We start from the raw sequence: 53,853 nt of genomic DNA, 5'->3' as shown, positions 1-53,853 counted from the left end.
CGGCCGGGGTGCTGCTCGATGGCGAGCGGCGCATCCTCGCGGCGAACCCGGCGTTCTGCGGCCTCTTTGGCCGAAGTGAAGACGACATGATCGGCCGCGGGATATTCGATATCTACCCGAACGACGCGGACGAGGCGATCCGCAGCGCGATCTGGCAGGAAGTCGCCGGACGTGGCCGGTGGACCGGTGACCTGCCCGTGGAGATCGACCCCGGACGCCCGCGGGTCCTGAGCATATCGATCAACACCTGCAACGACGCCGAGGCGGTGCGCTATATCGTCACCGTGGTCGACGCCACCCGCGAGCGCGAGCTCGCGGGCACCATCGACCACATGAACAGCTACGACATGGCGACCGGCGTACGGAACCGCGGGTCGTTCATCGAGACCGTCGATCGGCGGATCCGGGACAGCGGTGGCGCCACCGGCATGGCGGTGCTCGCGGTGACCCTTGCCCGTTACAGCCTGCTGCGCCACGCGCTCGGCGGCTGCACGGACGTGCTGATGCACCGCGTCGCGCGCCGACTCCACTGGGTGACCAACGGCCGGCGGGTCGTACTGGCACGGGTATCGGACGATACCCTCGCCATCGGGATGGAGGGCGGTAGCGCCAGCGTCGAGGAGACGGCACAACGGATACAGCGCATCATGCAGCGCTCGCTCGTCATCGACGGCAACGAATGGCCTGTCCCGGTGCGCATCGGGATCGCGTTCCATCCACGTGACGGACATGACGCCACCGAACTCCTCGCCAAGGCCGATGCAGCGCAGCTCGCGGGCGCTGAGCACACCGGCGCCACCGCCGTCTACCACACCCCCGAGCCGACGGACGCCGTGCGTCGCCGCCTGCTCGTGGAGCAGCGCCTGGGCGTTGCACTTCGGGACGGCGCCCTCCATCTCGTCTATCAGCCGCAGTGGGACCCGCATCGTGCGGTGATCACGGGCGTGGAGGCGCTGCTGCGCTGGCACGACCCGATGCTCGGCGACGTTTCCCCGGGCGAGTTCATCCCCCTGGCGGAGGAAACCGGACATATCCATGCCCTGGGGCAGTGGGTCCTGCACCGGGCCTGCCATGAGGCGGCCCGGTGGACCGGCGCGCTCGCCGATGTGCGCGTCGCGGTCAACCTGTCCGTGCGCCAGATCCAGACGGACAGTCTCCTGGAATCGGTCCAGGCCGCTCTCGCCGACAGCGGTCTGGACGCGACGCGCCTGGAGCTGGAGGTCACCGAGGGGCTGGCGGTAACCGACGGGACCACGGTACGCGACGTCCTCTCCCGGCTCCGCGGGATCGGCTGCCGCGTCGCCATCGACGACTTCGGCACGGGGTACGCGTCGCTGTCCCAGCTCGCGGACATGCCCTTCGACACCCTGAAGATCGACCGCAGCCTCGTCGCCGCCATGGCCGGCGATCCGAAGCGCCCCGCCGTGGTCGCGGCCATCGTCGCCATGGGGCGCTCACTGGGATTCCGCACGATCGCCGAGGGCGTGGAGAGCGCGGAGCAGGCCAGGGCGCTGATGGCCCTCGGCGTCGACGAGGTCCAGGGATTCCACTACGCGGGACCGCTCTCGGGGCGGGCCCTGCAGACCTGGTGCGACGACCGTGAATAGTGACCGCGCGTACCCGACGCTCACCGTCTGGCTGGTGCACGACAACGATCGCCTGAGGATCCGTCTGGACGTGATGGCATCCGCCGTGCCCGGGATCGTCGTCACCGCCGCGATCCGCCAGCGCGACGTCACCTCCGTGCTTCGCTCCCACACGACGCCGGACGTCGTGATCGTGGGCGGGGACAGCAACGTTCGCGACGCCCTGCATCTGGTCCGGCACCTGGCGTCCGCGCTCCCGCACACACGGATCGCCGTCATGAGCAACCGCACCGAGGCCGCCTACGCGCGGGAATTCGCCGACGCCGGCGCACACGTCTACCTGGGCACCGACGAAGGACCGGGACAGCTGGCCGTCCTCCTGGACGAGTGGGCCGATACGGTGTCCGACAGCCCGGTGAACGACGACCGGCACGGTTCATGATCCGGCCGTACGCGACGGCCCGCACACGATATGGAGAAAACGATGGAGAGCCGGTCGATCACCTTGCGTCACAGCCTCTACGGCGCCCTGGCATTCACCCTGCTGGCCGGCTCGTGGCTGTGGATCTTCGACTATCTCGTCACCGACCGACTGGACCTTGACCGGGACGCACTGATCGTCGTCCTCCGGGTGAAATCGATCACGACCATCGTCTTCCAGACGCTGCTGGTCGGTGCGCTGATCTCCGTGTTTGCCCGCCGTGCCGACACCGCGGCCGGCGGGGTATGCCACGCCGGGACGGCCGCGGCCGGGGCAACGAGCGCCCCCGTTGCACACCGGCCGTTCCATCCGACGGAAATCGACAACGGGGCGCATTGGCGATATTCGCTGGACCCCCCCTACGGCCCAGACAGCAACGACGACTCAGCAGGCCAGGGCGTCGAGACGGACCGTGGCCCAGGACTGAAGGCAATTGGATGGCGATGATCCGGGGGCACCAAGTGCGACAGAGGCCTCGTCAGTAACGGAGTCGCTCTCACTCCCGTACGCGGTCCTAGAAGGCAACGGGCGAACGCCGCCCCTTACCGGCCATCCCGGTGCCGGACCCGCCATGTCAGCCAGCCGTTCAGGCAGACCAGTGCGAGGACGATCAGGGGCGGGACACTGTGGGCATATTCGCCGTGGGACAGCACGGTGCCGGCGGCAGCGGCCATGACCCCGGCCGCCAGCACGCTGCCGGCAAGGCGCGAGGCGGGCACGGCGATCAGCACCGCCGCGATCCATTCCGCCATGCCGGTCACGTAGTGGAACCAGCCCGGATACCCCCAGCGCTGGTAATCGTCGAGGATTTCCGGTGATGCGAAGACGTTGAGCGTTCCACCCAGAACGAAGAACGGGGCCAGCAGGCCCGCGTAGATATGCCGCCAGGGAAGGGCCTTCATGTCGTGTCTCTCCTTATCGACACATGAATGATGTCGTGTGCGGGCGAGGCCGACTCCGCGCCGTCCTGTCGTCATCCATCGGGATCGCCCGCGCGCCCGCAGGGGCGCCGCCGTCGGACATCCGCTGCCCGGTCCCTGACAGGTCGGCGGGCCAGCGCCGCCGGTTCACTCGTTGACCGGACAGGTTCTCAGGACGTGGCGGGCGGGGGAAGGGAAGGCGACAGGCAACGGCCGGGCCGGTGACCCGGGCCTCGCCGTGCGGGCCCGGGCGAGACGTTCACACATCCCGCCGGATTCCCGCGGTGCGGCAGGGCGCGCGCCGTTCGGCGGCGAGCTATTCCGTCTCCTCGGCACGTCTGCGCAGTTTCGCGAGGAGGTTGAGCAGGGTTTCCCGTTCCGCCTCGCTGAGCGTCGCCGTGAAGCCGTCGTTGACCCGGTCCGCGACCGGCCGGACCTCTCTCAGTCGCGTCGCCCCCGCGGCGGTCAGGTGAACGCGCTTCTGCCGCGCGTCGCCCGGGTCGGCCCGGCGCGCGATCAGGCCGCGGCGCTCCATGCGGTTGAGCATCTCGGCGAGCGTGGCCTTGGACGTGGCGCTCGCGCGACTGAGTGCCGCCTGGTCCAGCTCGCCCCCCCGGTCCAGGGCCTCGAGCACCGCGAACTGAGGCTTCGTCATGTCCGGCACCTGCTCCGCCCAGCGGGCCGTGTGCGTCTGCAGGATCACCCGCAACACGTGGAAGAGCGTGCGCTCGAACATCGCCATCGTGACCCGTTTATCGTTCGTATAGGAACAGTATTGCACGCCGCTTCGCCGTGGGCCTAAACTGGAATTAGATCGTATACGAACGATTTGTCGGGCAACCAGTCCGCCTCCTCCGTCACGGGACGGGGTGGGCGGCCCACCGGGACGGGCCATCGAACGGCAGCGCACGTCCCGCCCCCCCAGTCAGCAAGGAGGTCCCACCGTGGCATTCGATGATCTCAGATCGTTCCTGACGGCGCTCGAAGAGCACGGACAGCTCCTGCGGATCACCGACGAGGTCCTCCCCGAGCCCGATCTCGCGGCGGCGGCGAATGCCGCGGGACGTATCGGCGAGAAGGCCCCGGGGCTGTATTTCGACAATATCGCGGGCTTCACGAAGGCGAAGGTCGCACTCAACACGCTGGGATCGTGGCCCAACCACGCGATCGCCATGGGGCTCCCGCCGCTGACGCCGACGAGGCAGCAGGTGGACGAGTTCATTCGCCGGTGGGATACGTTTCCCGTCTCGCCGGAGCACCGCGACGACCCGCCCTGGGCGGAGAACAGTGTTGCGGGTGACGCCGTCAACCTGTTCGACATCCTGCCCTTCTTCCGTCTGAATGACGGTGACGGCAGTTACTATATCGACAAGGCGGCGGTGGTTTCGCGGGACCCGGATGACCCGGAGAGCTTCGACAAGCAGAACGTCGGCATCTACCGCATGCAGGTTAAGGGCAAACGCCGCCTCGCGATCCAGCCGGTGCCGGTGCATGACATCGCGATCCATCTGCGCACGGCGGAAGAACGCGGCGAGGATCTGCCGGTGGCGATCACGATCGGCAACGACCCGATCATCACGCTGATGGCGTCCACGCCGCTGCGCTACGACCAGTCGGAATACGAAATGGCCGGCGCGCTGCGCGAGGCGGGCTATCCGGTCGCCGCGGCACCGCTGACCGGTTTCGACGTGCCGTGGGGCTCGGAGGTCGTGATCGAGGGCGTGATCGAAGGCCGCGAGCGCGAGCTCGAGGGCCCGTTCGGCGAGTTCACCGGCAACTATTCCGGCGGCCACAGCATGCCGGTGATCCGCGTCGACCGCGTTTCCTTCCGTACCGATCCGATCTTCGAATCGCTGTATCTCGGTATGCCCTGGACCGAGGTCGACTACCTGATCGGGCCCGCGACCTGCGTGCCGATCTACAAGCAGCTCAAGGCCGAATTCCCGGAGGTCGAGGCGGTCAACGCCATGTATACCCATGGGCTGCTCGCCATCATTTCGACGGCGAAACGCTACGGCGGCTTCGCCAAGGCCGTCGGCACGCGCGCCATGACGACGCCCCACGGGCTCGGGTATCTCAAGATGATCATCATGGTCGACGAGGACGTGGACCCGTTCAACCTGCCGCAGGTGATGTGGGCCCTGTCGACCAAGGTGAATCCCGCCGGGGATATCGTGCAGCTGCCGAACATGTCGGTCGTCGCCCTCGATCCGGGCTCCTCGCCCGCGGGCATCACCGACAAGCTGGTAATCGACGCGACCACCCCTGTCTCCCCGGACCGGCGTGGCAATTACGGCATGCCGGTCAAGGACCTGCCGGAGACGGCGGAATGGATTACCCGTCTACAGAACCTGATCGCGGAGGGAAACTGAACCATGAGCGAAGAAACCGGCAGCATCTGTCCCCGCTGCGGCGCCGGGGGCGTCGACGTCCTGTTCGAGAGCCCGGTTACCGGCGTCTGGGAGGTGCGGCAATGCGACACCTGCCTGTACACCTGGCGTACGAGCGAACCCCCGCGCCGCTCTGACCGCGCCCATTACCCCGACGCCTTCCGCATGACGGAGGCCGACATGAACCACGCCGAGGCGATCCCGACGGTCCCGCCGCTGAAGGTGTCGGACCGGGAGTGACGTCCCGCGGGCGGTGACGGCCGTACGCCGGGCGGAGAAGACGATCCCGCCGCCTCGTGGCACGCGCGGTATCACGCCGTCGCGCGGTGACGGCCGCCCGTGTAAGGGGGCGTTTGCGCCGGGATCGCATCGGCGCGGGCAAAAGGCGACGCCCCCGGGCAGGCCGGCTCCGATTACACCGGGGAAGGACATCGGCGGCGCTCAGGCTGGTGAGCCGGCTCCGGACCCCCTGTCACACTGTCCGGCCACGCGGACGCGACGGGGCTTTCGTGCTGAATGTCCGGGCCTGTGGATGTACGATACGGCCATGATGCCGTCAGAACCCGCCCGCGCCGGCGAATACCGCCGTGCCCGGGGACGCCCGTGACACTGACCACGACGGCTCCCGATACGACGGCAAGTGCTACGGGCACCGGTCTGTAGCACCGCCGGCGCATCGGGGGGCGACACGCTCAACGTAACCCGCTGATACGACGATGCCGACTCACTGCATCCACGACAGTCGACCTGAACGCACCGATGGCGCCAGAGACCGCGCCACTACGCGGTTTCAGCCGGACCGGCGCCTGTCCGTGGCGCCCATGATGGACTGGACCGACCGGCACTACCGCTACCTCATGCGGCTGATCACCGGCCGGACCCTGCTGTACACGGAGATGGTCCCGGCACAGGCGCTGTGGCACGGCCGCGCCGAGCGCTTCCTGCGCTTCGACGCCTGCGAGCACCCGGTCGCGCTTCAGGTCGGCGGTGCCGATCCCGAACAGCTCGCCCATGCCGCAGCGCTCGCCGAACGGTGGGGCTACGACCAGGTCGATCTGAACTGCGGCTGCCCCAGCGACCGAGTCCAGTCCGGGCGCTTCGGCGCCTGCCTGATGGCCGAGCCGGCACTGGTCGCCGACATGGTCGCGGCGATGCGCGCGGCGACACGGCTGCCGGTGACGGTGAAGACACGCATCGGTATCGATCACCAGGACAGCGAGGCCTTCCTGGCGCGTTTCGTCGAGACCGTCGCGGGCGCCGGCTGCAGCTCGTTCACGATCCACGCCCGAAAGGCCTGGCTGAAGGGGTTGAGCCCGAAGGAGAACCGCAACATCCCGCCGCTGGACTATGACCGGGTCGAGCGGCTGCACGCGGCGTTCCCCGGGGTGGAGGTCGTGCTGAACGGCGGGGTCATGGACCTGGACGAGGCCGAGGCGCTGCTGGCGCGCTTCGACGGGGTGATGATCGGCCGGGCCGCCTACCAGACGCCCTTCGTTCTCGCCGAGGCGGACCGCCGGGTGTTCGGCGAGGCAACGCCGCTACCGGACCGGGTCGCCGTGGTCGAGGCCTACATGGACTACGTCGCCCGCGAGATCGCGGCGGGCGAGCGCCTCTCGCGGATGACCCGCCACCTGGTCGGCCTGTTCCAGGGCCTGCCCGGCGCCCGGGCCTGGCGCCGTCATCTCAGCGAGCACGGGCCGCGGCACGACGCCGACGCCACCGTGATCGCCGACGCCCTGGAGCACGTCGCCGGCGCCGCCGCCTGAGTCAGTCCCCGAGGCCGAAGAACGCGCGGGCGTTGCGCGTGGTCGCCTCGGCCAGCGCCTCCGCGCTCTCGCCGCGCAGTTCGGCGATGCGCCGGGCGATGTGGACGAGAAAGGCCGGCTCGTTGCGCCCGTGAGGCGGTTTCGGCCGCAGGTCCCGGGGCGGCAGGAACGGGGCATCCGTCTCCACCATCAGTCGGTCCCCCGGGATATCGCCGAGGCTCTCCCGCAGCGCGCTCCCGCGGCGCTCGTCGCAGACCCAGCCGGTGACCCCGATGTGGCAGTCCAGGTCGAGCAGGGGATGGAGCACGTCCCGGCCGTCGGTGAAACAGTGCACCACCGCCCCGGGGAGGGCGTCGCGGTAGTCGGCCAGGATCGCGGTAAAGCGCTCGGCGGCGTCGCGCTGGTGCAGGAAGACCGGCAGCCCGAGCTCGGCGGCGAGCTCCAGCTGCGCGGCGAAGGCCTTTTCCTGCGCCGGGCGTGGCGAGAAGTCCCGGTTGAAGTCCAGCCCGGTCTCGCCGATGGCCACGGTCTTCGACCGGCCGGCGAGGGCGCGGACCGCGGCCGCGGTGTCCGCGTCCCAGTCCGAGGCGTGATGGGGATGGACGCCGGCGGTATTCACGCAGTCCACCGTCTCCGCGGCCAGCGCCGCCGCGGCCTCAGAGCCCGCCATGTCGACACCCGTGAGCACCATGGCCTCAACCCCCGCCGCCCGGGCCCGTTCCATCACCGCATCGCGATCCGCGGCGAAGCGTCGGTGGGTGAGGTTGACCCCGATGTCCACCAGGGGGCGGAGTTGATCCATGGCGCGCTCCCGTTTCAAATGATGGCCCGGATGGTAACGCGGCGGCACCGGCGGTGTCGCCGCGACCCCGTGATACCCCTGTGGAGGGCGTGATGAACGAGCCGCTGGACTGGAATGCGATCCCGATGGAGTGGGTCGGCGACTACGTCGGCCGGCGGGCCGCGCTCACCCCGGACCGGTGTGCGCTGATCGAGGCGGAGACCGGCCGGCACTGGCGTTACGACGAGCTCGACGCCGCCGTGGCCCGCACCGCGCACTGGCTCACGGATACCCTCGGCGTCGGCCGGGGCGAGCGCCTGGGGCTGGTGACCCGCAATACGATCGAGGCTGTGCGGATCTATCTCGCCTGCGGGCGCGCCGGGATCGTGCTCGTGCCCCTCAGTCACCGTCTCGCCGCCGCCGAGATGACGGCACTCGTGCGCCGCAGCGGCGCCCGGGCGGTACTCGTCGATCCTGCCCTGGCCGATGCCGTCGCCGGGGTCGGCACGGACGGCGTCGACTGGCACCGGCTGGACGCGGATGCCGTCGCGGCCCAGGACGCCATGCCCGCGTCGCCCTCCGGGAATGTGGCCTTGGCGCTCAACGAGCCGTTCCTGTACGTGCACACCGGCGGCAGCACCGGCGTGCCCAAGCTCTGCATCGTCTCCCACCGGCAGATGACCTGGAACGCCCTGGAGCTCATCGCTGCCAGCCCGGCCGGCCTGGGCGAGCGCCGCGAGCTGCTGCTGTTCCCGCTCTATCACGTCGGCGGCTGGAACACGGTGACCCCGATCCTCCACGCCGGCGGCTGCGTGGTGCTGCTGCCCGCCTTCGATCCGGCCGCGGTACTCGACGCGGTCGCGGCGCACCGCGTGAACCACTTCGGCGCCGTGGAGGCGATGCTCCGTGCGATCAGCGCGACCCCCGGATTCCCCGATGCCGACCTGTCGTCGCTGGCCGGAATCACCACGGCGGGCGCGCCCTGCAGCGACGCGGCGATGGCGCCGTTCCGCGAGCGCGGGATCCCCGTGGGCCAGAGCTACGGCCAGACCGAGGCCGGGCCGTCGAACTTCATCCACCTCGGCCGCGGCGACGACCCGGAGGCGCTGGTCCGTCACTCGGGGAGCGTGGGCACCGCCTTCCCGCACTGTGACTACCGCATCGTCGCCGACGACGGCACCCCGGCGCCGCGGGGCGGGGCAGGGGAGCTGTGGCTGCGCAGCCCCCATGCGTTCGACGGCTACGTCGACGACCCGGAGCGCACCGCGGCCGTTCTCGACGCCGACGGCTGGGTCCACACCGGCGATCTCGCCCGCGAGGACGAGACCGGGCGTGTCACCATCGTTGGCCGCGTGGATAATGTGTTCGTGAGCGGCGGCGAGAACATCGCTCCGGAGGAGATCGAGACCGCGCTCCTCGCCCACGAGGCCATCGCGGAGGCAGGGGTCTACCCGGCCGCGGACCCGCGCTGGGGCGCAGTCCCGGTGGCGGTGCTCGTGCCGGCCGCCGGGACGAGCCTGCCGGACGCCGAGTCTCTGGGCGAGTGGCTGTCCGCCCGGCTCGCGCGCTTCAAACACCCGAGGCGCTACATCCGGGCACAGTCGCTGCCGCGTACCGGCACCGGAAAGATCGACCGTGGCGCGCTGGCCCGCGCCGGCGGCTCGTGATCGCCTCACCGCCCGCCACGGCGGGCCGACAACCAACGGACGGACCATGACTCACGCACGCGTACTCATCGTTGCCGGTTCCGACTCCGGCGGCGGCGCCGGCATCCAGGCCGACATCAAGGCCGTCACCGCCCTGCGTGGCTATGCCATGACGGCGATCACCGCGCTGACGGCGCAGAACACCCTCGGCGTCCAGGACGTCTTTCCGATACCGTCGGCATTCATCGCCGAGCAGATGCGCTCCGTGCTGGGCGACATCGGCGCCGACTGCATCAAGACGGGCATGCTCCACGACGCCCCCGTCATCGAAACGGTAGCGGAGATGCTAGAATCGATGGCGCCGGCGGTGCCCCTGGTCGTGGACCCGGTGATGGTCGCCCAGAGCGGGGACCGCCTGCTGCAGACCGCCGCGGTGGAGGCATTGCGCACGCGGCTGGTGCCGCGGGCGAGCCTCGTCACGCCCAACATCCCGGAGGCGGAGGTGCTGCTGGAGCGCCGGATACACGACGAGGCCGACCAGATCGCCGCCGCCGAGGCCCTGCTGGCGCTGGGATGCGGTGCGGTGCTGGTGAAGGGCGGGCACGCGGCCGGCGAGACCATCACCGACGTCCTCGCCACGCCGACGGGCACCGAGTGCCTGCGCCAGCCCCGGATCGCGACGGAGTGCACCCACGGCACCGGCTGCACGCTGGCCTCGGCGATCGCCGCCGGGGTCGCCCGGGGGATGGATCTCGCCGCCGCGGTCGCCCGCGCGCGACGCTACCTCCAGCGTGCCCTGGTCACGGCGACGCCGCTTGGCGGCGGTCACGGCCCAGTGAACCACATCCACACGGTTTCGGAGTTCGACGGGAATAGCGCATGATCCGGCTGTCCACCAAGAGCCGCTACGCGGTGAGCGCGCTGATGCATCTGGCCATCCACGGCGGCAAGACACCGGTGCCGCTGGCCGAGATCTCGGTATGCCAGGGGATATCGGTGTCCTACGTGGACCAGATCTTCACCCGCCTGCGTCACGCCGGGCTGGTGCAGGGCGTGCCCGGCCCCGGGGGCGGTTACCGCCTGACCCGCGATCCGGCGGAGCTCGGCGTCGGCGAGATCATTCGCGTGATGGAGGCCGACGGCCGCGGCGGCCCCCGCGGTGGCAGCGCGCTCACCCGCGCGCTGTGGGACAACCTCTCCCGGCGCCTGGACGCCTACCTGGACGACATCCGCCTCGCAGACTTCGTGCAGCGTCCGCAGATCCGCGAGGCCCTGGCCCGGCAGTACGCCGGCGGACAGTGGCGCTGCGACGTCTGCGGGGCGCTGGCGCACCGCAGCGCGCCGGCGGCGGAGGGCTACCGGGCGTGACCTACGTCGTCACCGAGCCCTGCATCCGCTGCAAGTACACGGACTGCGTCGAGGTCTGCCCGGTGGACTGCTTCCACGAGGGACCGAACTTCCTCGTGATCGACCCGCAGGAGTGCATCGACTGCGCGCTGTGCGAGTTCGAATGTCCGGTGGACGCCATCCACGCGGACGACCGCGTGCCGGCCGGCCAGGCGCATTTTCTGGAGATCAATGCCCGTCTCGCCGGGCAGTGGCCGGTGATCACGTCGATGAAGGCGCCGCCGGCGGACGCCGACGACTGGGCGGCGGTCACCGCCAAGCTCGATCAGCTCGAGGAATGAGCGCCGCGCCCGTAGCGCCGGGCGACGTAGTCCTCCACCAGCTCGACGAACTCCTCGCCGATGCGCTCGCCCTTGAGGGTGACGGTCTTCTCGCCGTCCTCGTAGACCGGGGCCACGGGCTTCTCGCCGGTGCCGGGCAGGCTGATGCCGAGGTTGGCATTGCGGCTCTCGCCGGGGCCGTTGACCACGCAGCCCATCACCGCGAGGGTCATGTTCTCGACACCGGGATAGTGGTTCCGCCACTCCGGCATGCGCTCGCGGACGTGATTCTGGATCTGCTCGGCAAGCTCCTGGAAGAAGGTGCTCGTGGTCCGCCCGCAGCCGGGGCAGGCGGTGACCAGCGGGGTGAATGCCCGCATGCCCATGGTCTGGAGCAGCTCCTGGGCGACCACCACCTCCCGGGTCCGGGACTCGCCGGGCTCGGGGGTGAGCGAGATGCGGATGGTGTCGCCGATGCCTTCCTGCAGGAGCACCGCCAGCGCCGCCGACGATGCCACGATGCCCTTGGAACCCATGCCGGCCTCCGTCAGGCCGAGATGCAGCGGGTAGTCGCAGCGCGCGGCGAGATCGCGATAGACCGTGATGAGGTCCTGCACCACGCTCATCTTGCACGAGAGGATGATGCGGTCGTGGGGCAGCCCCAGGGCCTCGGCCTTCTCGGCGGAGTCCAGCGCCGAGCGCACCACCGCCTGCTTCATCACGCTCGCCGGCGGGGCGGGCTCGGCCTGGCGCGCGTTCTCGTCCATCATCCGGGCCAGCAGGTCCTGGTCCAGGCTGCCCCAGTTCACGCCGATGCGTACCGGCTTGTCGAGGTCCCGGGCGATATCGATCATGGTCGCGAACTGCGGGTCGCGCCGGCGGCCCTTGCCGACGTTGCCCGGATTGATGCGCAACTTCGCCAGCGCCGCCGCGCAGTCCGGGTAGGCGGTGAGCAGACGGTGACCGTTGAAGTGGAAGTCCCCGACCAGGGGCACGTCCACACCCATGTCGTCGAGCCGGCGGCGGATCGCCGGCACCGCCGCGGCCGCGGCCTCGTTGTTGACGGTGATGCGCACCAGCTCCGAGCCGGCCCGCGCCAGGTCCGCGACCTGGACCGCCGTGCCGACCTCGTCGGCGGTATCGGTGTTGGTCATGGACTGAACGACGACGGGGGCATCGCCGCCGACGGTGACGCCGCCGACGTCGACGGGCACGCTGTGGCGCCGGTTAATCACGGATTCGGACATGGGACCTGGGTGTTCACGCATGCAGCGGGTGTAAGTCGGCCATGATACTAACCCGCTCGTGGGTAATACCACCTCTTCGCGTGCACGCACGCACCATGCACACGGCGCGGCGTGACGCCGGACGCAGACCCCGGACACGCCGCCAGAGCGCGGCCGTGCCGTACGCGACGGCGATGCCCACTGCTACACTGCATGCCTCGCGCCCACGGGCGCACGTCACGGAACGGAAGGATGGCGTTAGCTATGTCCGCGTCAGTCAGGCATCCGCTGCCGGGACGCCGCCTCGGTGTCCTCCTCGTGCTCATCGCGGCCGTGGCCACCGGCTGTACGGCCCTGCCGGTGGGGCAGGGCGGCGACAAGGCCGCGGCGGATCGTGCCTACGATGCCGGCCGCTACCGGGACGCCGCCAGCCGCTACCAGCACTACCTTGAAAGCGCACCCCGGGACCCGCATGCCTGGTACCGACTCGGTAACGCACGGGTCGAGCTCGGCCGGCTGCGCCCGGCGGAGACGGCCTTCTACCGGGCGCTGGACGCCGACCCGGCGATGGCCCGGGCCCGCCACAACCTGGGACTGGTACAGCTCCGGCTCGCCTGGCGCTCGCTGGTGGAGGCCCATTCGCGCCTGCCCGCGGATGCCGCCCGGGACAAGCGAACCGCCGCACTCGCCGCCTGCCTGCTCCAGGGGCTGGGGACCTGGCAGGGGCCCGGGCAGTGTCCACAACGCACAGATAACGAGGACGAGCCATGATCGACTGCTACAGCTGGCCGACACCCAACGGCCACAAGGTGCATATCGCACTGGAGGAAATGGGCCTGGACTACCGCGTCCACGGCGTGAACATCGGCAAGGGCGATCAGTTCGAGCCGGAGTTCCTGCGCATCAGCCCGAACAACAAGATCCCCGCCATCGTCGACGACGACGGACCGGAAGGCGGGCCGATCAGCGTCTTCGAGTCCGGTGCGATCCTGTTCTACCTCGCCGAGAAGACCGGGGAGTTCCTGCCGGCGAACGGCGAGGCCCGCTACCAGGTCATGGAGTGGCTGATGTTCCAGATGGGCGGGCTCGGCCCGATGCTCGGCCAGGCGCATCACTTCCGCAACTACGCGCCCAAGCACATTCAGTACGCCTACGACCGCTACACCAACGAGACGTCCCGGCTGTACCGGGTCATGGACCGCCGTCTCGGCGAGAGCGAGTGGCTGGCCGGCGGTGAGTACAGCATCGCCGACATCGCGGCCTATCCCTGGATCCGGCCCCACGCGAACCAGGGCCAGGACCTCACCGACTATCCGAACCTCAAGCGCTGGTACGACACCATCGAGGCCCGCCCGGCCGTGCAGCGCGGCGTGGCGGTACTCGCCGACGCCCGCCAGAACGGCTTCGACGAGGAGGCCAAGCGGCTGCTCTTCGGTGCCGGCCAGTACCAGCGCCGCTGAGATGCGGGCGCCTCAGGCGCCCCCGTCCTTCGACGGCGGTCGCAGGCCGGCCTCGATGAAGTCGAGGACGGTCTCGATCGCCGACTCCTCCGGCATCTCGCCTTCCCAGGTGGCATAGCGCTTGCCGAAGAAGTAGGTCATGCCGATCAGTGCCCAGGCGAGGGCCCGGGGGTCGCCCTGGCGCACCTCGCCGCGGGCCTGGGCCTCGGCGATGCCGCGCTCGTAACCGGCGAGCAGGGTCTCGTAGTAGCGCTGGTGCACGTCCGGGTCCACGAACTGGGACTGCATGACGATGCGGTAGAGGTTCTTGTGCGCGAGCGCGAAACGCAGGAACTGCCGGAAGCCCGTGCGCTCCACCTCGATGCGGTCGCTGCAGCCCCGGACCGCCTCGCTCTGGGACCGGCGGAGCTCGCGGCTCATGTGCTCCACCAGGGCCCGGAGGATGGCCTCCTTGGACGAGAAGTAGATGTAGAACGTGCCCTGGGCGACGCCGGCGCGGTGGGTGATGTTGCTGATCGAGGCGCTGTGAAACCCCTTCTCGCCGAACTCCTCCTCGGCTGCATCGAGCAGCTTCTGGCGCGTTCGCTCCCCACGGGCGGTGGCGGGTGTTACCGGTTTTGCCACGAACTGCCTCTCCTTCTTGTGTCTGACTGGCCGATCTCCGGGGCGCCCGGCGGCGCCCCGCATTCCCCGGCAGGGCACTGCGTCCCTGCACCGGCGCCGGCGCGGCACATGCACACCGGCACCGATATCGTCCTCGTGCGCCGACGCAGGCCCTCCATCGAGGTCCGACGCGGCCGGCGCACTCCGGCCGTATTCTGGCGTCGGCGGCCGGGGGCGTCCATACTCGCTCCTCGCAGAGCAGGAAGACCAGAATGCCGCAACATCCCGTAGACCGTTTGATCGAGATCATGGCCGCCCTGCGTAACCCCGACGGCGGCTGTCCATGGGACCTGGAGCAGGACTGGCAGAGCATCGTGCCGCACACCCTCGAGGAGGCCTACGAGGTGGCCGACACCATCGAGCGGGGCGACTACGATCATCTGCGCGACGAGCTCGGGGATCTGCTCTTCCAGGTCGTCTACTACGCCCGCTTCGCCGCCGAGGAGGGGCGTTTCGATTTCCACGATGTCGCCAGTGCCATCGCGGACAAGATCGTGCGCCGCCACCCCCACGTCTTCGGCGAGGCGGAGGAACGCGACGCGGACAGCCAGACCCGCGCCTGGGAGGCGATCAAGGCAGCGGAGCGGGCCCAGCGTGCCGACGGCGAGGGGCGTGAGCCGGGGCTGCTGGACGACGTCCCGCGCACGCTCCCGGCGCTCAGCCGAAGCATCAAGCTCCAGAAACGTGCCGCCCGGGTCGGCTTCGACTGGGAGGAGCCGCGGCCGGTGATCGCCAAGCTCCGCGAGGAGCTCGCCGAGCTGGAGGAGGCCATGGCCAGCGGCGACGGCGAGCACATTCACGAGGAGTACGGCGATCTGCTGTTCGCCTGCGCGAATCTCGGTCGCCACCTCGGCAGTGATCCCGAGCAGGCGCTACGGGCCGCCAACGACAAGTTCGAGCGCCGTTTCCGCGGTCTGGAATCCGTGCTGGCGAAAGCCGGACGGCAGCCCGGGGACTGCGATTTCGACACCCTGGAGGCCGCCTACCAGCAGGCCAAGGCGCGGGACAACGCGGCCGGCGCCGGGGACTGATCCCGCCGGCGCATACGCGGCCCTGCGGCCTGGCCCCTCGGCACCGGGACATACAGGGTCCGCCGCTCGAGGCGGTCGACATCGCCGGCACCGCGGGACGGGATGTTGGCTGCCAGAAGCAGCCAATCTACGGGAACCGTCGCCTGGCCGTGCAACCCCGAGACATACGAGATCGTCGCGGACGGCCACCCGGGCGGGTAGGTCGTGCACGACCGTAGGCCGTGTGCGACACCGCTGGGACCGGCCCGGAATGTCGCACGCCTTATGGCGCACGACCTACCCGAACGTCCATCCTCTATCCCGGAGCAGCTCGGGCAGGTCGTGCACGGCCGCGGGCCGTGTGCGACGCTGTCGGGACCCGTCCGGGATGTCACACGCCTGCGGTGCACGACCTGCCCGAACGTCCATCCGCCCCCCGGACCAGGATCAACGTCCCTGGTTGTTCACACGGACCTGCTGGCAACGTCGGCCGGGTTGCCCCTCCGCTCTCCCGGGGAGGTGGCGAGTGAACAACCTGCCGGAAGATCACAGCTGGTCGTGATCTTCCAGCAGCAGCACGTGCAGCCGCCGTGGTCCATGCGCCCCGAGCTCGATGGTCTGCTCCACATCCCCGGTGCGCGACGGCCCGGTGATGAAGTTCACCGTCCGGGGCAGATCGCCGTCGGCGTGCAGCCGCGCCCAGGCAGTCTCCATGTAGTCCACGACGTCGCCGGCCCGTAGCACCACGACGTGATGCTCGGGGAGGAAGTTCAGGCTCGTGGGGTTGTCCGGCCCGGAGCGGAGGACCAGCGTCCCGGTCTCCGCGATGCCCGCCACCGCCACGGTCACCGACGCCGGTGCCGTATGCACGCCGTCGATCCCGTCGGCCACGGCCACTTCCTGCGGCCATTCCAGCCCGGCGAGGAGCGGGTCGGCACCGAGCTGTACCGGCCCGCCGGGCGCCCCGGCATCGAGCAGCACCCGGGCCACCGCCGCGGGGATATCCGCGGGGGAGGCGATCCGCTCCGAGGTGGCCGCCGCGGCCTCCAGGCGCGTGAGCAGCCGCGTGACGTCGTCGCCGCTCCACTCCGGGCGCGGTGCGGGTGCCGCCATCAGCGCCCGGCGTTCCGCCCCGATGGCCTCCGGATCGGGGCTCGCCTCGCGACCGAGGGCGCGGCGAATGGTGGCGAAGAACCGCTGTGCCGTGTCGCTCATGCGTCCTCCTTGCGCTTCGCCCGCCAGGCCGCCTGGAACGTCGTACCCGACGGCAGGGGCAGATCGCGGGCGTCCGTCCAGCCGCCGGCCAGGGGCATGCGCCGCGCGGCACCGCCGCGGCGGCCGCCGAGCCAGCGCAGCACCCGGACGCCGATTCGTGCGAGGGGGTGATACAGGCGCGGACGCCGCGCCACCCAGCCCCAGGCCTGCAGCGCCCAACGGGTCGTCCGCTGCCCCAGGTGGGCGTCGAACTGCCAGTCCCGCAGGTGGCGGATGAGGTCGGGCAGGGGGATCTTCACCGGGCAGACGCTGCCGCAGCGCCCGTTCAGGGTGCAGGCGTTGGGCAGGTCCACGGTACCGTCCAGACCACGGAACATCGGTGTGAGCACCTGGCCCATGGGGCCGGGGTAGACCCAGCCGTAGGTATGGCCGCCCACGGCGCCGTAGACCGGGCAGTGGTTCATGCACGCACCGCAGCGGATGCAGCGGAGCATGGAGCGGAACTCGTTGCCGAGCATGCCCGTGCGGCCGTTGTCGAGGAGGACCACGTGGTACTCGTCCGGGCCGTCGGGATCGTCCGGGCGCCGCCCGCCGGTGAGGAAGGTCGTGTAGGCGCTCATGTCCTGGCCGGTGGCGCTGCGCCCGAGCAGGCGCAGCATCGTCGAGGCCTCCTCGGTACCGGGCACGAGCTTCTCGATGCCTGCAATGACAATGTGCACCCGGGGCAGGGTGGTGCCGAGATCGGCATTGCCCTCGTTGGTGACCAGCGTCACCGTGCCGGTGTCGGCGATCAGGAAGTTCGCGCCGCTGATGTCGACGTCCGCCTCCAGGAAACGCTCGCGCAGCACCTGCCGTGCCTCGGCCACCAGCTCCGGGGCCGGGCGCAGCGGGCCGTCGATGCGGTGATGGTGATGCTCGTCGAACAGCCGCGTGATCTCCGCCCGGGTCTTGTGTACCGCCGGCGCGATGATGTGGCTCGGCGGCTCCTTCGCGAGCTGGATGATGTACTCGCCGAGGTCCGTCTCCACGAGCTCGTGCTCGCGCTCCAGGGCCTCGTTGAGCGAGATCTCCTCGCCCGCCATGGTCTTGGACTTGATCACCCGCCGGGCGCCGGCGTCGCGGCAGATGCCGAGGATGATCTCGCGGGCCGCCGCGTCGTCGCCGGCATAGTGCACCTGGCCGCCGCGCTCGCTGACGTTCGCGGTAAAGCGGGCGAGGTAGTGGTCCAGGTTCGCCAGGGTGTGGTCCTTGATCGCCGCGCCGCGCTCGCGCAGCGCCTCGAAGTCCGGAAAGGCCTCGACCGCGCCGGCGCGCTTGGTGACGAATCCGCCCTTGGCCGAGGCCAGGGCGGTACGCAGGTTGTCGTCGGCGAGGGCGGCGCGCGCATTCGCCTTGAACGTGTGGGTCCGGGCCTCCATCAGCCGTCCTCCTCGCCGATGGCCGGCGCGTCGCCCATGTCCGCGAGGACCTCGGCGGCGTGATAGACGCGCACGCCGGAGCCGCGCCGCCGCAGCCGCCCGGCGATGTTCATCAGGCAGCCGAGATCGCCGGCGAGCACGGTCTCTGCGCCGCTCTCCTCGATGCGCGTGCTCTTGTCGTCCACCAGGCGCTCGGAGATCTCCGGGTACTTCACGCAGAACGTCCCGCCGAAGCCGCAGCAGACCTCGGTGTCCGTCATCTCCGTGATCGTGAGCCCCTCCACGCTGCCCAGCAGCGTCCGCGGCTGGGCCTTCACGCCCAGCTGGCGCAGCCCGGAGCAGCTGTCGTGATAGGTGGCGTTCGCCGGGAAGCGCGCCGTCACGCCGCTCATGCCCCGCACGTCGACGAGGAAGGCAAACAGCTCCCAGCTGCGTGCCGCCAGGGCCTCCGCGCGCTCACGCCAGGGATCGTCGTCCTCGAAGAGCTCCGGGTACTTGCGGAGCTGGCCGATGCACGAGCCGGAGGGGCCGACCACGTAGTCACAGTCCTCGAACACCTCGATGGTCTGGCGCGCCAGTGCCCGGGTATCGTCGAGGTCGCCGCTGTTGTAGGCCGGCTGGCCGCAGCAGGTCTGGCCTTCGGGCACCTCCACGGTGCAGCCTGCCTGCTCGAGCAGCCGGACCGAGGCGAAACCGACACGGGGGCGGAACAGATCCACGAGGCAGGTCACGAACAGCCCGACCCGGGGCCGTCCGCTTGTCGTCGCTTCAGTCATGTTGTCACAACCGGGGCCGTCGTTTTTGGTCAGACCACGTTACCCGCGGGGGGCGGAAAGCTCAACCGGCCGGCGACCGTTTGAAAACCGCGGTATCCACCCCACGTCGGGGATAACAGCGATACACACATTACCGCTTTCCATCCGTGATCAGGGAGAACGCATCATGGCACTCAGCGAGCAGAGCTGCACCCCCTGCCGCGGCGGAACCCCGCCGATGTCCCGCGACGAGGCGGAACGCCATCTCGGTCAGCTCCCCGAATGGCAGCTCCACGACGAACCGATGCGCATCACCCGGGCGTTCCGCTTCGGCGACTTCGCCGCCGCACTGGCCTTCGTCAACCAGGTCGGCGAGCTCGCCGAGGAGGAACAGCATCACCCGGAGATCCACTTCGGCTGGGGGCACGTCGAGGTCGAGATCTGGACGCACAAGATCCAGGGCCTGCACGAAAACGACTTCATCCTCGCCGCGAAGATCGACCGGCTGATCTAACTGTGAAGTCTCAGGGGTTGTCCACCGGCTGGTGCGGAATCAGCGCGAGCGGATCGGCATCCTCAAGGCCTTCGGTTATCGCGATGTCACCATCGCGATGCACTACGCCTGCCGGCTTCACCGGCAGGCCTGCGCCCCGGCACAGAGCCTGGATATCGCGCGCGGTGCTGCACAACGGTGAGGGCGCCCGGGGCGGGAGGTCGGCGAACGCGTGGTGATCCACCCGGACGCGACCCTGGTGGATGGCGGCCGCATCCGCGAGCGCGCCGGCGGCTGAGGCCGGCGCCGTTCGCCTATTCCCGGCGCCACTCCCCCGAGCGCCCGCCCGCCTTGTACACGAGCCCGACGCCGTCGATGGTCATACCCCGATCCAGCGCCTTGCACATGTCGTAGACCGTGAGCAGCGCCGCCTGGACCGCGTTCAGCGCTTCCATCTCCACGCCGGTGCGTTCGCGGGTCTCCGCCCGGACGCTGCAGTGCACCACACCGCCCTCCGGTTCGGGGGTCAGCGTGACCTCGACATGGGACAGCGCCAGGGGATGACACAGCGGCACCACGTCGGCGGTGCGCTTGGCGGCCATGATCCCGGCGATACGGGCGGTAGCGAGGGCATCACCCTTCTTCAGATCACCGGTGACGAGCGCCTCCAGGGTCGCGGCCGCCATGTGGATACGGCCCTCGGCGACGGCGATGCGGTGGCTGCGGTCCTTGTCGCCGACGTCGACCATGTGGGCCTCGCCGTGCTCGTTGAGGTGGGTCAGTTCGCTCATGGCAGGTTCCGGTGCTGTCCAGGCAGGTGCGTGTCTGTCCCCAACCCGTCCTGGCCTGCCGGGCATACCGGCAAGCCGCCCGGCGCGTGGCGGCGCACGGCAGTGTCCGGCGAGCTGGCAATGGCAATGACCGGGTTAGTAGTATTGCGGCACGCTAACCCGCCACCACCGGCGGGGCAACACCGACGGAGGAACCCACCATGTCCGACGAGCGCCTCCAGCGGGGCGAGGCGATGCGCCGCCGCGTGCTCGGCGACGCCCACGTCGAGCGCTCGCTGGCGAACGCCAGCGATTTCGACCGCGAGTTCCAGGAGTTCGTGATGCGCACGGCCTGGGACGACATCTGGAACCGGGAAGGACTGCCCACGCCGACCCGCAGCCTGATCAACCTGGGCATGCTCGCCGCCCTCGGCCGCATGGACGAGTTCCGCGTGCACGTGCGCGGTGCGGTCAACCAGGGGTGCAGCGTGGAGGAGATCCGCGAGGTGCTCTTCCAGGTGGCGGTCTACGCGGGCATGCCCGCGGGGATGGAGGGCTTTCGCCACGCCCGGCGGGTGCTCGAGGAGATGACGGCGGAACCGGGGGCGTAAGCGGTGCTGCTTCGCATCCTGGAGATCATTGTCCCGGTCTTCGGCCTGGTGCTGGTGGGGTATGTCTACGGCCGGCTGCGTCCGGCGGACATGTCCAGCGCCAACCGGCTGAACGTCAATGTCTTCGTGCCGGCACTGATCTTCTTCGTGCTCTCCGAGCGCATGAGCGCCGACCTCTCCCTGGGCGGCGCCGCGCTTGGCGCGGCCGCGGTGATCCTCGGCTCCGGGCCGATCGCCTGGCTCATCGCGCGGCGCACCGGCTGGGACGTGCGCACCGTCGTGCCCCCGGCGATGTTCAACAACGCCGGCAACTTCGGGCTGCCACTCGCGGTCTTCGGCTTCGGCGAGGACGCGCTGCCCGTCGCCGTGGTGATGTTCGTGGTGGAGAATTCGCTGCACTTCACCGTCGGCCTGTGGCTGCTCACCCGGCGGATCGGCATGCGCGAGCTCGCCGGCAATCCCATGGTGGTGGCCACGGCCGCCGGGCTGATCTGCATGTCGCTGGGCTGGCACCTGCCGGACCTGGTACTCCCGGGGGTGGAGATGCTCGGCAACGTGGCGATCCCGCTGATGCTCGTCGCGCTGGGGATCCGCCTCACGGAGGTGGACCTCTCGTACTGGCGCATCGGCATCGGTGGCGCGCTGATGGCACCGGTGACCGGGCTGGCCATCGCGGTGCCGTGGGTGCTGATCTTCCAGCCGCCGCAGCCGGTGGCCGGGATGCTGCTGGTCTTCGGCGCACTGCCACCGGCGGTGCTCAACTACATGCTCTCCGAGCACTACGACCAGGAGCCCCAGGCGGTGGCCTCCATCGTCGCCCTGGGCAACCTGATGTCGCTGGGTGTCATCCCGGCGGTGCTGTACTTCGCGCTGCCCTAGGGCGTTCGCACCTCCGGCGGGGCGACCCACGCCGCCGCTCGTGTCATCGGCGGTCCGTCAAGGCAGAGAGGAAGGGGGAGGGGCCGGGCGGCGCGGGGATACGCCGCCCGGGCTCGCGCAGGATTCCCGCCTCAGCCGAAGAGCTCGTCGATGGCGGCGATCTCGTCCAGGGACTCCGGATTCGCCAGCGCCTCGCGGTTGTTGACGGTGTCGCCCCGCAGGATCTTGGTCACCGCCAGCTCCACCTTCTTGCCGCTGCGGGTGTAGGGGATCTGGTCGACGGCGACAATCTTCGCCGGCACGTGGCGCGGGCTCGCCCCCTCGCGGACGCGGCTGCGGATCTTGCGCTGCAGCTCGTCGGTGAGCGCCTGGCCCTCGTTCATCACCAGCATCAGCACCACGCGGACATCGCCGTTCCACGGCTGACCGACGACGATGCTGTCGGCGATCTCGTCGATGGTCTCGACCTGCCGGTAGATCTCGGCCGTGCCGATGCGCACGCCGCCCGGATTGAGCGTCGCGTCCGAGCGGCCATGGATGACGCAGCCGCCGGTCTCGCTGAAGCTGATGAAGTCGCCGTGGGCCCAGACACCGGGGAAGGTCTCGAAATAGGCCCCGCGGTAGCGGGCGAAGTCCGGGTCGTTCCAGAACTGCACCGGCATGCTCGGCGTGGGCTGGGTGCAGACCAGCTCGCCGCGTTCGTCGATGACCTGCTCGCCGTCCTCGTTGAACGCCTTCACGTCCATGCCGAGCATCGCGCACTGGATCTCGCCGCGGCGGACCGGGAGGATCGGGCAGGCGCCGACGAAGCAGGAGAGGATGTCCGTGCCACCGGAGATGGAGCCCAGCAGGACCTCCGGGCTGATGTGCTCGTAGACGTAATCGTAGTCCTCGGGCAGCAGCGGCGAACCGGTGGAGAAGACGACCCGCAGGTTGGAGAGGTCGTGATCCTCGCCCGGGTGCAGCCCCTTGTTGCGGCACCCGCCGATGAACTTGGCGCTGGTGCCGAAATGGGTCAGTCCCTCGCGCTCGGCCATCGCCCAGAGCACGTCCAGATTGGGATAGCCCGGCGAGCCGTCGAAGAGCACCAGTTCCGCGCCGGTAACCAGTCCTGACGCCAGCCAGTTCCACATCATCCAGCCGGTGGTGGTGAAGTAGAAGAAAGTGTCGTCGCGCTTGACGTCGCCGTGGAGCATCAGCTCCTTGCTGTGCTGGAGCAGCACGCCACCGCCACCATGGACGATGCACTTCGGCGCGCCCGTGGTCCCGGAGGAGTAGACGATCACGATGGGGTGGTCGAAGGCCACCTGCTCGAAGTGCACCTCACCACCGCGGCCCTCGCTGAGCGCGGCGTCCCAGGACACCACACCGGCGTCGTCCGGGATCGGCTCCTCGGGCAGGTTGGAGATGACCACCGCGCACCGGATCGAGGGAATGCGCTCGCGCAGCTCCGCGATCTGCTCGAGACGGGCGAAGGTCTTGCCGTTGTAGCCGTAGCCGTTGACGGCGATCAGCACCTTGGGCTCGATCTGGCCGAAACGGTCGTAGATGCCGTTGGCCCCGAAGTCCGGGGAGGCGGACGACCAGATCGCGCCGAGCGCGGTGGTCGCGAGCATGCCGATCACCGCCTCGGAGGTGTTGGCGACGATGCCGGCGACCCGGTCGCCGGGGCCGACACCCTGCTCGCGGAGGAAGCGCTGCAGCCCCGCGACCTCGCCGAGGAGCTCGCCGTAGGTGAGCTGCTGACGCGGCCGGGTCTCGGAGATCTCGGTGATCGCCACCTTCGACGGATCGCCGTGCAGCGCCTCGCGGAGCAGGTTCTCGGCGAAGTTCAGCCGCGCCCCGGGGAACCACTCCGCGCCGGGCATCTCCCGGGCGCCGAGCACCTGCTCGTACGGTGCCGAGGCGATCACCCCGGTGTACTCCCAGATCGTCGCCCAGAAGGCCTCGATGTCCGCCACCGACCAGCGGTGCAGTGCGTGATAGTCCGGGAACGGCCCGTAACCACGCTCCTCCAGCCAGCGAATGTAATGCGCCATGCTGCTGTTATGGAGCTCGTAGTCGGAGGGCTCTCGTACGATGGGGAAGTCGGCGCTCATTGCTTGTGATCCTTGATCTGTCTGTCTTCCCGCCGCGCTCGCGGCGGCTCCTGCCTCGACCCGGGATCGTAACCGATCGGGCGATGCGAGTGGAGGGGCCGGCCTGCGGAGCCGGCGAGCGGCGGCGCTTGCAAGTGCGCGCGCGGAGACTGCGATAATGAGCACCGGATCGGGCGCCGGTCCCCACCTCATCAGACGACGGGAGCATCTGGATCATGACTCTGAAAGACAAGGCAGCAGTGGTCACCGGTTCCACCAGCGGCATCGGCCGCGCGGTCGCAGAAAGCCTGGCGGGTGCCGGGGCGAACGTCGTCATCAACGGTATCGAACCGCGGGAGGAGGGCGGGGCGATCGCCGATGCCATCGCCTCGGAGCACGGCGTGACCGTGCGCTACAACCCCGCGGACATGAGCAGGCCGGAGGAGGTCGAGGCGCTGATCGCCGACTGTGTCGAGGCCTTCGGCCGCATCGACGTCCTGGTCAACAACGCCGGCATCCAGTTCACCGCCCCCACCGAGGAATTCCCCCGGGAGAAATGGGACGCTATCATCGCGATCAACCTTTCCTCGGCCTTTCACGCCGCCCACGCCGCGCTGCCGCACATGCAGCGCCAGGGCTGGGGCCGCATCATCAACACCGCCTCCGCCCACGGCCTGGTGGCCTCGGTCAACAAGGCCGCCTACGTCTCCGCCAAGCACGGCATCGTCGGCCTGACCAAGGTCATCGCCCTGGAAAACGCCGACCGCGGCATCACCTGCAACGCGATCTGCCCCGGGTGGGTGGAGACCCCGCTCATCCAGGCGCAGATCCAGAAGATCGCCGACGAGCAGGGCCTGTCCATCGACGACGCCAAGATCGAGCTTGTCCGCCACAAGCAGCCGTCCAAGCAGTTCGTCCAGCCCGAGCAGATCGGGGCGCTGGCGGCGTTCCTGTGCACCGACGCGGCGTCCCAGATCACCGGCGCGTCCATGCCGGTGGACGGCGGCTGGACCGCACAGTAGCGGACGCGACACCATCCGGTCGGTCGTGCACGGTCGTGGGCCCGTGTGCGACATGCCGTCGCAGATGGCGCGAGAGGTCACACGACTGCGGCGCCTGTCCCACGGTGCGGAAGCACCCCCACGTCCGGCGAATGTCGGCTGCGGTCGGGCGACCGGTCCATTTCCGGTGTGGCGAGGATGTCGGCTGCCCAGAGCAGCCGACCTGCGGCCGCGCCCCCCTCTCCCCTTGCGGGAGAGGGGCCGGGGGAGAGGGGTGCTCCCGGGACCGGCGGGTCCTGTGGAACCGTCATCCAGGATGGAGCCACCCCAAGGTTGGCCCCTCCTGGCAGCCAACATCCCGTCCTGCGGTGCCGGCAACGTCGGCTGCCGGGAGCAGCCGACCTGCCCCTGAACTCCGTGATCCCGTGCAGGTCGTGCACCGTGCGGTGCGCGACGTCCCCGTGGTCCCGCGGGATGCCACTTACGGTCTGACGGCGGCGCCCGATCTGCCTCTGGCAGGTTCAGGGCCAGGGCGGTACCTGCTGCTGAAATGGCTTCCGCGTCGATCGTGCCCGACTAAAACGCCGGCTCCATGCACGTTCCGCGCGTTCCCGCATCATTGGCGACGGTCAGCCGCCGGTGTCCAGCCGCTTCCGGAGGGCCTGACGAAAAGCGACGATCCGTGCGGTATTGCGGCCGAAATCGGCCTGGCCGACGCGCGAGGCCGAGCGCAGGTGCACGACGCTCCGGCCGGATTCGTCTTCCGCCTCCACACGGAGGCTCACGTCGTCCTCGAAACCGAGCAGCGGTGTGCGGTCCACGGCGGACAGTCGGTGCCCGCCGTGACTCATCGAGATGACCTGCCAGCCGAGGGCACGCACGGTCCGGCGCGCCGCGGCAAACGTCTGGTCCGGCGGCGATGACACCTCCATGGGCTGTCGCTCCGGCCAGGCGGAACCGGACACGGTGCTCACGCGGTTGTCCGTGAGGTAGAACACCACGCGCGTGACGATGCCTGGCGGGGCGGTGAGCGGTGCGCCGCTGTAGACGATCGCCGCCGCCGGGGCGATTACCGCCAGCACCACCAGGACCAGCAGCGCCTTTCCGAGAAAACGGGTCATGACACACCGGCCCCGGGCCTGTGCCGCGCAACGCGGCACAGGCCGGTCACACGGCGCGTTTCGCGTCGTCGCGGCGCGGACGCACCGGGGTGATGGCCTGCTACCACGCCACCGCCTCGCCGTGACGCAACAGGGCGCCGGTGGGCGAGCCGTCCGGCAGGCAGGCCGCCTCGACGACCCGGGCCGCCGCCTCCTGGGGCGAGGTGTTGGCCTGGCCGCCGCCCATCCGCGTACGCACCCAGCCCGGGTCCACGGCGTTGACGAGGATGTTCTCGCCGTCGGTCTCGGCGGCAAGAAGCCGGGTGATGGCGTTGAGCCCGGACTTCGAGAAGCGGTATGCAGGGTAGCCCCGGCCCATGCGCGAAAACTGGGCGTAGCCGCTGGTGACGTTCACGATGCGACCGTAACCGTGCCGGCGCATGATCGGTACGATGGCCTGGGCGAGACGCAGCGGCCCGTACGCGTTAACGGCGAGGTGTTCGTCCAGGGTGGCGCGATCCACCTCCAGGATCCCCGGCGCAGGGGTGCCGTCCGAGGGCGCATGCTCGGGGAAGATCCCGGCGTTGTTGACCAGCACGTCGACCCGGTCGAAGGCATTGGCGATGAAGTCCATCAGCCCCTGAATGCTCGTCTCGCGGGTCACGTCCAGGGGATGATAGGCGACGTCCAGTCCCTCGCTCTGGAGCTTGTCCGCCGCCGCCTTGCCCAGCAGGCCGTCGCGGCTGGTGAGCACCGGTTTGATCCCGGCGCGGGCGAGCTGCCGTGCGGTCTCGAAGCCGATACCGCGGTTGCCGCCGGTGATTAACGCTACGCGTTCGGGCTCGCTCATGGCCCCTCCAGGGTCACTGCTCGTGCAGGTAGAAGCTCCGGCGCACGCTGCAGTCGTCCTCGAGTTCGTAGACCAGCGGTTTGCCGGTGGGCACCTCGACGCCGGTAATCGCCTCGTCGGAGACACCGTCGAGGTGCTTGATCAGGGCCCTAAGGCTGTTGCCGTGGGCGGCGATCAGCATGGTCTCCACCTCGCGGAGTACCGGCAGGATGTCGCTCTCCCAGTAGGGTAGCACCCGCTCCAGGGTGCTCTTCAGGGATTCCGTCGCCGGCAGGGTACCCGCGGACAGGTGCCGGTAGCGCGGATCGAAGCGTGGATGACGCTCGTCGTCCTCCGCCAGCGCCGGCGGCGGGGTTGCGTAGCTGCGCCGCCACACGTGGACCTGCTCGTCGCCGTACTCCTCGGCGGTCTCGGCCTTGTTCAGGCCGGTAAGCGCACCGTAGTGGCGCTCGTTGAGGCGCCAGTCCTTGGTCATCGGGATCCAGAGCTCGTCGAGCTCGTCGAGGACCATCCAGCCCGTGCGGATCGCCCGGGTAAGCACCGAGGTGAAGGCGTAGTCGAACGAGTAGCCGTGCTCGCGAAGCAGACGGCCGGCGCCGGCCGCCTCATCGCGGCCGCGCTCGCTGAGGTCGACGTCCTTCCAGCCGGTAAAGCGGTTCTCCAGGTTCCAGACGCTCTGCCCGTGGCGCAGCAGCACGAGACGCTTCATGCTTTCCCCCCTGTGTCATGGCTGATTGGGCGGACGACCGCGGATCAGCGGAACGCGGCCGCCGGGACCGCGCAGTGTACCAGAGCCGGGGTCGCGATCAGGGCAGGGCGACGAACCGGCCGCTGAAGGTCGCCGCCGGACGTTCGGCACCGGGCAGGTATACCGTGAGCTCCGCACGGGCCCGACGACGCCGCCCCAGGGTAGCCATCACCGTATCGGCCAGATCCGCCGGCACGTCGAGGACGGCGTGGAGCTCGTCGTCGCAGGGCCGGTGGTAGTGAATCTGCCCGTCCGCGAGTACCAGCTGCGGCTCGATGCCGGCGCCGCGGGTGAGCGCGTAGAGCCACCCCCAGCCCGCTAGGCAGGCCAGACTGTAGAGGCTTCCCGCGAAGCCCGTTCCCGTATGGTTGTGGTTGGCGTAGAGCGGCGCGGTGAGCTCGAGTCCCGCCTCGTCGAGCCGGGTGACCAGCACCTCCATGGCCCGGCTCAGCGGGATCAGGTTATTGAACCGCGCCTGCAGCGCCGAGGCGGTAAGCATGCGGATCTCCCTGGGGTGAGACACCGCTGTAGGATACCATTGCCCGCACGACGGACCGGATACAGCCATGGCCGAAGAGATCGAACGCAAATTCCTGGTGACCGGCGACGCCTGGCGCGACGCCGCGGACGCCGGCCAGCCCATGCGCCAGGGCTACCTCGGCCGCGACATCCACGCCAGCGTGCGCGTGCGCCTCGCCGGTGCCCGCGCGTGGCTCAACATCAAGGGCGCAACCCTCGGCGTGCAGCGCCGCGAGTACGAGTACGCGATCCCCGCCGATGAGGCACAGGAGATGCTCGACCACCTCTGCCACCGGCCACTGATCGAGAAGACCCGCTACCACGTCCCGGTGGACGGTCACACCTGGGAGGTGGACGTCTTCGAGGGCGACAACGCCGGGCTGGTGGTCGCGGAGGTCGAGCTCGCGAGCGCCGAAGAGGCCTTCACGAGGCCCGAATGGGCGGGACGGGAAGTCTCCCACCTGCCGCGCTACTACAACGTCTCGCTGGTGCGTTACCCCTACAGCGAGTGGACCGCCGCGGAGCGCACCGGTGACTGAGCACACCCCCTGGATCCATGTGAACCTCGCGGCGCAGCGGCTCCGCCTGTACGGCAGCGACGGCGCCGTCCTCGCGGACTGGCCGGTGGCTACCGGCGCCAATGGTGCCGGCGAGCTGGACGGCAGCGGCTGCACGCCGCGGGGCCGGCACATCGTGCGTGCGCGCATCGGCGCCGGCGAGCCGGCGGACGCGGTATTCGTGGGCCGGCGTCCGACGGGGGAGCGCTATACCCGGGCGCTCGCCGACGCCCATCCCGGGCGGGACTGGATCCTCGGGCGCATCCTCTGGCTGAGCGGCACCGAGCCGGGCCACAACCGCCTCGGCCGGTGCGACACAATGCGCCGATTCATCTACATCCACGGCGGCCCGCCGGAGTCCCCGCTCGGGCAACCGGTCTCCCACGGCTGCATCCGCATGCACCCGGACGCGGTGGTGGAGCTGTTCGACCGCGTGCCCGCGGGCACGCCGGTGGTGATCGAGTAAGCCCATGTCGCTCGGACCGCTGATGATCGGCATCGAGGGACTCACGCTCACCGGCGAGGAGCGCCGCCGCCTGCGCGATCCCGCCGTGGGCGGTGTGATCCTGTTCCGTCGCAACTTCGCCGACGCCGACCAGCTCGCCGCGCTCACCGCCGATATCCGCTCGCTGCGCGCGCCGCCGCTGCTCGTCGCCACGGACCACGAGGGCGGGCGGGTGCAGCGTTTCACCGACGGCTTCACCCGGCTTCCGGCCCAGCGCGGCCTCGGCCGGCTATGGCAGCGCGAACCCGCGGAGGCGGAGGCCATCGCCGAGCAGCTTGGCTGGCTCGGCGCGGCAGAGCTGCTCGGCGCGGGCGTGGACCTCGGGTTGGGGCCGGTGGTCGACATCGACCACGGCCTGAGCACGGTGATCGGCGACCGCGCCCTGGCGGACACCCCCCGGGCCGTCACTGCCCTGTCCGCGGCACTCGTCCGGGGCATGCGCCGCGCCGGCATGGCCGCGGTGGCAAAGCACTTTCCCGGTCACGGCGGCGTGCGCCTGGACTCCCACGAGGCCCTGCCGGAGGATCCGCGGGATAGCCGGGATCTGCACGACGCGGACCTCGTGCCGTTCCGGCGGCTGATCATGAACGGGCTGGAGGCGGTGATGATGGCGCACATCGTCTTCCCCGCGGAGGACCGCCTGCCCGCCAGCCTCTCGCGCCACTGGATCGGCACCATCCTGCGCGGCCGGCTCGGCTTTCAGGGCGCCGTGATCAGCGACGACCTCTCCATGGCGGGCGCGGCGGTCGCCGGTGGCCTGCGCGAGCGCGTCCGCACCGCCCTCGGCGCCGGCAGCGACATGGTCATCATCGGTAACGAGGGCAGGGCGGTGGACGCCGTGCTCCCGGACTGGCACGGCGGTGCCGATGCCGCCGCCGCACTGCGCCGTGCCCGGCTACACGGCCGGCACGCCCCCGCGCTGAAGGACCTGCACGCCAGTCGCGACTGGCGCCGCGCCCGCGAGGCGGCCGCGCTGCTCGAGCGGTGAGACCCCGAGTGGCCCCGTAGCGCCGAGGCGCCTATAATCGCGCGCCTCGACGCCCCAATACCCGGTGGAGACAGAAGGGACCGCCGATGAGTGATTACAACCCGGTGACGCCACAGCAGCTGGACGAGATCCTGAGCACCGCGGAGATCCTGCACACGGAGGCCGCCGTGGAGAGCGCGCTGGACGACATGGCCCGGCGCATCGAGACCCGCCTCGGCGGTACCATGCCCGTCGTCCTGGGCGTCATGACGGGGGCCATCGTCCCCCTGGGCCGGCTGCTGCCGCGGCTGCAGTTCCCCCTGGAGGTCGACTACATCCATGCCACGCGCTACCACGGTTCCACCGTCGGCCGCGACGTGATCTGGCTCGCGCGCCCGCAGACCCCGCTCAAGGGACGCACCGTGCTCATCGTCGACGACATCCTCGACGAGGGCCACACCCTCGCGGGCATCATCGACGAGTGCCGTGACGAGGGCGCCAAGGCCGTGTACACGGCGATGCTCTTCGACAAACAGCACGACCGCCGCTACCACGGCCTCCAGGCCGACTTCACCGGACTCTCCGTGACCGACCGCTACGTGTTCGGCTCCGGCATGGACTACAAGGGCTACTTCCGCAACCTCGGCGGCGTCTACGCGGTCCACCCGGATCACGAGGGCGAGTAACCGCCGCCCACACACGGCGCTTCCCGACCATCAACCAGGGGGAGGGGTATGACACTGGCGATTATCGGCGGCACCGGCCTGACATCGCTGCCGGGCCTTGAGATCGACCGCCGCGAGATGGTGCACACGCCGTTCGGCGAGCCCTCCGGGCCGCTGACCCACGGCCACCTCAATGAGCAGCGCGTGATCTTCCTCGCGCGCCACGGCTACGGGCACACCATCCCGCCCCACGGCATCAATTACCGCGCCAACATCTGGGCGATGCAGCAAGCCGGTGCAACCTGCGTGCTGGCGGTGGCCGCGGTGGGCGGCATCAGCGCCGAGCTCGCGCCCGGCACGCTGGCAGCACCGGACCAGATCATCGACTACACGTGGGGACGGGCGAATACCTTCTTCGAGCAGGATCTCGACCGCGTCACGCACGTGGACTTCACGCAGCCCTATGATGCCACCCTCCGGGGCCGGCTGCTCTCGGCCGCAGGCGAGTGCGACGTGGCGATGGTCGACGGCGGCTGCTACGGCGCCACCCAGGGACCACGGCTGGAGACCGCCGCGGAAATCCGGCGCCTGCAGCGCGACGGCTGCGACATGGTTGGCATGACCGGCATGCCCGAGGCGGTCCTCGCCCGCGAGCTCGAGCTGCCCTACACGACCTGCGCTGTGGTCGCCAACTGGGCCGCCGGCGTGCACGGCGACACGCCGATCGCCATGAGCGAGATCGAGCGCATCCTCAAGACGGGCATGGCCAATGTCCGCTGCGTGCTCGGATCGATGATCAACGGCTTCTGAGAGACGTTACGGCAGCGGTGCTGCCGTAACCTCCGGACCTGGTGGACCGGAGACGAGAGCGGCTGTCAGTGAACACGGAAAACGATACCCGCAGCCTCCTGGCCGGGGCGGCCTGGGCGTTGCTGGCGATCACCCTGTGGTCTGGCAATTTCGTGGTCGCGCGCGGCATGGGGGCGACCCTTACGCCGCTCGACCTGTCCTTCGCCCGCTGGAGCATCGCCGCCGTCATCGCGGCCCTGGTGTTCGGACGCACCATCGTCGCCGAGCTGCCCGCGATCCGGCGCCGCTTCGCCATGGTCGTGCTGAGCGCGGTGCTGGGCATCGCGTCGTTCAACACGCTCGTCTACGGCGCCGGCCATTACGCGGGCGCCGCCGTACTGGCGCTGCTCAACACCCTCTCGCCCCTGGTAATCGCCTTTCTCGCCGCTGTCTTCCTGCGTGAGCGTCTGCCCAGGCACGCCGGTACCGGCGGGCTGATCGCGCTCGCGGGCGTCGCCGTCATCACGCTCGGACACGCCGGTGAGGGGGGCGGCGGGGAGACACGCATCGTCCCGGCCCTGCTGCTCATGGCCGGCGCCGTCGTCTGCTTCTCCGGCTACGCGGTGACGGTCCGGCTGCTCACGCGGGAGATCCCGGTGCAGGCCAATCTCGCCATCACCATCATCCTCGGCGCATTCGTGCTCGCCCCCGCTTGGCTGACCCTCTCCGACCCCGCTCATCTCTACGGTCTGGACTGGCAGGGTTACGCGGTACTGCTGTACGTGGGGGTCGGTGCCTCGATCGTCGCCTTTTTCTGCTGGAACAAGGCCATCAGCACCCTCGGCGCGGGCCGGGCGGCGGGCCTTTACTACCTCATCCCCGTGACCACTGCGGTCCTCGCCTGGCTGATCATCGGCGAGACCCTCTCCGTCGCCACCCTCTGCGCCATCCCCGTCGTCCTCCTGGGCGCCTGGCTGGCGACGCGCTAGGGCCGGACGCCGATCCCGGTGCAACGGCACCGCCCTGCGGCGGAAGGCCCCCTGTCGTGCCCGCGGCGGTGGGGCAGGTCGCCGTCGCGCCCGCATCCACCGGGACGGATCGACGGGCAGCCCCGGCACATGTGGCATGCTGTGCCGGTCACGGTACGTCCGGGACCCCAGTGCTGCGTCAGGGTGACGCGGCAGGTCACGCCACGCCGGCGTTCATGCCTACCACGGCAATGACGGGGAGAAGCCGACCCATGCCCGAGGCTGCCTATCCGGAATCCCTGCTGTCCCGGCGGCTCAAGGTCGGGACCCAGGCCGTCCACGAGGCACTCGACCGGCGCATCACCGGCGCCGCCCCGTTCGCGGACCGGCAACGTTACAGCCGGTTCCTGCGCGTTCAGCTCCGGCTGCACCACGTCACCGCGCCGCTGTACCGCGATCCACGGCTGCAGGCCGATCTGCCCGGGCTGGCGGCGCTCGACCGCCTTGAGGCGGTGAAGGCCGACTGCATCGACCTCGGCATCCCGGAGGACGCCCTGGAGCGGGATCGCCGCGCGGCAGCGGCGGTCACCATCCCCGGCCGCCCCGAGGCCCTGGGCTGGATCTACACCCACGAGGGCTCGCGCATGGGGGCCGCGGTCCTGCTCCGGGAGGCACGTCAGGGGCTGGCGCTTTCCGAGACCTACGGCGCCCGGCACATGGCCGCCCACACCGACGGCCGCGCCCCGCACTGGCGGGACTTCAAGACCACCCTGGACGCGATCGCACTGACACCGCTGGAGGCGGATCGCGCCGTCACCGGCGCCCGTGCCGCCTTCGTCTTCGTCCAGGAGGCCGTGGACCGCCTGATGCCCGTTGAGCGCCCCGCCATGCCCTAGAAGCCCGGACCGCACCGTCGCGTAGCGCGTCGCCGGACACCCGCCGGCCGCGCTCGCCTGACGCGGATCCGGGGCGGCACGCCGACGTCCGGTTTGTCAGCGCAGGAGAGGGAAGCCGCCGCACAGGCGGTTGACCGCCTTCCTCGGGCCGTGAACGAGGACGCCGTGGAACGTCATTTCCGCGCTCGCCGTCTCCGCACAGGTCGCGATGTAGTCGTCGTAATGCCGGCTATTCAGTGCCGAGTCAGTGAAACAGAACACCGTCAGACCGCCCGCGGCCGCCTCGCCATGGAGGGCCGCCAGCGCCGGTGACGCCGACTCGAGGATCGGCAGGGGCGTCGTCGTGATCCCGGGGAGCTCGGTGCCGTCCACGCAGCGCACGGGCGGACCGACGAGCTCCGGACAAGCCTTGCCCAGACTGAAGGCCAGCACTGCCGCGGTGTTGGCTTTCAGTCCGGTCGGCAGCGAACCGTCCACGATAATGACGCTCTTCGTGCTCATGACTGTTTGCCCTCGCTATTCGGAACACGCCGTTGACACGAGCCACCGACACGCCTGCGCAGGGCACGGGCGGCGGCCGTGACCATTCCGGGGCGAGCGTATCCCGTCGCGGGGCGAATGGATTGCACGATATACGGGCTACCGGTCACCCCGGTCGCAGGAGTGAGGTCAGGACACCTGCCGGACCGGTTCGACGCTGCCCGGCGTTACGCCGGTGATGCGTCGGAAGCAACGCGCGAAGTGCGGCTGATCGTAGAAGCCGAGACGGAGCGCGACGTCGCTGGGCTGATCACCGCGGGCAAGCAGCGGCACAGCCTCGCCGATGCGGCGTTGCAGCCAGTAGGCGTAGGGCGGGACACCCACCGCCTCGCGGAAGACGTCGAGGAGGTAGTGGGGATGCAGGTCCACGAGCGTGGCGAGGTCGCCCAGGCTCAACCGTTCCGGCTCCCGCGCTCGTCCGGCCGCCGCGTAATCACGCGCGAGGGTATCCAGGTAGTCCCGCACGCGGCGCACCGCCGCCGGTTCCCGCCCGGGAGTCGTGGGCGTCTCACGCCCATGTCGCACGAAGACGCCGTCGAGGGTGTCCAGAAGCAGCGAATCGACGGCCAGCCGCCAGCCCGCATGCCCCCGCAGCGCCATACGCCGCGCGAGCGCCGCGAAACGCCGGCTGACGAATCGGCCGGTATCCAGGGCATACGGCGAGGGGAAACCGCGTCGCGGCCGCGACGGCAGCATCTCCGCCAGCGCCTGCTCGCCCACGTACAGCGTGCGGTATGCCATGCGACCATCGACAGCGTAGCCGTCATGCGGCTGACCGGGATTCATCAGCGACAGCGTCCGCCGGGGGAAGACGTAGCGCGTGCCCCGGCTGCGATAGCCGCCGACACCGTGCTCGATCACGCCGATAGCGAAGGCATCGTGACTGTGTCGGCCGAAGGGCTGACCGCTGACCGTCGCGTCGAGCAGGTGAACCCCGGGACGCCAGTCGGGCACGTAGAGCCGGCTGCGGGCGGCGGGCTTCATCGTCGGATGACGCGCGGCTCACGCCGGCGGGCATCCCCCGACCGGGACCGGTTCGGGTAGGGGTGCCGCCGCATCGGCGCTAGCCGTCACCGTCCCCCAGGGGCCGCGCCTGGACGATCACACCCAGCAAGGGATGGTCGAGGTAGTGAATCTCGTCGCTGCGCATGCGCCGGCTCTGGGTCATGGGATAGACGGTACCGCCGGTCTCGCGGCGGTAGCGCAGATCGACCTGGGCATGGAGGTAGCGGCTGACGTAGACACGCATCATCCCGTAGAGCCCGGGTGTCTCCGGAATGCGTTCGCCGGCCGGGACACCGTCACCGACGGCCACCCACTGGTTCCGCCCCTTGGCGAGATCCGGCTGGATCCAGCCGAAATGACCGAGCACCACGTACTGGTCCGCGGACGCCAGGCGCTGACGGATGCCCGAGAGCTGATAGGCGCTGGAGGCGAGGCGCCGGAACGGGCCGCCGCCGGGGCGGGAGACGCGCACGTCCTGCGGCAGCGCGGGCGGCACGTCCGGCCAGCTCTCGCCGTCGGCGCCGCTCGCCTCCCACTGGCGGAAGACCACGACCTCCACGGCATAGTCCCGGGCGAGAGCGGCGCCGCTGACGGCCAGCCCGCTGAGGGCGAGGACGACGGCGGTCGCGGCGACGGCGATCCGGCGCGGCATGGCGTTCTCCACGATCATTACGACTCCACGCGGGCGGGGCGCTCCACCGCGCCCCTGTCGTCCGACGGGGACGGCTTCCCGGCACCGAGGGTCTGAAGCAGCGCCTCCACCTCGCGGATGCGGCTGTCCGCGTCCTCGGTCTCGCGGTTGAAGCGCAGCCGCTCCTGACCCTCCAGACGATACACGGCGGGCTGCTCCTGGACCAGACGCACCAGTGCCGCCGGGTCGACTGCCGGCCGGTCGCCGAACTCGATCTTGCCACCGCCCGGACCGGCCTCGATGCGCTGGATGCCCAGCCCCTCGGCAGCAAGCTTGAGCTCGGTCACCCGGAAGAGGTTCTTCGCCGGCTGCGGCAGCAGGCCGAAGCGGTCGATCATCTCCACCTGCAGCTCGCGGAGCTGTTCCGTATCCGAGGCGTTGGCGATGCGCTTGTACTGCACCAGCCGGGTGTGCACGTCCGGCAGATAGTCCTCCGGCAGCAGGGCAGCAATACGCAGGTCAACCTCCGTACCCTGGTTCAGCGGCCGGTCCAGCGCCGGCTCGCGGCCGGCGCGGATGTCGCGCACCGCGCGCTCGAGCAGCTCCGTGTACAGCGAGAACCCGACCTCCTGCATCTGCCCGCTCTGATCCTCGCCGAGGAGCTCGCCGGCGCCGCGGATCTCGAGGTCGTGGCTCGCCAGGGTGAATCCGATACCCAGGTCCTCGTGGGCCGAGATGGCCTCCAGGCGCTTGGACGCATCCGCCGTCATGCTCCGGCGCGGCGGTGCGAGCAGGTAGGCATAGGCCCGGTGGTGGGAACGCCCGACGCGGCCGCGGAGCTGATGGAGCTGGGCAAGGCCGAGGCGGTCGGCGCGGTTGATGACGATGGTGTTCGCCGAGGGTACGTCGATACCGCTCTCGATGATGGTGGTGCACACCAGGATGTTGAAGCGCTGGTGATAGAAGTCGAGCATCACGCGCTCGAGCTCGCGCTCCGGCATCTGGCCGTGGGCGATGCGCACCCGCGCATCCGGCAGCAGCTCCGTGAGCTCCCGTGCCACGCGCTCGATGCTGTCCACGTCGTTGTGCAGGAAGTAGACCTGGCCGCCGCGGTGGAGCTCACGCAGGCAGGCCTCCTGGATCAGGGCGTCGTTCCACTCGCTGACGAAGGTCTTTACCGCCAGCCGCCGTGCCGGTGGCGTGGCGATAATGGACAGGTCCCGCATGCCCGACAGGGCCATGTTCAGGGTGCGCGGGATCGGCGTCGCGGTGAGGGTGAGAACGTCGACGCTGGCGCGCAGGCCCTTGAGCTGCTCCTTCTGGCGCACGCCGAAGCGGTGCTCCTCGTCGAGGATCACCAGCCCGAGGTTGTGATAGCTCACCGAGGACTGGAGCAGCTTGTGGGTGCCGATGACGATGTCCACCTTGCCGGCGGCGAGATCGGCGAGCACGGCGTTCTGCTCCTTCTTCGAGCGGAAACGCGAGAGCAGCTCGACACGCACGGGCCAGTCGGCGAAACGGTCGCTGAAGTTCTGGTAGTGCTGCTGGGCGAGGAGGGTGGTGGGCACCATCACCGCCACCTGATGCCCCTCCTGGACGCCAATGAAGGCCGCGCGCATCGCGACCTCGGTCTTGCCGAAGCCGACATCGCCACACACGACCCGGTCCATCGGCTGTTCCGAGGCGAGGTCGTTGACCACGGCCGCGATCGCGCGCTCCTGGTCCGGGGTCTCCTCGAAGGGAAACTGCTCGGCGAAACGCCGGTAATCCTCCGGATCGTAGTGATAGGCGTGGCCGCCGCGGGCGGCGCGCCGGGCGTAGATATCGAGGAGCTCGGCGGCGACATCGCGGGCACGCTCCGCGGCCTTGCGCCGGGCGCGGTCCCACTGCTCGCTGCCGAGCCGGTGGAGCGGGGCGTGCTCGGTATCCAGTCCCGTGTAGCGCGAGACCAGGTGCAGCGAGGCCACCGGGACGTAGAGCTTGTCCCCGCCGGCGTACTCCAGGGTGAGGAACTCGGTGTCCACGCCACCGACGTTGAGCGTCTGCAGCCCGATATAGCGGCCGACGCCGTGATCCTCGTGGACCACCGGCGCACCGACACTGAGATCGGTGAGGTCGCGGATGATCGTGTCCGGGTCCCGCTCCGGACGCTCGCGTCGGCGCCGCTGGCTGGCCCGCTCGGCGAACAGCGCCGCCTCCGGGATCAGGGTGATCCCCGCCTCCGTCAGGCGGAAGCCGCGCTCCAGCGGACCGGTGGTGATCGCGCGGGGGGCATCTCCGGCCACGAACGCCGTCCAGTCCGCGACCGCCGGCACGCGCAGGTCGGCCTGCTCCAGGCGCTCCATGAGGCGCTCCCGCCGGCCCGCGGTCTCGGCGAGGAACAGCACGCGCCCCGCCTCATCGGCGAGCAGCGACTCCAGCGCCGCCAGCGGCCGGGCCGCCGCCGGCTCGGCGCGCAGGTCCGGCAGTCCCGTCACCGGGTGACGGATGCTGCCGCCGTGCGCCCCCTCCGGCGCCTCCTCGTGCAGATAGACCTGGGGCAGGGCGTTGAGCCGCTCGCGCAGCTCGTCCGGGCGCAGGTAAAGCGACTCCGGCGTCAGCAGCGGGCGCTCGCGGTCGTGGCGACGCTGCTCGTAACGCTCGCCGATCTGCGCCCAGTCGCCGTCCAGGGCCTCGTCCAGCCCGGCCACCCGGACCGCGACGCTGCCCTCGGGGAGGTAATCGAACAGCGTCGCGGTCTCCTCGAAGAACAGCGGCAGGTAGTACTCCACGCCGTTGGGCAGGTGGCCTTCGCTGACCTCCCGGTAGACCACGCTGTCGGTGGGATCGCCGGCGAAACGGGCGCGCCAGTTGCCTCGAAAGCGCCGGATACCCTCCTCGCCGGTGGGGAACTCCCGCGCCGGCAGCAGCGCCACCTCGGGCACGCGCTCGCTGCTGCGCTGGGACTCCGGATCGAAGCGCCGGATGGTCTCGACCTCGTCGTCGAAGAGGTCCACGCGCAGCGGGCTGTCCGCGCCCATCGGGAAGAGATCGAGTATCGAGCCGCGCACCGCGAACTCGCCGTGCTCCATGACCTCGGAGACGCAGCGGTAGCCCGCCCGCTCCAGGCGCTCGCGCATCGGCTCCAGCGCGAGCCGGTCCCCCTCCGCGAGGAGGAGCGTGGTGGCCTCCAGGAAGCTCGGCGGCGCGATGCGCTGCATCAGTGTCGCCCCCGGCACGATGAGCACGCCGCGGCCCATCGAGGGTAGGCCGTGCAGGGCGCGCAGGCGCTGGGAGATGATGTCCTGGTGCGGGGAAAAGACGTCGTAGGGCAGCGTCTCCCAGTCCGGCAGGACACGCACGGGCAGTTCCCCGCCGGCGAAGAACCCCAGCGCCGCCTCCAGCGATTGGGCCTGCTGTGGTGTCGCCGTCACCACGAGGGTCGGCTCGGGGTGCTGCCGCGCGGCGGCGACGACCGCCAGTGCGGCACTGTCACCGGCCAGGTCGTACCAGTGGAGACGGTCGCCCGGGCCCTTGGGCAGGCGCGGGACGAGGGGATCGTTGTCGGTGGTGGCCATGACGAGCTTCGAGGACGCTGGCGGTTGGGCGGCTTGCCGAGAGTGGCACCGGCCGGTGAGTGTACTCAATGGGCCCGGACCAGACCAGCCGTAACGCCGTGCCGGACCTTATGGGGGCGGATGGAATCTGGCATCATACGCCCGGTCCCCGGGCGGAGTCGCCCGCGGATGGGCACGCACTCGTCGAGACCGACCCGGAGCCCATGACCCCCGAACCGTCCCTGGAACCGATCGCTCCGCACGATGACGCTTTCGTGGCGCTCTACGAGGCGACCTTCCCGGCGTGGGAGCGCGAGCCCACGCCCCGGGTGCTGGCACGACTGGATGCCGGGCGCTACCGCGGCGAGCGGCTCACGGACCCGGAAGGGCGGATCGCCGGATTCTATGTCGCGGACGTACCGCCGGGGCTTGGCTGCACAGTCTTGACGTTCCTGGCCATTGCGCCGGGGTGGCGCGGCGGGGGGCTCGGCGTACGACTGGCCACGGCGGCGGCCCGGCGGTTCGCCACCGAGGGTCCCGGGGCGTGGCTAGTGGTCGAGGCGGAGCCGCGCCCGGCGCGGCTGTATGCGCGCTGCGGCTTCCGGCGGCTGGCGCTGGACTACCGCGTGCCGCACTACGATGATCCGGCGGCCACCCAGGCGATGGCGCTGATGGTCCACCCACGCCAGCAGTGGGCGACGGCGATACCGGGTGCGACGGTCGCCCGCTGGGTACGGCAGGCCTTCATCGACGGCTACGGTCTGGCGGCCGGGGATCCACGGCTGACCGGGCAGCTGGAGCGGATACCGGAGAGGGTGAGGATTGAGGATGCTGAGCTTCGGTCAATATAGCGAGGACGGCGACTGGGTGGAGCACACCGCAGAGTCGGTGATCGCCGCCGGCCGCACCACGTTCCAGTCCTATCTGTTCTTCCGTTCGCCGGTCCACGGCGTGTGCGTGGCGCTCGACGGCGACATCCAGTCCTGCGAGGCGGACGAGGCGATCTATCACGAGGCCCTGGTGCATCCCGCGATGCTGGTCCATCCGGACCCCCGCCGGGTCCTGATCATGGGCGGCGGCGAGGGCGCGACCGCACGCGAGGTGCTGCGCCACCCCGGGGTCACCCGGGTCGTGATGGTCGACATGGATGCCGAGTTCGTCGAGCTCTGCCGCACCCACCTGGCGGGGTGGAACGCCGGCGCATTCGCGGACCCGCGGCTCGACGTGCAATGCCGCGACATCAATGAATTCCTGGACGAACCCGGCGAGGGCTTCGACGTCGTCATCGGGGACCTGGTCGACTTCAACGATCCGGACGACCCCGCCGCAGCCCTCTACAGCCGGCAGCTCTACGAGCGCCTGCGCCGCCGGCTCAACCCCGGGGCCATCACCGCGACCCAGGCCGGTGGGCTGACCACCGGCCGCACCGCGGCCCATGCCCATGTGCGCGCGACGCTCGACGCCGCCTTCACCAACGTCTCCAGCTACGGCATCGTGGTGCCGAGCTTCTACCACCTCTGGAGCTACGTCCTGGCCTCCGACGAGCGTCTCCCCGATGTCGATGCCCTGCCGATGGAGCGCTTCGCGCAGCGCGCCACCGCCCGCCGGCTGGCCCTGCCGGCCACCGGCCCGGCGAGCCTGGCGGCGACCTTCGCGTTGCCGGTCTCCATCTACGAAAAGCTCCAAAAACCCGCAACCTGAAAATATAACCTGATGTCGAACCTTCGTTACCAGCTCCTCCCGAACCGCCCGGTCGACACGGCCGATATCCTCGTGCTGCCGGTGCCGCACGAGCAGACCGTCTCCTACAAGCCCGGGACCCGTAACGGCCCCGAGGCGATCCTCGACGCAACCGCCCAGCTCGAGTACTTCGAGGAGGACGGCAACTGGTCACCGCTCATGCACATGGGCATCTGCGTGGTACCACCGCTCGGCAAGCAGCTCTACGAGCGCGCCGTCGACTACCACCGGCGGCTGGCCCGATCGGCGGCCGCGTTGCCGGACGGACCGCTGATACTTGCCCTCGGCGGCGAACACTCGATCACTCCGGCACTGGTGCAGGCACGCATGCCGGAGCCGGGCACCGTGGTCTGCCTGGATGCCCATGCCGACCTGCGCCGGCACTTCGAGGGCACCGAGCTCAGCCATGCGTGCCCGATGCATCACATCCGCGCGGCCGGGCACGGCGTCCTCCTCGCCGGCGTTCGCTCGCTGATGGACGAGGAGGCCGCACGGGTGCGCGACGACGACGCCATCGAGTGCCACCGGGACCGCGCACTCCACCGTCCGGCCGCCTGGCAGGCGCTGCTCGAACGCCTCGCCGGCCTGGACGGCCCGGTATGGCTCACGGTGGACATGGACGTGTTCAGTCCGGCGGAGGTGCCCGGCGTGGGCACGCCGCAGCCCGGCGGGCTCGGCTGGTACGACGTCGTCGAGCTGGTCGAGACGCTGATCGCCAACCCGCGCATCGATCTGCGCGGCTGCGACATTGTCGAGCTGGTCCCCGAGCCGAGCTGCGTCTCCGAGATGGTCGCCGCCAAGCTCAGCCAGCGCATGATCTCCTGCTGGGGCCGCCGGCAGGGCTTCCACGAGGCGCCCGCCACGGGCAGCCAGTCCGAGGTGAGCTATGACTGAACCCGTTACCCCGGTACCGGTCTTCCGCCCGGCCCGCCACGCCGCCCACCAGCCCCGCTGGGACTTCTCCGACGGCTACCCGCCGGTGCCATACCCGGAGGTGGCCGAGCGTATCGGCGAGGTCCTGACCGGTTTCGGCCGTACCTGGCCGCTCGCGGAACATCCCGTGGAAGGCGGCCGCGAGGAAACCGTCGCCGCGCTGCATGCCCCGGAATACCTCGCCTTCCTCCGCGGGATCGGCGAGACCCTGGAGGAGGGGGAAGAATACGTCCCCTCAATCTTCCATGGGGACCTGAGCGCCGGACCGCTGCGCTTCCGCGGCGGCATGTTCACCGCCGAGATCGGCACCCCCATCACCCGGGCGACGCGCCAGGCGGCCCTGGATTCCGCCGAGACCGCGCGCCGGGCGGCCGCGCACCTCTTGGAGCACGGCGGCCACGTCGTCGCACTGTGCCGTCCGCCGGGCCATCATGCGGGCTACCGGCGCTACGGCGGCTACTGTTTCTACAACAACGCCTACGTCGCCGCGCGCACCGTTACCGCCGCGGGCCGGCGCTGTCCGGTGCTGGACGTGGACTACCACCTCGGGGACGGCAGCGTGGAGTTCGCCGGGGAGGCGGCGCCGTATTTCTCCCTGCATGCGGATCCGTGGCGAAACTACCCGCACCTGGACGCCGGCTGGGACGGCGCCGGGCGGACACACGTGCACCTGGCCACGCTCGCAGAGGGCACCGACGGCGAGGCCTATCTGGCGCAGCTCGACGACGCCCTGACCGCACTGACGGCGACACGGCCGGACGCAGTGGTCCTGTCGCTGGGATTCGATACCGCGGCGACGGACACCATCCAGGATGCCGCGGTAGGGCTGACGGCGGCAGACTTCGAGGCGATCGGCGTGCGGCTGGCCGCGACCGGGCTGCCGGTGCTCGTCCTGCTGGAAGGGGGGTACGACGTCGCCGGGCTCGCCGGCTACGCGGAGGCCTTCGCCCGCGGGCTCGGCCCCGCGCCGGATCAGCGGCGGACGACGGTATGAATCACCAGGTTGCGCTCGAAGTACACGGCGAAGCCGTCGTACTGCCAGCGCGTGATCGGTGGCTCGCCGACCGGGCCCTCGCGGGTCTGCGGCTCGCCGTATCGCTCGCGCACCGTCTCCATGGTCACGCCGTTGTGCGGACCGACGCCCTTGGTCGCCTCGACCTGGTCGAGCAGCAGCGTCTCCGCCGACGCCGGGACGACGACCGAGGCGAGGAGCAGGACGGCGAGAAACACGCGTGGCATAGAACTTACTCCCTGTTGACCGCGTCCACTATAGCACCGGCCCCGACACGGCAAAACTGACGCCGCGGGCCGCCGCGCCACACCGGGAGGTGATCTTGGAGTATCCGGGAGAGCTGCGCAGGGGACGACTGCTGCGCCGCTACAAACGTTTCCTCGCCGACGTCGAGTGCGACGATGGCGAGCACCTGACGGCCCACTGCCCGAACACCGGCTCGATGCTCGGCTGCGCCGAGCCGGGGCAGGCGGTGTGGTTGAGCCACTCCACCCGCCCCGGACGCAAGTACGCGTGGACCTGGGAGCAGGTCGCCGTGGCCGACGGCGTGCGCGTGGGCATCCACACCGGGCGCACCAACGACGTGGTCGCCGACGCCCTGGCCGCGGGCTGGTTCCCGGAGCTCGGCGACACCGCCCGGCTCCGGCGTGAGGTCGGGGTGCCGGACGAGCCCATGCGTGCCGACTTCCTGGTGACCGACAGCGACGGCACGGAGCGGTTCGTGGAGGCGAAGAACGTCACCGCCGCGGTCACGGACGGCGTCGCGCTGTTCCCGGACGCGGTGAGCACGCGCGGTACCCGCCACCTGGAGGTGCTCTCGCGCCTCGCCCGCGCGGGATTGCGCCCGAGCCTGATATTCTGCGTCCAGCGTACGGATGTGACCGAGGTCCGTCCGGCCGACGACATCGATCCCGACTACGGACGGGCACTGCGTGCGGCGATCGCCGACGGCGTCGGCGTCTACGCCTTCACCGCCGCGCCGGGCGACCACGCCATCGAGCCCGCCCGGCGGGTGCCCGTCATCTGTCCCTGACCCAGCAAAGGGCCCGGCATGTTCAAGCCGTTACAGCTGTATATCGGACTGCGCTACACCCGTGCGAGACGCCGCAACCACTTCGTCTCGTTCATCTCGGCCTCCTCGATGCTCGGCATCGCCGTGGGCGTTACCGCGCTCATCACCGTGCTCTCGGTGATGAACGGCTTCGAGTCGGAGCTGCGCGACCGCATCCTCGGGATGGTTGCCCACGGCACCGTCAGCGGCTACCAGCAGCCGCTGGAGGACTGGGCCGGCCTCACCGAACGCCTCGGCCAGCGCCCCGAGGTCAAGGGGGCCGCCCCTTACGTGCGCGGCGAGGTCATGATCACCCGGGGCAAAGAGGTCACCGGCGCGCTGATACGCGGCGTGCTCCCGGACAAGGAGCGCGGCGTATCCAGCGTCGACGACAACATGGTCACCGGCAGCCTCTCCGCACTCACTCCGGGGGATTACGGCATCGTCCTCGGCCAGGGGCTCGCCGACCGGCTGGGCGTCGGCCGTGGCGACACCGTCACCGTGGTCGCCCCGGAGGCCCGGGTCTCCGTCGCCGGTGTGCTGCCACGGCTGCGTCGCTTCCACGTGGTCGGCGTGTTCTCGGTGGACATGTCCCAGTACGACAACTCGCTGGCGCTCATCCAGCTCAAGGACGCGCAGACGCTGTTCCGCACCGGGGACGCCGTTACCGGGATACGCCTGGAGTTCGACAACCTGTTCGATGCACCGCGGCTCGTGCGCCAGATCGCGCAGGACCTGCCGGGGCTCTACCGGATCTCCGACTGGACCATGCAGAACCGCAACTTCTTCCGCGCCGTGCAGACCGAGAAGACGGTGATGTTCGTCATCCTGCTGCTGATCGTGGGCGTGGCGGCGTTCAATATCGTCTCCACCCTGGTGATGGTGGTGACCGACAAGCGTTCGGACATCGCGATACTGCGCACCCTCGGTGCCAGCCCGCGCAGCATCATGGGGATATTCATCGTACAGGGCGCGGTCCTGGGCATCGCCGGTACGCTCATCGGCGTGCTCGGCGGCGTCGCGCTGGCGCTCAACGTCGAGACCATCGTGCCGGCCATCGAGCAGCTCTTTCACACCAAGTTCCTGCCGGCGGATGTCTATCTGATCAGCACCTTACCTTCGGAACTTCATCAGGGGGATGTAGTGCACATAACCCTCGCCGCCCTCGGTCTGTCGCTGCTCGCGACCCTGTACCCGGCGTGGCGCGCCTCGCGCGTCGCCCCCGCGGAGGCCCTGCGCTATGAGTGAGACCGATACCGTGCTCGCCTGCGAGGATCTGGCACTGAGCTTCCGCGAGGGCAACGACCGCCTGCAGGTTCTCGACGGCGTCTCCCTGCAGGTCCGCCGGGGCGAGCAGCTCGCCGTCGTCGGTCGCTCCGGCTCCGGCAAGAGCACGCTGCTGCACCTCCTCGGCGGGCTCGAGAGCGCCGAACGCGGGCGGGTCTGGGTGGACGGCCAGTGCCTCACCGAGCTCGGCCCCGTGCCCCGGGGACGCCTGCGCAACCGCGCCCTCGGTTTCATCTACCAGTTTCATCATCTGTTGCCGGAGTTCACCGCGCTGGAGAACGTGGCGATGCCGTTGCTCATCGGCGGCAGCAGCACCCGCAGCGCCCGTGAGGCCGCGGCCTCGATGCTGGAGCGTGTCGGGCTCACGGCGCGCCACCGTCACAAGCCGGGAGAGCTGTCCGGTGGCGAGCGCCAGCGCGTAGCGATCGCCCGGGCGCTGGTGACCGAGCCCGCCTGCGTGCTCGCCGACGAGCCCACGGGCAATCTCGACTGGCAGACCGCGGAGTCGGTGTTCGAGCTGTTCCAGGCGGTAAACCGGGATCACGGCACCAGCGTGGTGGTGGTCACCCACGACCGCGCGCTCGCCGCACGGCTGGACCGAACCGTTACCCTCGAGGACGGCCGGCTGCGCGACGCTGGCGACGACGCCGGCGCTGGCGCAGATGGGCGATGATATAGAACCGCCAGAGCAGGTGGACGCTGCCGTAGCCGGCCAGGGACACGAGCAGGCCGGTGACCACCGAGCCCAGCAGCAGCGGGCGCCAGATGGCGCCCAGCTCGTGCCAGAACCACGCGAGGTTGGGCTCGAAGGCCGCGGGGAAGACGGGCGTGCCCAGGAACCACGTCCCTACCATGTAGGTGAAGTAGAACAGCGCGGGCATGGTCAGCGGGTTGCTGACCCAGACCAGCGCCACCGACAGCACGATATTCACACGGAAGAAGATCGCGAGTGCCGCGGCGAGGATCATCTGGAACGGTATCGGCAGGAACGCCGTGAACAGCCCCACGGCGACACCGCCGGCAACGGAGCGGCGGTTGAGGTGGAGCAGGAAGGGGTCCTCCAGGAGACGGCCGAGCCACCGCAGTTCCCGCCGCCCGGTGACCCGATGCGGTTCGGGTAGGTATCGCTTGAGAAACCGCCTCGGCATGGTACCCCCCTGTCGCTGGCGCACATACTAACCCGCTCATTGGCATTGTCACCCCTCGGCGCGCTTGTCCGTCCGGCCGTGGGGACGCCGGGGGAGCGCGGTAGCCGTCGCCGAATCGGCCACGGCGGCCGTGCCGGTGACCGGGCGGTGTCCGCCGCGACGGCAGGGTGAACGGCTGACGACAGGAGGGCCACAGGGATGGTGGCATGGGTCTTGGGTCTGCTGGTGCCGGTACACGTGCCGGCGGCGTCGGCGGCATGGGCGCTGTCGACGGCGTTCGCACTGGTGCTGCTTGCCCCGGCGCGGCACCCGCTCGCACGGCGACTGGCGCTGTTCGGCGCCGCGGTCGCCTGGGCCGCAACCGTGATGGCACTGGACCTCGAAGCGCGCCTGCCGGAGGCCCGCTCCGGCGACGATTTTACCGTGACCGGCGAGGTCGCCGCGCTGCCGGAGGACAACGGCCGGCTCACCCGGCTCGTCCTGGATGTCGACACCATCGATCCGGCGCTGCCGCGGCGGCCGGAGCGGATGCGCCTGAGCTGGTACGGCGAGGCCCCGGTGGTCCGCGCCGGCGAGCGCTGGCGACTTCGCGTCCGTCTCAAGCGCCCCCGGGGCTTCATGAATCCGGTTCGCTTTGACTACGAGGCCTGGCTGACCCGCCGGGGCATCAGCGCCACCGGCTACATCCACGGTGGCGAACGGCTCGCCGCAGCGGCCGGGGTGGCCGGCTGGCGCGGCCGCCTCGCCGGAACGCTGGCAACACGGCTGGGCGGCGGCGGCGACGGCGCCGCCGTCGTCCGGGCCCTGCTGGTGGGCGACCGCCGAGGGATCTCCGGCGACCTCTGGAAGACCCTGCGCACCCTCGGCGTCACGCACCTCGTGGCGATCTCCGGGCTGCACATCGGCCTCGTCGCCGGACTTGCCGGTCTTCTTTCGGCGGCATTGTGGCGGCGGGTGCCGGCGTTCGCGCGGCGCTGGCCGGCCAGCGTCGCCGGCGCCCTATGTGGCATGTCGGCGGCGCTCGCGTATGCGGCCGCCGCCGGCTTTTCGCTGCCGACCCGCCGGGCACTGGTGATGGCCGCGGTTGTCGCCGGCGCGCTGTTATGGCGCCGCCGGCCGTCACGCTGGCGCGGACTGACGCTGGCCGCCACCGCGGTACTCACGCCCGACCCCTGGGCGTCGCTGTCCCCCGGCTTCTGGCTGTCGTTCGGTGCCGTCGCCCTAATCCTCCTGGCATGGCGGCCGGGGCGGCGCAGACTCGGCGGCGCACTGCGCGTCCAGATCGCCGTGACCGCCGGGCTCACGCCGCTGCTGCTGCACAGCTTCGGTGCGTTCTCCTGGGTCAGCGCCCCGGTCAATCTGATCGCGGTACCACTGACCGGGCTGCTCGTCGTCCCGGGCGCGTTCCTCGCCGCGGCCGCGGACGCCGTATGGCCGGCCGGCCACGTCCTGACGGCCTTCGCGGCAGTGTTGGACACCGTGCTGACGGCCGCCGCATGGCTCGCCGAGCGGATCACGATGGTTCGGCCAGGGCCGCTGGCACCCGCGTTCTGGCCGCTGCTCGGCGCCGCCGGCGGCATCGCGCTGCTACCCCGCGGTTTCCCCGGGCGATGGCTCACGCTCGCCCTCGCCGGGCTGGCGCTGACCGCACCGTCACCGCCCCGGCCAGCCCTGAAGGTCACCTTCGTGGAGGTGGGGCAGGGTGCGGCCACCGTCGTCGAAACGCGGCGGCACGTGCTTGTCTTCGACACCGGGCCGCGCTGGGGCGCCGGCGCCAGTGCCGCACGTTACAGCCTGGTGCCCTATCTCCGCGGGCACGGGGTGAGTACCATCGACCGTCTGGTGGTCAGCCACGCGGACGCAGACCACGCTGGCGGGCTGGCGGCAGTGCGCCGCGCCGTCGCTGTGGACCGGCTGGTCAGCGGCGAACCCGGCGAGACGGGGGGCTCGCCCTGTCGTGCCGGCCAGTCGTGGCGCTGGGACGGCGTCACATTCCGGATGCTCGCGCCGGTGGAGACCGGTCGAAGCGGTAACGCCGCCTCCTGTGTGCTCGTGGTGGACACCGGCAGGCACCGCGTTCTTCTCACCGGCGACCTGGTCGCCGCCGACGAACCCGCGGTGGCCGCCCGAATCCGGAGCCCGGTAGACGTTCTGCAGGTGGGCCACCACGGCAGTGCGACGTCCACCACGCCGGGCCTGCTGCGGGCGGCCCGGCCCCGGCTCGCAGTGATATCCGCCGGCTACGACAACCGTTATGGCCTGCCGGCCCCCGCCGTGGTCGCGCGGCTCGCGCGCTGCGGCGCCCGTGTGGTCAACCTCGCCGAGAGCGGCGCAGTGACCGTGCGCGAGACCGGCGCCGGCGCCTGGTGGGTGCGGCGGGAACGCCCTGCACGCCGGCGCCTCTACCACGAACGCCCGCACGGAGTTCAGGCGGGCCGGCAAAATCGGTATGATTCCGGGCGACTAGGCGATCGCCCCGACAACGGAGGTGGCAAGACGTGTGGGAACTGGTCAAGGCCGGCGGCTGGCTGATGCTGCCCATCATCGTGTGCTCGGTGCTGGCGCTGGCCATCGTCATCGAGCGGCTGTGGTCGCTGCAGCGTAACCGCGTCCTGCCCAGGCACCTGGTCGCGGAGGTCTGGAACAAGCTCAAGGTGGACGCGATGGACGGAGACGCCATCCGCAACCTGCGACGGCACTCCCCGCTCGGGCGCGTACTCGCCGCCGGTGTGATCAACCGGCACCTCAGCCGCGAGGTGATGATGGAGAGCATCGAGGATACCGGTCGCCACGAGGCCCACAACCTCGAGCGCTACCTCAACACCCTCGGCACCATCGCCGCGATCAGCCCGCTACTGGGCCTGCTCGGCACGGTGGTCGGCATGATCGACGTGTTCAGCACCATCTCCAGCCACGGCGTCGGCAACGCGCCGGCGCTCGCCGGCGGCATTTCCCAGGCGCTGATCACCACCGCCGCCGGGCTCGTGGTGGCGATCCCCGCACTGATGGCATACCGCTACCTGCGCGGCCGCGTCGATGAGCTGATCGTGGACATGGAGCAGCAGGCCCTCAAGCTCGTCGAGGCCATCCACGGCCAGCGGCCGGCGAACGAGGGGAGGGCGGCGTGAACCTGAGCCCGCGACGCCGTGACGAGCCCGAGATCAACCTGACCCCGCTGATCGACGTGGTCTTCCTGATGTTGATCTTCTTCATGGTCAGCACCACGTTCGTTCAGCAGACACGCCTGGACGTGACCCTGCCCAGCGCGGAACAGTCCGCCACGACCCCGGAGCGCGAGACGCTGCACGTGACTATTTCCCCGGACGGACGAATCAGCGTGGACGGACGCACGCTCGCCAACGGCAAGGTCGCCACCATCCGCCAGGCCCTGGAGGACGCGCTCGGCGACCGTGACGCCGCCGATGTGCCGGTCGTGGTGGACGCTGACGCCAACGCACGCCACCAGGTGGTGGTACGCGCCCTCGACGCGGCCGGCCAGGCGGGGCTCACCCACGTCGGCATGGCCGCGGCGGCCGGCGCACAGCCATGACGGATCCGGGGCTGAACGCCGTCGCCCGCCCGGGCGACGGCGGCGTGTACCGCCGCCTTCTCGGTTACGTGCGCCCCTACTGGGGCATAGCGCTGGTCGCGGTGATCGGCATGGTGGTCAGCGGCGGCATGGAGAGCGTGTTCGCCTGGCTGATGAAGCCCATGCTGGACCGTGGCTTCGTCGAGCGGGACCCGGAGATGATCCGGCTGATCCCGTTCGCCCTCATGGGCATCTTCCTGCTCCGTGGCGTGGCGAGCTTCGGCGCGAGCTTCGGGATGATGTGGGTGAGCCGGCGGGTGATCCACGAGCTGCGCAGCCAGGTTTTCGAGCGGCTGCTCACGCTGCCTAAGCGCTACTTCGACAACAGCTCCTCAGCGCGGCTGCTCTCGCGGCTGACCTATAACGTGGAGCAGGTGGCACAGGCGGGCACGGACGCGCTCATCGTGCTGGTGCGTGACAGCGCCACCGCCGTCGCTCTGCTCGGCTACATGTTCTTCGTGAGCTGGCGTCTGGCGCTGATCTTCCTCGGCCTCGGCCCGATACTGGCAGTGCTGGTGGTCTACATCAGCAAGCGCTTCCGGCGCCTGAGCCGCCGTATCCAGGGCAGTGTCGGCAGCGTCGCCTACGTGGCCGAGGAGGCCATAGAGGGCCACGAGGTGATCAAGGTCTTCGGCGCACAGGCTCACGAGCGCCGGCGTTTCGGCAGCGTCAACGACCTCAACATGCGCCAGTACATCAAGTTCTCCGCCACCAAGGCGCTGAGCACGCCGGTGGTGCAGTTCGTCTCCGCCGCCGCGCTGTCATTCGTGATCTACCTGGCGACCCGCCAGGAGATGATCGCCGAGGTCACGGTGGGCGGGTTCGTGTCGTTCATCACCGCCATGCTGCTGCTCATGCAACCGCTCAAGCGTCTGACCAACGTGAACTCGACGATCCAGCGCGGCATCGCCGCCGGCGAGAGCATCTTCGAGGTCATCGACGAGACGCCGGAGACCGACAACGGCACGCTCACCCTGGACCGCGCCGAGGGACGGGTCAGCTTCGAGGACGTCGGCTTTGCCTACGACCCCGCCGGCCCCGCGGTCCTCACCGACATCCACATGGACGTGCCGGCCGGCGAGACCGTCGCGGTGGTAGGCCGCTCGGGCAGCGGCAAGACCACCCTGGTCAACCTCCTGCCGCGCTTCTACGAGCCCGTCAGCGGTACCATCCGCCTGGACGGCATCCCGCTCACCGACTACCGGCTCCATGACCTGCGCCGCCAGATCGCGCTCGTCGGCCAGCAGGTCGTGCTGTTCAACGACACCATCGCCGCCAATATCGCCTTCGGCGCCGCCGGCGAAGCCGACCGCGCCGACGTGGAACGCGCGGCGGCGCTGGCGAACGCCCGCGAGTTCATCGAGGCGCTGCCCCGGGGCTTCGACACCGTGGTGGGGGAGAACGGCGTGATGCTCTCCGGCGGTCAGCGCCAGCGCATCGCCATTGCCCGGGCCCTGCTCAAGAATGCCCCGATCCTGGTCCTGGACGAGGCCACCTCGGCGCTGGACACGGAATCCGAGTACCACATCCAGCGGGCGCTGGAGACGCTGATGCGCGGGCGCACGACCTTCGTCATCGCGCACCGGCTGTCCACGATCGAGGCCGCGGACCGGATCCTCGTGCTCGATGGCGGCCGCATCATCGAGAGCGGCGACCACGATACGCTCATCGAACGGGGCGGGGCGTACGCCGCGCTGCACCGCATGCAGTTCCGTAATCAGCAACCGGAACGTCAGGGCGCCGGCGAATGACGGGCATCCCGGGCTGGTGGCTACACCGCCGCCTGACGGACCGGCTGCTGTCACCACTGGGCGCACTCTACGCCGCTGCCGGACGGGCCCGCCGTCGCTACTGGCAATCACGGGCGGTACGCCTGCCGGTGCCGGTGCTCGTGGTGGGCAACCTGTTCGTGGGCGGCAGCGGCAAGACACCGCTGGTCATTCACCTCGCGGAGCACCTCCGGAACCGTGGCCGGCGCTGCGGCGTCGTGCTCCGGGGCTACGGCGGCGGTGCCCGGCACTGGCCGCAGCGCGTCGCCCCGGACAGCGACCCCGCGGCAGTGGGTGACGAGGCGGTGCTGATCGCACGGCGCACGGGCTGCCCGGTCGCTGCCGGTCCCGACCGCGTCGCCGCGGCCCGGCTGCTGGTGGAGGCGGGATGCGATCTGATCGTGAGCGACGACGGCATGCAGCACTACCGCCTGCACCGGGACGCGGAAATCGCCGTGGTGGATGCCGCGCGGGGGCTCGGCAACCGTCGCTGCCTGCCTGCCGGGCCGCTGCGGGAGCCGCCGGACCGGCTCGCGGACGTGGATATCGTCATCGCCCAGGGCGCGGCATGGCCCGGGGCCAGGGGCCATTACGCACTGGCGCCCGGCGAGCTCCGGCCGCTGTCCGGTGACACCGGGCCGACGCCGCATGCCGGGCAGCGGGTGCACGCCGTCGCCGGGATCGGGCATCCCGGGCGCTTTTTCGCCACACTACGCACGATGGGCTACGAGGTGATCCCCCATGCCTTCGCCGACCACCATGCCTTTGTGCCTGGAGAGCTCGACTTCGGCGACGGCCTGCCGGTGATCATGACCGAGAAGGACGCCGTGAAATGCCCCGGGGCCTCGCGGGCGTGGTTCCTGCCGGTGACCGCTGTTCCGGACCCGGCAGCGGCGGCCGCGATAGACCGTCTCCTGGACCGCCTCACACAAGGAGGGCAAGCGAGCTGATGCAGGCATTCACCGTTGTCATCCCGGCGCGTTACGCCTCGACGCGCCTGCCCGGCAAGCCGCTGATCGAGCTCGCCGGCGAGCCGATGATCGCCCACGTCATCCGCCGCGCCCGCGAGAGCGGTGCCGCCCGGGTGATCGTCGCCACCGACGACGCCCGGATAGCGGGCGCCTGCAGCGCCATCGGGAGCGAGGTGGTGCACACGGACCCGGCACACCCCACCGGCACCGACCGCCTCGGCGAGGTGGTCCGGCACTGCGGACTGGCGGACGACGCCATCGTGGTCAACCTCCAGGGCGACGAGCCGTTGATGCCGCCCGCACTACTGCAGGGGGTCGCCGATGCCCTGGAGCATCACCGCGACGCCGACATCGCGACCCTGTCCACGCCGCTGGACGCCGACATGGCGGCGCGGCCGGACGTGGTGAAGGTCGTCACCGACCGTCACGGCTACGCCCTGTATTTCAGCCGCGCGCCGATCCCCTACGTGCGCGACGGCGCCCCGCACCCGGGGCTGCACCACCGCCATCTCGGCGTCTACGGATACCGCGCCGGGTTCCTCCGTGCCTTTGCCTCACTGGAACCCAGCCCGCTGGAAGAGGCCGAAAAGCTCGAGCAGCTACGCGCCCTGTGGCACGGCTACCGCATTCATGTCGCGCCCGCGCCGGCGGTACCCGGGCACGGCGTGGACACGCCGGAGGACGTATCCCGGGTCACGGCGGCGCTGCGCGACGGGTCCCCGGAATGATCCGGCGGCAACCTAACGCCCCGGGGCCGGCCCACACCACGCGCGGGTGCAGGCCCACTGTTACCGACACGATGGAGACAGAGCAAGCCTATGACTGAAAAGCGGTTTATCCGGGTCCTGATGGTGTGCATGGGCAACATCTGCCGCTCACCGACGGCGGAGGGTGTGTTCCGCGCCCACGTGGAGGCCGCCGGTCTCGGTGACATCATCGACGTCGACTCCGCAGGCACTCACGGATTCCACATCGGCCGCGCCCCGGACCGGCGTGCGCAGGAAGCGGCCACGGCCCGGGGGATCGATATTTCCGGGCTGAGAGCCCGCCAGGTGGACAGCTACGACTTCGAGGCCTTCGACTACATCCTTGCCATGGACGAGGCGAACTACGGCATCCTCGTCGCCGACGCACCGCCGTCCGCGCGGGAGCATATCCACCGTTTCCTGAGCTTCGCCGCGGACCGTCCGGAAAGCGAAGTACCGGACCCCTACTACGGCGGCGGGGACGGCTTCGAGCACGTTTTCGACCTCGTGGACGA

General features: G+C 70.3%; 59 protein-coding genes (2 of these 59 running past the window's edge). 39 read left to right on the top strand and 20 right to left on the bottom strand.

Annotated elements, in window-relative coordinates:
* The 3 genes in view from ACEZHJ_RS14210 to ACEZHJ_RS14200 are tightly spaced (at most 42 nt apart) and all read left to right on the top strand, a layout consistent with a single transcriptional unit that may run on beyond the window.
* Positions 1-1,607, top strand: the 3' portion of a protein-coding gene (locus ACEZHJ_RS14210; protein ID WP_375036643.1) for a bifunctional diguanylate cyclase/phosphodiesterase. The gene continues 466 nt to the left of window position 1, outside the view; only the last 1,607 of its 2,073 coding nucleotides appear in the window; its start codon lies off the left edge, out of view; it ends in the stop codon at positions 1,605-1,607.
* Positions 1,600-2,028: a response regulator transcription factor gene (locus ACEZHJ_RS14205; RefSeq protein WP_163138854.1), complete on the top strand. Its 429-nt coding sequence runs from the start codon at positions 1,600-1,602 to the stop codon at positions 2,026-2,028. Before ACEZHJ_RS14210 ends, ACEZHJ_RS14205 begins: the two co-directional genes overlap by 8 nt.
* Before the next feature lie 42 nt (positions 2,029-2,070).
* On the top strand, positions 2,071-2,514 hold the full coding sequence (locus ACEZHJ_RS14200) for a hypothetical protein (RefSeq protein ID WP_163138855.1): 444 nt from the start codon (positions 2,071-2,073) through the stop codon (positions 2,512-2,514).
* A 95-nt stretch (positions 2,515-2,609) separates the two neighbouring features.
* On the opposite strand, the gene ACEZHJ_RS14195 is transcribed toward ACEZHJ_RS14200, so the two are convergent.
* Together ACEZHJ_RS14195 and ACEZHJ_RS14190 are read right to left on the bottom strand one after the other, a co-directional pair.
* Entirely contained in the window at positions 2,610-2,969 is a 360-nt protein-coding gene (locus ACEZHJ_RS14195) for a DoxX family protein (protein WP_163138856.1), read from the bottom strand.
* A gap of 334 nt (positions 2,970-3,303) precedes the next feature.
* A complete protein-coding gene (locus tag ACEZHJ_RS14190; protein WP_163138857.1) occupies positions 3,304-3,729 on the bottom strand; it encodes a MarR family winged helix-turn-helix transcriptional regulator in 426 nt (141 codons plus the stop codon).
* Positions 3,730-3,931: 202 nt separating this feature from the next.
* Between ACEZHJ_RS14190 and ACEZHJ_RS14185 the strand changes: the two genes are divergently transcribed.
* The 3 genes from ACEZHJ_RS14185 to dusA all read left to right on the top strand — a co-directional run bounded on the left by ACEZHJ_RS14185 (position 3,932) and on the right by dusA (position 7,143).
* A complete protein-coding gene (locus tag ACEZHJ_RS14185; protein ID WP_163138858.1) occupies positions 3,932-5,359 on the top strand; it encodes a non-oxidative hydroxyarylic acid decarboxylases subunit C in 1,428 nt (475 codons plus the stop codon).
* A gap of 3 nt (positions 5,360-5,362) precedes the next feature.
* Positions 5,363-5,617 (top strand): non-oxidative hydroxyarylic acid decarboxylases subunit D, encoded by a 255-nt coding sequence (locus ACEZHJ_RS14180; RefSeq protein WP_163138859.1) that lies wholly within the window; start codon positions 5,363-5,365, stop codon positions 5,615-5,617.
* Positions 5,618-6,093: 476 nt separating this feature from the next.
* On the top strand, positions 6,094-7,143 hold the full coding sequence (dusA, locus tag ACEZHJ_RS14175) for a tRNA dihydrouridine(20/20a) synthase DusA (RefSeq protein WP_371807593.1): 1,050 nt from the start codon (positions 6,094-6,096) through the stop codon (positions 7,141-7,143).
* Between the two features lies 1 nt (position 7,144).
* On the opposite strand, the gene ACEZHJ_RS14170 is transcribed toward dusA, so the two are convergent.
* Positions 7,145-7,945 carry a TatD family hydrolase gene (locus ACEZHJ_RS14170; RefSeq protein WP_163138861.1) on the bottom strand — a complete coding sequence of 267 codons (801 nt, stop codon included), beginning with the start codon at positions 7,943-7,945 and terminating at the stop codon, positions 7,145-7,147.
* Positions 7,946-8,037: 92 nt separating this feature from the next.
* On the opposite strand from ACEZHJ_RS14170, the gene ACEZHJ_RS14165 reads away from it, so the two are divergent.
* From ACEZHJ_RS14165 to fdxA, 4 genes are read left to right on the top strand one after another with little or no spacing between them, the layout of a single operon-like run.
* Complete coding sequence (locus ACEZHJ_RS14165) at positions 8,038-9,591, top strand: class I adenylate-forming enzyme family protein (protein ID WP_163138862.1); 1,554 nt, start codon at positions 8,038-8,040, stop codon at positions 9,589-9,591.
* 46 nt (positions 9,592-9,637) lie between these two features.
* Entirely contained in the window at positions 9,638-10,453 is an 816-nt protein-coding gene (thiD, locus tag ACEZHJ_RS14160; RefSeq protein WP_163138863.1) for a bifunctional hydroxymethylpyrimidine kinase/phosphomethylpyrimidine kinase, read from the top strand.
* Positions 10,453-10,938: an Rrf2 family transcriptional regulator gene (locus tag ACEZHJ_RS14155; protein WP_371807594.1), complete on the top strand. Its 486-nt coding sequence runs from the start codon at positions 10,453-10,455 to the stop codon at positions 10,936-10,938. The genes thiD and ACEZHJ_RS14155 overlap by 1 nt, the downstream gene beginning before the upstream one ends.
* Positions 10,935-11,258 carry a ferredoxin FdxA gene (gene fdxA / locus ACEZHJ_RS14150; protein ID WP_163138865.1) on the top strand — a complete coding sequence of 108 codons (324 nt, stop codon included), beginning with the start codon at positions 10,935-10,937 and terminating at the stop codon, positions 11,256-11,258. The genes ACEZHJ_RS14155 and fdxA overlap by 4 nt, the downstream gene beginning before the upstream one ends.
* Here the strand turns inward: fdxA and ispG are convergent.
* Positions 11,243-12,484: a flavodoxin-dependent (E)-4-hydroxy-3-methylbut-2-enyl-diphosphate synthase gene (gene ispG, locus ACEZHJ_RS14145; protein WP_163138866.1), complete on the bottom strand. Its 1,242-nt coding sequence runs from the start codon at positions 12,482-12,484 to the stop codon at positions 11,243-11,245. The two genes, fdxA and ispG, sit on opposite strands and share 16 nt — an antisense overlap.
* Before the next feature lie 243 nt (positions 12,485-12,727).
* On the opposite strand from ispG, the gene ACEZHJ_RS14140 reads away from it, so the two are divergent.
* Positions 12,728-13,234 (top strand): tetratricopeptide repeat protein, encoded by a 507-nt coding sequence (locus ACEZHJ_RS14140; RefSeq protein WP_163138867.1) that lies wholly within the window; start codon positions 12,728-12,730, stop codon positions 13,232-13,234.
* Positions 13,231-13,923, top strand: a complete 693-nt coding sequence (locus tag ACEZHJ_RS14135) for a glutathione binding-like protein (protein ID WP_163138868.1) — start codon at positions 13,231-13,233, stop codon at positions 13,921-13,923. The genes ACEZHJ_RS14140 and ACEZHJ_RS14135 overlap by 4 nt, the downstream gene beginning before the upstream one ends.
* Positions 13,924-13,935: 12 nt before the next feature.
* On the opposite strand, the gene ACEZHJ_RS14130 is transcribed toward ACEZHJ_RS14135, so the two are convergent.
* Positions 13,936-14,547, bottom strand: coding sequence for a TetR/AcrR family transcriptional regulator (locus ACEZHJ_RS14130; protein WP_163138869.1), 612 nt, complete (start codon positions 14,545-14,547; stop codon positions 13,936-13,938).
* 251 nt (positions 14,548-14,798) lie between these two features.
* Here ACEZHJ_RS14130 and mazG point away from each other — a divergent pair, with 251 nt between their 5' ends.
* Entirely contained in the window at positions 14,799-15,617 is an 819-nt protein-coding gene (mazG, locus tag ACEZHJ_RS14125) for a nucleoside triphosphate pyrophosphohydrolase (RefSeq protein ID WP_163138870.1), read from the top strand.
* A 525-nt stretch (positions 15,618-16,142) separates the two neighbouring features.
* Here the strand turns inward: mazG and ACEZHJ_RS14120 are convergent.
* The 3 genes from ACEZHJ_RS14120 to ACEZHJ_RS14110 are packed head-to-tail and all read right to left on the bottom strand — an operon-like array spanning position 16,143 to position 19,005.
* The gene (locus tag ACEZHJ_RS14120) at positions 16,143-16,811 is read right to left on the bottom strand and encodes an LUD domain-containing protein (RefSeq protein WP_163138871.1); all 669 of its coding nucleotides are present in this window, start codon (positions 16,809-16,811) and stop codon (positions 16,143-16,145) included.
* Positions 16,808-18,229, bottom strand: a complete 1,422-nt coding sequence (locus ACEZHJ_RS14115; protein ID WP_163138872.1) for a lactate utilization protein B — start codon at positions 18,227-18,229, stop codon at positions 16,808-16,810. Before ACEZHJ_RS14115 ends, ACEZHJ_RS14120 begins: the two co-directional genes overlap by 4 nt.
* Entirely contained in the window at positions 18,229-19,005 is a 777-nt protein-coding gene (locus ACEZHJ_RS14110; protein WP_163138873.1) for a (Fe-S)-binding protein, read from the bottom strand. Before ACEZHJ_RS14110 ends, ACEZHJ_RS14115 begins: the two co-directional genes overlap by 1 nt.
* Before the next feature lie 166 nt (positions 19,006-19,171).
* Here ACEZHJ_RS14110 and ACEZHJ_RS14105 point away from each other — a divergent pair, with 166 nt between their 5' ends.
* Together ACEZHJ_RS14105 and ACEZHJ_RS14100 are read left to right on the top strand one after the other, a co-directional pair.
* On the top strand, positions 19,172-19,498 hold the full coding sequence (locus tag ACEZHJ_RS14105; protein ID WP_163138874.1) for a 4a-hydroxytetrahydrobiopterin dehydratase: 327 nt from the start codon (positions 19,172-19,174) through the stop codon (positions 19,496-19,498).
* A gap of 31 nt (positions 19,499-19,529) precedes the next feature.
* A complete protein-coding gene (locus ACEZHJ_RS14100) occupies positions 19,530-19,679 on the top strand; it encodes a hypothetical protein (protein WP_163138875.1) in 150 nt (49 codons plus the stop codon).
* Between the two features lie 112 nt (positions 19,680-19,791).
* On the opposite strand, the gene moaC is transcribed toward ACEZHJ_RS14100, so the two are convergent.
* Positions 19,792-20,268, bottom strand: coding sequence for a cyclic pyranopterin monophosphate synthase MoaC (moaC, locus tag ACEZHJ_RS14095; RefSeq protein ID WP_163138876.1), 477 nt, complete (start codon positions 20,266-20,268; stop codon positions 19,792-19,794).
* A 200-nt stretch (positions 20,269-20,468) separates the two neighbouring features.
* Here moaC and ACEZHJ_RS14090 point away from each other — a divergent pair, with 200 nt between their 5' ends.
* Positions 20,469-20,858, top strand: coding sequence for a carboxymuconolactone decarboxylase family protein (locus tag ACEZHJ_RS14090; protein WP_163138877.1), 390 nt, complete (start codon positions 20,469-20,471; stop codon positions 20,856-20,858).
* Between the two features lie 3 nt (positions 20,859-20,861).
* Positions 20,862-21,737 (top strand): AEC family transporter, encoded by an 876-nt coding sequence (locus ACEZHJ_RS14085; protein ID WP_375036642.1) that lies wholly within the window; start codon positions 20,862-20,864, stop codon positions 21,735-21,737.
* A 131-nt stretch (positions 21,738-21,868) separates the two neighbouring features.
* Here the strand turns inward: ACEZHJ_RS14085 and ACEZHJ_RS14080 are convergent, their stop codons facing one another.
* Positions 21,869-23,836 carry an acetoacetate--CoA ligase gene (locus tag ACEZHJ_RS14080; RefSeq protein ID WP_375036641.1) on the bottom strand — a complete coding sequence of 656 codons (1,968 nt, stop codon included), beginning with the start codon at positions 23,834-23,836 and terminating at the stop codon, positions 21,869-21,871.
* A 215-nt stretch (positions 23,837-24,051) separates the two neighbouring features.
* Between ACEZHJ_RS14080 and ACEZHJ_RS14075 the strand changes: the two genes are divergently transcribed.
* On the top strand, positions 24,052-24,837 hold the full coding sequence (locus ACEZHJ_RS14075) for a 3-hydroxybutyrate dehydrogenase (protein ID WP_040409164.1): 786 nt from the start codon (positions 24,052-24,054) through the stop codon (positions 24,835-24,837).
* Between the two features lie 608 nt (positions 24,838-25,445).
* Here the strand turns inward: ACEZHJ_RS14075 and ACEZHJ_RS14070 are convergent.
* The 4 genes from ACEZHJ_RS14070 to ACEZHJ_RS14055 form a co-directional block, all read right to left on the bottom strand.
* Entirely contained in the window at positions 25,446-25,937 is a 492-nt protein-coding gene (locus tag ACEZHJ_RS14070) for a DUF1499 domain-containing protein (RefSeq protein ID WP_018716804.1), read from the bottom strand.
* Between the two features lie 100 nt (positions 25,938-26,037).
* Positions 26,038-26,766: an SDR family NAD(P)-dependent oxidoreductase gene (locus ACEZHJ_RS14065; protein ID WP_018716803.1), complete on the bottom strand. Its 729-nt coding sequence runs from the start codon at positions 26,764-26,766 to the stop codon at positions 26,038-26,040.
* A 13-nt stretch (positions 26,767-26,779) separates the two neighbouring features.
* Positions 26,780-27,475: a 2,3-diphosphoglycerate-dependent phosphoglycerate mutase gene (gpmA, locus tag ACEZHJ_RS14060; RefSeq protein ID WP_018716802.1), complete on the bottom strand. Its 696-nt coding sequence runs from the start codon at positions 27,473-27,475 to the stop codon at positions 26,780-26,782.
* A gap of 97 nt (positions 27,476-27,572) precedes the next feature.
* The gene (locus ACEZHJ_RS14055; RefSeq protein WP_018716801.1) at positions 27,573-28,013 is read right to left on the bottom strand and encodes a YiiD C-terminal domain-containing protein; all 441 of its coding nucleotides are present in this window, start codon (positions 28,011-28,013) and stop codon (positions 27,573-27,575) included.
* A 67-nt stretch (positions 28,014-28,080) separates the two neighbouring features.
* Here ACEZHJ_RS14055 and ACEZHJ_RS14050 point away from each other — a divergent pair, with 67 nt between their 5' ends.
* The 7 genes from ACEZHJ_RS14050 to ACEZHJ_RS14020 all read left to right on the top strand — a co-directional run bounded on the left by ACEZHJ_RS14050 (position 28,081) and on the right by ACEZHJ_RS14020 (position 33,380).
* On the top strand, positions 28,081-28,572 hold the full coding sequence (locus ACEZHJ_RS14050) for a CYTH domain-containing protein (protein WP_018716800.1): 492 nt from the start codon (positions 28,081-28,083) through the stop codon (positions 28,570-28,572).
* A complete protein-coding gene (locus ACEZHJ_RS14045; protein WP_018716799.1) occupies positions 28,565-29,056 on the top strand; it encodes a L,D-transpeptidase in 492 nt (163 codons plus the stop codon). Before ACEZHJ_RS14050 ends, ACEZHJ_RS14045 begins: the two co-directional genes overlap by 8 nt.
* Positions 29,057-29,060: 4 nt before the next feature.
* Positions 29,061-30,083, top strand: a complete 1,023-nt coding sequence (gene nagZ / locus ACEZHJ_RS14040; protein WP_375036640.1) for a beta-N-acetylhexosaminidase — start codon at positions 29,061-29,063, stop codon at positions 30,081-30,083.
* Positions 30,084-30,169: 86 nt separating this feature from the next.
* The gene (locus ACEZHJ_RS14035; RefSeq protein WP_018716797.1) at positions 30,170-30,748 is read left to right on the top strand and encodes a hypoxanthine-guanine phosphoribosyltransferase; all 579 of its coding nucleotides are present in this window, start codon (positions 30,170-30,172) and stop codon (positions 30,746-30,748) included.
* Between the two features lie 48 nt (positions 30,749-30,796).
* Complete coding sequence (locus ACEZHJ_RS14030; RefSeq protein ID WP_018716796.1) at positions 30,797-31,537, top strand: S-methyl-5'-thioinosine phosphorylase; 741 nt, start codon at positions 30,797-30,799, stop codon at positions 31,535-31,537.
* Between the two features lie 68 nt (positions 31,538-31,605).
* A complete protein-coding gene (locus ACEZHJ_RS14025; RefSeq protein ID WP_018716795.1) occupies positions 31,606-32,505 on the top strand; it encodes a DMT family transporter in 900 nt (299 codons plus the stop codon).
* A gap of 251 nt (positions 32,506-32,756) precedes the next feature.
* Positions 32,757-33,380 (top strand): biliverdin-producing heme oxygenase, encoded by a 624-nt coding sequence (locus ACEZHJ_RS14020; protein ID WP_018716794.1) that lies wholly within the window; start codon positions 32,757-32,759, stop codon positions 33,378-33,380.
* Positions 33,381-33,476: 96 nt separating this feature from the next.
* On the opposite strand, the gene ACEZHJ_RS14015 is transcribed toward ACEZHJ_RS14020, so the two are convergent.
* From ACEZHJ_RS14015 to mfd, 4 genes are all read right to left on the bottom strand, one after another.
* Positions 33,477-33,881: a DUF2000 domain-containing protein gene (locus ACEZHJ_RS14015; protein WP_018716793.1), complete on the bottom strand. Its 405-nt coding sequence runs from the start codon at positions 33,879-33,881 to the stop codon at positions 33,477-33,479.
* A 168-nt stretch (positions 33,882-34,049) separates the two neighbouring features.
* A complete protein-coding gene (locus tag ACEZHJ_RS14010; RefSeq protein WP_018716792.1) occupies positions 34,050-34,904 on the bottom strand; it encodes an AraC family transcriptional regulator in 855 nt (284 codons plus the stop codon).
* Positions 34,905-34,983: 79 nt separating this feature from the next.
* Entirely contained in the window at positions 34,984-35,595 is a 612-nt protein-coding gene (locus ACEZHJ_RS14005) for a CsiV family protein (RefSeq protein ID WP_163139131.1), read from the bottom strand.
* Positions 35,595-39,113 (bottom strand): transcription-repair coupling factor, encoded by a 3,519-nt coding sequence (mfd, locus tag ACEZHJ_RS14000; RefSeq protein WP_375036639.1) that lies wholly within the window; start codon positions 39,111-39,113, stop codon positions 35,595-35,597. The genes ACEZHJ_RS14005 and mfd overlap by 1 nt, the downstream gene beginning before the upstream one ends.
* Positions 39,114-39,316: 203 nt before the next feature.
* Between mfd and ACEZHJ_RS13995 the strand changes: the two genes are divergently transcribed.
* From ACEZHJ_RS13995 to ACEZHJ_RS13980, 4 genes are read left to right on the top strand one after another with little or no spacing between them, the layout of a single operon-like run.
* Positions 39,317-39,943 (top strand): GNAT family N-acetyltransferase, encoded by a 627-nt coding sequence (locus tag ACEZHJ_RS13995; RefSeq protein WP_169509122.1) that lies wholly within the window; start codon positions 39,317-39,319, stop codon positions 39,941-39,943.
* Positions 39,921-40,793, top strand: a complete 873-nt coding sequence (locus tag ACEZHJ_RS13990) for a methyltransferase domain-containing protein (protein ID WP_018716788.1) — start codon at positions 39,921-39,923, stop codon at positions 40,791-40,793. The genes ACEZHJ_RS13995 and ACEZHJ_RS13990 overlap by 23 nt, the downstream gene beginning before the upstream one ends.
* A 12-nt stretch (positions 40,794-40,805) precedes the next feature.
* Positions 40,806-41,726, top strand: coding sequence for an agmatinase (gene speB / locus ACEZHJ_RS13985; RefSeq protein ID WP_018716787.1), 921 nt, complete (start codon positions 40,806-40,808; stop codon positions 41,724-41,726).
* The gene (locus tag ACEZHJ_RS13980; RefSeq protein WP_375036638.1) at positions 41,719-42,759 is read left to right on the top strand and encodes an acetylpolyamine aminohydrolase; all 1,041 of its coding nucleotides are present in this window, start codon (positions 41,719-41,721) and stop codon (positions 42,757-42,759) included. The genes speB and ACEZHJ_RS13980 overlap by 8 nt, the downstream gene beginning before the upstream one ends.
* On the opposite strand, the gene ACEZHJ_RS13975 is transcribed toward ACEZHJ_RS13980, so the two are convergent.
* Positions 42,738-43,004, bottom strand: a complete 267-nt coding sequence (locus tag ACEZHJ_RS13975; RefSeq protein WP_018716785.1) for a hypothetical protein — start codon at positions 43,002-43,004, stop codon at positions 42,738-42,740. The two genes, ACEZHJ_RS13980 and ACEZHJ_RS13975, sit on opposite strands and share 22 nt — an antisense overlap.
* 95 nt (positions 43,005-43,099) lie before the next feature.
* On the opposite strand from ACEZHJ_RS13975, the gene sfsA reads away from it, so the two are divergent.
* From sfsA to lolD, 3 genes are read left to right on the top strand one after another with little or no spacing between them, the layout of a single operon-like run.
* On the top strand, positions 43,100-43,810 hold the full coding sequence (sfsA, locus tag ACEZHJ_RS13970) for a DNA/RNA nuclease SfsA (protein ID WP_018716784.1): 711 nt from the start codon (positions 43,100-43,102) through the stop codon (positions 43,808-43,810).
* 18 nt (positions 43,811-43,828) lie between these two features.
* The gene (locus ACEZHJ_RS13965; RefSeq protein ID WP_018716783.1) at positions 43,829-45,076 is read left to right on the top strand and encodes a lipoprotein-releasing ABC transporter permease subunit; all 1,248 of its coding nucleotides are present in this window, start codon (positions 43,829-43,831) and stop codon (positions 45,074-45,076) included.
* Positions 45,069-45,788 (top strand): lipoprotein-releasing ABC transporter ATP-binding protein LolD, encoded by a 720-nt coding sequence (lolD, locus tag ACEZHJ_RS13960; RefSeq protein WP_018716782.1) that lies wholly within the window; start codon positions 45,069-45,071, stop codon positions 45,786-45,788. Before ACEZHJ_RS13965 ends, lolD begins: the two co-directional genes overlap by 8 nt.
* On the opposite strand, the gene ACEZHJ_RS13955 is transcribed toward lolD, so the two are convergent.
* Complete coding sequence (locus tag ACEZHJ_RS13955) at positions 45,721-46,263, bottom strand: DUF2062 domain-containing protein (RefSeq protein WP_018716781.1); 543 nt, start codon at positions 46,261-46,263, stop codon at positions 45,721-45,723. The two genes, lolD and ACEZHJ_RS13955, sit on opposite strands and share 68 nt — an antisense overlap.
* A gap of 198 nt (positions 46,264-46,461) precedes the next feature.
* On the opposite strand from ACEZHJ_RS13955, the gene ACEZHJ_RS13950 reads away from it, so the two are divergent.
* The 7 genes from ACEZHJ_RS13950 to ACEZHJ_RS13920 form a co-directional block, all read left to right on the top strand.
* A complete protein-coding gene (locus ACEZHJ_RS13950; RefSeq protein ID WP_375036637.1) occupies positions 46,462-48,795 on the top strand; it encodes a ComEC/Rec2 family competence protein in 2,334 nt (777 codons plus the stop codon).
* Positions 48,762-49,391, top strand: a complete 630-nt coding sequence (locus tag ACEZHJ_RS13945) for a MotA/TolQ/ExbB proton channel family protein (RefSeq protein ID WP_018716779.1) — start codon at positions 48,762-48,764, stop codon at positions 49,389-49,391. Before ACEZHJ_RS13950 ends, ACEZHJ_RS13945 begins: the two co-directional genes overlap by 34 nt.
* The gene (locus ACEZHJ_RS13940) at positions 49,388-49,813 is read left to right on the top strand and encodes a biopolymer transporter ExbD (RefSeq protein ID WP_018716778.1); all 426 of its coding nucleotides are present in this window, start codon (positions 49,388-49,390) and stop codon (positions 49,811-49,813) included. Before ACEZHJ_RS13945 ends, ACEZHJ_RS13940 begins: the two co-directional genes overlap by 4 nt.
* Positions 49,810-51,603: a lipid A export permease/ATP-binding protein MsbA gene (gene msbA, locus ACEZHJ_RS13935; protein WP_375036636.1), complete on the top strand. Its 1,794-nt coding sequence runs from the start codon at positions 49,810-49,812 to the stop codon at positions 51,601-51,603. The genes ACEZHJ_RS13940 and msbA overlap by 4 nt, the downstream gene beginning before the upstream one ends.
* The gene (lpxK, locus tag ACEZHJ_RS13930; RefSeq protein WP_163139135.1) at positions 51,600-52,571 is read left to right on the top strand and encodes a tetraacyldisaccharide 4'-kinase; all 972 of its coding nucleotides are present in this window, start codon (positions 51,600-51,602) and stop codon (positions 52,569-52,571) included. Before msbA ends, lpxK begins: the two co-directional genes overlap by 4 nt.
* A complete protein-coding gene (gene kdsB / locus ACEZHJ_RS13925) occupies positions 52,571-53,320 on the top strand; it encodes a 3-deoxy-manno-octulosonate cytidylyltransferase (RefSeq protein ID WP_018716775.1) in 750 nt (249 codons plus the stop codon). The genes lpxK and kdsB overlap by 1 nt, the downstream gene beginning before the upstream one ends.
* Positions 53,321-53,410: 90 nt before the next feature.
* Positions 53,411-53,853, top strand: partial view of a low molecular weight protein-tyrosine-phosphatase gene (locus ACEZHJ_RS13920; protein ID WP_018716774.1) — the 5' portion only. 49 nt of this gene lie beyond the right edge of the window; 443 of the gene's 492 nt are visible here — the first part of the coding sequence; its start codon is at positions 53,411-53,413; its stop codon lies off the right edge, out of view.

Source organism: Arhodomonas sp. KWT2 (assembly GCF_041949875.1).
Taxonomy (GTDB): domain Bacteria; phylum Pseudomonadota; class Gammaproteobacteria; order Nitrococcales; family Nitrococcaceae; genus Arhodomonas; species Arhodomonas aquaeolei.
This window is presented reverse-complemented; position numbering and strand designations above follow the sequence as displayed.

What these genes read in the sequence shown, in the direction of transcription:
- nagZ (WP_375036640.1), top strand. Translation starts at nt 29,061, where the DNA reads ATGTCGCTCGGACCGCTGATGATCGGCATCGAGGGACTCACGCTCACC.
- ACEZHJ_RS14065 (WP_018716803.1), bottom strand. Translation starts at nt 26,766, where the DNA reads ATGAGCGAGCCCGAACGCGTAGCGTTAATCACCGGCGGCAACCGCGGT.
- thiD (WP_163138863.1), top strand. Translation starts at nt 9,638, where the DNA reads ATGACTCACGCACGCGTACTCATCGTTGCCGGTTCCGACTCCGGCGGC.
- ispG (WP_163138866.1), bottom strand. Translation starts at nt 12,484, where the DNA reads ATGTCCGAATCCGTGATTAACCGGCGCCACAGCGTGCCCGTCGACGTC.
- ACEZHJ_RS14020 (WP_018716794.1), top strand. Translation starts at nt 32,757, where the DNA reads ATGCCCGAGGCTGCCTATCCGGAATCCCTGCTGTCCCGGCGGCTCAAG.
- kdsB (WP_018716775.1), top strand. Translation starts at nt 52,571, where the DNA reads ATGCAGGCATTCACCGTTGTCATCCCGGCGCGTTACGCCTCGACGCGC.
- mfd (WP_375036639.1), bottom strand. Translation starts at nt 39,113, where the DNA reads ATGGCCACCACCGACAACGATCCCCTCGTCCCGCGCCTGCCCAAGGGC.
- ACEZHJ_RS13990 (WP_018716788.1), top strand. Translation starts at nt 39,921, where the DNA reads ATGCTGAGCTTCGGTCAATATAGCGAGGACGGCGACTGGGTGGAGCAC.
- ACEZHJ_RS14165 (WP_163138862.1), top strand. Translation starts at nt 8,038, where the DNA reads ATGAACGAGCCGCTGGACTGGAATGCGATCCCGATGGAGTGGGTCGGC.
- ACEZHJ_RS14195 (WP_163138856.1), bottom strand. Translation starts at nt 2,969, where the DNA reads ATGAAGGCCCTTCCCTGGCGGCATATCTACGCGGGCCTGCTGGCCCCG.
- ACEZHJ_RS13965 (WP_018716783.1), top strand. Translation starts at nt 43,829, where the DNA reads ATGTTCAAGCCGTTACAGCTGTATATCGGACTGCGCTACACCCGTGCG.
- ACEZHJ_RS13980 (WP_375036638.1), top strand. Translation starts at nt 41,719, where the DNA reads ATGACTGAACCCGTTACCCCGGTACCGGTCTTCCGCCCGGCCCGCCAC.
- ACEZHJ_RS14180 (WP_163138859.1), top strand. Translation starts at nt 5,363, where the DNA reads ATGAGCGAAGAAACCGGCAGCATCTGTCCCCGCTGCGGCGCCGGGGGC.
- ACEZHJ_RS14140 (WP_163138867.1), top strand. Translation starts at nt 12,728, where the DNA reads ATGTCCGCGTCAGTCAGGCATCCGCTGCCGGGACGCCGCCTCGGTGTC.
- lolD (WP_018716782.1), top strand. Translation starts at nt 45,069, where the DNA reads ATGAGTGAGACCGATACCGTGCTCGCCTGCGAGGATCTGGCACTGAGC.
- gpmA (WP_018716802.1), bottom strand. Translation starts at nt 27,475, where the DNA reads ATGAAGCGTCTCGTGCTGCTGCGCCACGGGCAGAGCGTCTGGAACCTG.
- ACEZHJ_RS14090 (WP_163138877.1), top strand. Translation starts at nt 20,469, where the DNA reads ATGTCCGACGAGCGCCTCCAGCGGGGCGAGGCGATGCGCCGCCGCGTG.
- ACEZHJ_RS13995 (WP_169509122.1), top strand. Translation starts at nt 39,317, where the DNA reads ATGACCCCCGAACCGTCCCTGGAACCGATCGCTCCGCACGATGACGCT.
- ACEZHJ_RS14030 (WP_018716796.1), top strand. Translation starts at nt 30,797, where the DNA reads ATGACACTGGCGATTATCGGCGGCACCGGCCTGACATCGCTGCCGGGC.
- moaC (WP_163138876.1), bottom strand. Translation starts at nt 20,268, where the DNA reads ATGAGCGAACTGACCCACCTCAACGAGCACGGCGAGGCCCACATGGTC.
- dusA (WP_371807593.1), top strand. Translation starts at nt 6,094, where the DNA reads ATGCCGACTCACTGCATCCACGACAGTCGACCTGAACGCACCGATGGC.
- ACEZHJ_RS13975 (WP_018716785.1), bottom strand. Translation starts at nt 43,004, where the DNA reads ATGCCACGCGTGTTTCTCGCCGTCCTGCTCCTCGCCTCGGTCGTCGTC.
- ACEZHJ_RS14075 (WP_040409164.1), top strand. Translation starts at nt 24,052, where the DNA reads ATGACTCTGAAAGACAAGGCAGCAGTGGTCACCGGTTCCACCAGCGGC.
- ACEZHJ_RS14010 (WP_018716792.1), bottom strand. Translation starts at nt 34,904, where the DNA reads ATGAAGCCCGCCGCCCGCAGCCGGCTCTACGTGCCCGACTGGCGTCCC.
- ACEZHJ_RS14110 (WP_163138873.1), bottom strand. Translation starts at nt 19,005, where the DNA reads ATGACTGAAGCGACGACAAGCGGACGGCCCCGGGTCGGGCTGTTCGTG.
- ACEZHJ_RS14115 (WP_163138872.1), bottom strand. Translation starts at nt 18,229, where the DNA reads ATGGAGGCCCGGACCCACACGTTCAAGGCGAATGCGCGCGCCGCCCTC.
- ACEZHJ_RS14055 (WP_018716801.1), bottom strand. Translation starts at nt 28,013, where the DNA reads ATGCTTACCGCCTCGGCGCTGCAGGCGCGGTTCAATAACCTGATCCCG.
- ACEZHJ_RS13950 (WP_375036637.1), top strand. Translation starts at nt 46,462, where the DNA reads ATGGTGGCATGGGTCTTGGGTCTGCTGGTGCCGGTACACGTGCCGGCG.
- ACEZHJ_RS14170 (WP_163138861.1), bottom strand. Translation starts at nt 7,945, where the DNA reads ATGGATCAACTCCGCCCCCTGGTGGACATCGGGGTCAACCTCACCCAC.
- ACEZHJ_RS13955 (WP_018716781.1), bottom strand. Translation starts at nt 46,263, where the DNA reads ATGCCGAGGCGGTTTCTCAAGCGATACCTACCCGAACCGCATCGGGTC.
- mazG (WP_163138870.1), top strand. Translation starts at nt 14,799, where the DNA reads ATGCCGCAACATCCCGTAGACCGTTTGATCGAGATCATGGCCGCCCTG.
- ACEZHJ_RS14120 (WP_163138871.1), bottom strand. Translation starts at nt 16,811, where the DNA reads ATGAGCGACACGGCACAGCGGTTCTTCGCCACCATTCGCCGCGCCCTC.
- ACEZHJ_RS14070 (WP_018716804.1), bottom strand. Translation starts at nt 25,937, where the DNA reads ATGACCCGTTTTCTCGGAAAGGCGCTGCTGGTCCTGGTGGTGCTGGCG.
- ACEZHJ_RS14080 (WP_375036641.1), bottom strand. Translation starts at nt 23,836, where the DNA reads ATGAGCGCCGACTTCCCCATCGTACGAGAGCCCTCCGACTACGAGCTC.
- ACEZHJ_RS14105 (WP_163138874.1), top strand. Translation starts at nt 19,172, where the DNA reads ATGGCACTCAGCGAGCAGAGCTGCACCCCCTGCCGCGGCGGAACCCCG.
- ACEZHJ_RS14005 (WP_163139131.1), bottom strand. Translation starts at nt 35,595, where the DNA reads ATGATCGTGGAGAACGCCATGCCGCGCCGGATCGCCGTCGCCGCGACC.
- speB (WP_018716787.1), top strand. Translation starts at nt 40,806, where the DNA reads ATGTCGAACCTTCGTTACCAGCTCCTCCCGAACCGCCCGGTCGACACG.
- ACEZHJ_RS14035 (WP_018716797.1), top strand. Translation starts at nt 30,170, where the DNA reads ATGAGTGATTACAACCCGGTGACGCCACAGCAGCTGGACGAGATCCTG.
- lpxK (WP_163139135.1), top strand. Translation starts at nt 51,600, where the DNA reads ATGACGGGCATCCCGGGCTGGTGGCTACACCGCCGCCTGACGGACCGG.
- ACEZHJ_RS14015 (WP_018716793.1), bottom strand. Translation starts at nt 33,881, where the DNA reads ATGAGCACGAAGAGCGTCATTATCGTGGACGGTTCGCTGCCGACCGGA.
- msbA (WP_375036636.1), top strand. Translation starts at nt 49,810, where the DNA reads ATGACGGATCCGGGGCTGAACGCCGTCGCCCGCCCGGGCGACGGCGGC.
- ACEZHJ_RS14135 (WP_163138868.1), top strand. Translation starts at nt 13,231, where the DNA reads ATGATCGACTGCTACAGCTGGCCGACACCCAACGGCCACAAGGTGCAT.
- ACEZHJ_RS14050 (WP_018716800.1), top strand. Translation starts at nt 28,081, where the DNA reads ATGGCCGAAGAGATCGAACGCAAATTCCTGGTGACCGGCGACGCCTGG.
- ACEZHJ_RS14200 (WP_163138855.1), top strand. Translation starts at nt 2,071, where the DNA reads ATGGAGAGCCGGTCGATCACCTTGCGTCACAGCCTCTACGGCGCCCTG.
- ACEZHJ_RS14190 (WP_163138857.1), bottom strand. Translation starts at nt 3,729, where the DNA reads ATGGCGATGTTCGAGCGCACGCTCTTCCACGTGTTGCGGGTGATCCTG.